This is a genomic window from Pedobacter chitinilyticus, assembly GCF_003313385.1.
GTDB lineage: Bacteria > Bacteroidota > Bacteroidia > Sphingobacteriales > Sphingobacteriaceae > Pedobacter > Pedobacter chitinilyticus.
Window position 1 is genome coordinate 1,503,467 of the sequence record NZ_QMHN01000001.1, and the last position, 57,671, is coordinate 1,561,137.

52 protein-coding genes (2 of these 52 running past the window's edge) are annotated in these 57,671 nt (G+C 40.3%); 22 read left to right on the plus strand and 30 right to left on the minus strand.

What is annotated here, in order from left to right; translation table 11 throughout:
• The 3 genes from DUT70_RS06235 to DUT70_RS06245 all read right to left on the minus strand — a co-directional run.
• A protein-coding gene (locus DUT70_RS06235) for a TonB-dependent receptor (RefSeq protein WP_113646388.1) crosses the window boundary here: on the minus strand, positions 1-1,212 show its 5' portion. The gene continues 2,088 nt to the left of window position 1, outside the view; the window shows 1,212 of its 3,300 coding nt (coding positions 1-1,212); it begins with the start codon at positions 1,210-1,212; its stop codon lies beyond the left edge, outside the window.
• A gap of 75 nt (positions 1,213-1,287) precedes the next feature.
• On the minus strand, positions 1,288-2,427 hold the full coding sequence (locus DUT70_RS06240) for a FecR family protein (protein ID WP_113646389.1): 1,140 nt from the start codon (positions 2,425-2,427) through the stop codon (positions 1,288-1,290).
• Positions 2,428-2,449: 22 nt separating this feature from the next.
• On the minus strand, positions 2,450-2,995 hold the full coding sequence (locus DUT70_RS06245) for an RNA polymerase sigma factor (protein ID WP_113646390.1): 546 nt from the start codon (positions 2,993-2,995) through the stop codon (positions 2,450-2,452).
• Between the two features lie 347 nt (positions 2,996-3,342).
• Here DUT70_RS06245 and DUT70_RS06250 point away from each other — a divergent pair, with 347 nt between their 5' ends.
• Entirely contained in the window at positions 3,343-4,503 is a 1,161-nt protein-coding gene (locus tag DUT70_RS06250) for a hypothetical protein (RefSeq protein ID WP_113646391.1), read from the plus strand.
• A 144-nt stretch (positions 4,504-4,647) separates the two neighbouring features.
• On the opposite strand, the gene DUT70_RS06255 is transcribed toward DUT70_RS06250, so the two are convergent.
• Genes DUT70_RS06255 through DUT70_RS06290 form a run of 8 tightly spaced genes read right to left on the minus strand, consistent with a single transcriptional unit; the run spans position 4,648 to position 10,864 of the window.
• Entirely contained in the window at positions 4,648-5,349 is a 702-nt protein-coding gene (locus tag DUT70_RS06255; protein WP_113646392.1) for a VIT1/CCC1 transporter family protein, read from the minus strand.
• 55 nt (positions 5,350-5,404) lie between these two features.
• Positions 5,405-6,655: a sensor histidine kinase gene (locus tag DUT70_RS06260; protein ID WP_113646393.1), complete on the minus strand. Its 1,251-nt coding sequence runs from the start codon at positions 6,653-6,655 to the stop codon at positions 5,405-5,407.
• Positions 6,652-7,329: a response regulator transcription factor gene (locus DUT70_RS06265; RefSeq protein ID WP_113646394.1), complete on the minus strand. Its 678-nt coding sequence runs from the start codon at positions 7,327-7,329 to the stop codon at positions 6,652-6,654. The genes DUT70_RS06260 and DUT70_RS06265 overlap by 4 nt, the downstream gene beginning before the upstream one ends.
• 31 nt (positions 7,330-7,360) lie before the next feature.
• Positions 7,361-8,557: a DUF3570 domain-containing protein gene (locus DUT70_RS06270; protein WP_113646395.1), complete on the minus strand. Its 1,197-nt coding sequence runs from the start codon at positions 8,555-8,557 to the stop codon at positions 7,361-7,363.
• A 24-nt stretch (positions 8,558-8,581) separates the two neighbouring features.
• Positions 8,582-8,812, minus strand: coding sequence for a DUF4266 domain-containing protein (locus DUT70_RS06275; RefSeq protein WP_113646396.1), 231 nt, complete (start codon positions 8,810-8,812; stop codon positions 8,582-8,584).
• Positions 8,809-9,759: an FAD:protein FMN transferase gene (locus DUT70_RS06280; RefSeq protein ID WP_240432037.1), complete on the minus strand. Its 951-nt coding sequence runs from the start codon at positions 9,757-9,759 to the stop codon at positions 8,809-8,811. The genes DUT70_RS06275 and DUT70_RS06280 overlap by 4 nt, the downstream gene beginning before the upstream one ends.
• Entirely contained in the window at positions 9,746-10,186 is a 441-nt protein-coding gene (locus DUT70_RS06285) for a thioredoxin family protein (RefSeq protein ID WP_113646397.1), read from the minus strand. The genes DUT70_RS06280 and DUT70_RS06285 overlap by 14 nt, the downstream gene beginning before the upstream one ends.
• A 42-nt stretch (positions 10,187-10,228) precedes the next feature.
• A complete protein-coding gene (locus DUT70_RS06290; RefSeq protein ID WP_113646398.1) occupies positions 10,229-10,864 on the minus strand; it encodes a cytochrome b/b6 domain-containing protein in 636 nt (211 codons plus the stop codon).
• 388 nt (positions 10,865-11,252) lie between these two features.
• Between DUT70_RS06290 and DUT70_RS06295 the strand changes: the two genes are divergently transcribed.
• The 3 genes from DUT70_RS06295 to DUT70_RS06305 all read left to right on the plus strand — a co-directional run bounded on the left by DUT70_RS06295 (position 11,253) and on the right by DUT70_RS06305 (position 12,963).
• A complete protein-coding gene (locus tag DUT70_RS06295; protein WP_113646399.1) occupies positions 11,253-11,444 on the plus strand; it encodes a cold-shock protein in 192 nt (63 codons plus the stop codon).
• Positions 11,445-11,603: 159 nt separating this feature from the next.
• Complete coding sequence (locus DUT70_RS06300; RefSeq protein WP_128353316.1) at positions 11,604-11,963, plus strand: hypothetical protein; 360 nt, start codon at positions 11,604-11,606, stop codon at positions 11,961-11,963.
• A 55-nt stretch (positions 11,964-12,018) separates the two neighbouring features.
• Positions 12,019-12,963, plus strand: a complete 945-nt coding sequence (locus tag DUT70_RS06305) for a YihY/virulence factor BrkB family protein (RefSeq protein WP_113646401.1) — start codon at positions 12,019-12,021, stop codon at positions 12,961-12,963.
• Positions 12,964-13,023: 60 nt separating this feature from the next.
• Here DUT70_RS06305 and DUT70_RS21115 read toward each other — a convergent pair whose 3' ends face one another.
• Complete coding sequence (locus tag DUT70_RS21115; RefSeq protein WP_128353317.1) at positions 13,024-13,209, minus strand: hypothetical protein; 186 nt, start codon at positions 13,207-13,209, stop codon at positions 13,024-13,026.
• A gap of 213 nt (positions 13,210-13,422) precedes the next feature.
• Here DUT70_RS21115 and DUT70_RS06310 point away from each other — a divergent pair, with 213 nt between their 5' ends.
• Entirely contained in the window at positions 13,423-14,907 is a 1,485-nt protein-coding gene (locus DUT70_RS06310; RefSeq protein WP_113646402.1) for an alpha-amylase, read from the plus strand.
• Between the two features lie 80 nt (positions 14,908-14,987).
• Here the strand turns inward: DUT70_RS06310 and DUT70_RS06315 are convergent, their stop codons facing one another.
• Positions 14,988-15,608 carry a hypothetical protein gene (locus DUT70_RS06315; RefSeq protein ID WP_113646403.1) on the minus strand — a complete coding sequence of 207 codons (621 nt, stop codon included), beginning with the start codon at positions 15,606-15,608 and terminating at the stop codon, positions 14,988-14,990.
• Between the two features lie 211 nt (positions 15,609-15,819).
• Here DUT70_RS06315 and DUT70_RS06320 point away from each other — a divergent pair, with 211 nt between their 5' ends.
• The 8 genes from DUT70_RS06320 (at position 15,820) to DUT70_RS06355 (ending at position 23,294) form a co-directional block, all read left to right on the plus strand.
• Positions 15,820-16,080 carry a SemiSWEET family sugar transporter gene (locus tag DUT70_RS06320; RefSeq protein WP_113646404.1) on the plus strand — a complete coding sequence of 87 codons (261 nt, stop codon included), beginning with the start codon at positions 15,820-15,822 and terminating at the stop codon, positions 16,078-16,080.
• A 247-nt stretch (positions 16,081-16,327) separates the two neighbouring features.
• Positions 16,328-18,496, plus strand: a complete 2,169-nt coding sequence (locus tag DUT70_RS06325) for a catalase (protein WP_113646405.1) — start codon at positions 16,328-16,330, stop codon at positions 18,494-18,496.
• Between the two features lie 14 nt (positions 18,497-18,510).
• Positions 18,511-18,981 (plus strand): ankyrin repeat domain-containing protein, encoded by a 471-nt coding sequence (locus DUT70_RS06330; RefSeq protein ID WP_113646406.1) that lies wholly within the window; start codon positions 18,511-18,513, stop codon positions 18,979-18,981.
• A 131-nt stretch (positions 18,982-19,112) separates the two neighbouring features.
• On the plus strand, positions 19,113-19,604 hold the full coding sequence (locus DUT70_RS06335; protein WP_113646407.1) for a CinA family protein: 492 nt from the start codon (positions 19,113-19,115) through the stop codon (positions 19,602-19,604).
• 107 nt (positions 19,605-19,711) lie between these two features.
• Positions 19,712-20,803 (plus strand): sensor histidine kinase, encoded by a 1,092-nt coding sequence (locus tag DUT70_RS06340; RefSeq protein WP_113646408.1) that lies wholly within the window; start codon positions 19,712-19,714, stop codon positions 20,801-20,803.
• 278 nt (positions 20,804-21,081) lie between these two features.
• Positions 21,082-21,444 carry a response regulator gene (locus DUT70_RS06345; protein ID WP_113646409.1) on the plus strand — a complete coding sequence of 121 codons (363 nt, stop codon included), beginning with the start codon at positions 21,082-21,084 and terminating at the stop codon, positions 21,442-21,444.
• A 21-nt stretch (positions 21,445-21,465) separates the two neighbouring features.
• The gene (locus DUT70_RS06350; RefSeq protein ID WP_113646410.1) at positions 21,466-21,963 is read left to right on the plus strand and encodes a DUF892 family protein; all 498 of its coding nucleotides are present in this window, start codon (positions 21,466-21,468) and stop codon (positions 21,961-21,963) included.
• Positions 21,964-22,172: 209 nt separating this feature from the next.
• A complete protein-coding gene (locus tag DUT70_RS06355; protein WP_113646411.1) occupies positions 22,173-23,294 on the plus strand; it encodes an AI-2E family transporter in 1,122 nt (373 codons plus the stop codon).
• Between the two features lie 1,163 nt (positions 23,295-24,457).
• Here the strand turns inward: DUT70_RS06355 and DUT70_RS06365 are convergent.
• The 3 genes from DUT70_RS06365 to DUT70_RS06375 are packed head-to-tail and all read right to left on the minus strand — an operon-like array spanning position 24,458 to position 26,252.
• Entirely contained in the window at positions 24,458-24,982 is a 525-nt protein-coding gene (locus DUT70_RS06365; RefSeq protein WP_113646413.1) for a DUF892 family protein, read from the minus strand.
• A 2-nt stretch (positions 24,983-24,984) separates the two neighbouring features.
• Positions 24,985-25,359 (minus strand): response regulator, encoded by a 375-nt coding sequence (locus tag DUT70_RS06370; protein WP_113646414.1) that lies wholly within the window; start codon positions 25,357-25,359, stop codon positions 24,985-24,987.
• A gap of 56 nt (positions 25,360-25,415) precedes the next feature.
• On the minus strand, positions 25,416-26,252 hold the full coding sequence (locus DUT70_RS06375) for a PAS domain S-box protein (RefSeq protein WP_113646415.1): 837 nt from the start codon (positions 26,250-26,252) through the stop codon (positions 25,416-25,418).
• 213 nt (positions 26,253-26,465) lie between these two features.
• Between DUT70_RS06375 and DUT70_RS06385 the strand changes: the two genes are divergently transcribed.
• A complete protein-coding gene (locus DUT70_RS06385; RefSeq protein WP_113646417.1) occupies positions 26,466-26,951 on the plus strand; it encodes a BLUF domain-containing protein in 486 nt (161 codons plus the stop codon).
• 62 nt (positions 26,952-27,013) lie between these two features.
• Here DUT70_RS06385 and DUT70_RS06390 read toward each other — a convergent pair whose 3' ends face one another.
• From DUT70_RS06390 to DUT70_RS06400, 3 genes are all read right to left on the minus strand, one after another.
• A complete protein-coding gene (locus DUT70_RS06390) occupies positions 27,014-28,792 on the minus strand; it encodes a sensor histidine kinase (RefSeq protein WP_113646418.1) in 1,779 nt (592 codons plus the stop codon).
• Complete coding sequence (locus DUT70_RS06395) at positions 28,770-29,408, minus strand: response regulator transcription factor (RefSeq protein ID WP_113646419.1); 639 nt, start codon at positions 29,406-29,408, stop codon at positions 28,770-28,772. Before DUT70_RS06395 ends, DUT70_RS06390 begins: the two co-directional genes overlap by 23 nt.
• Positions 29,409-29,528: 120 nt before the next feature.
• Entirely contained in the window at positions 29,529-30,626 is a 1,098-nt protein-coding gene (locus DUT70_RS06400; protein ID WP_205529739.1) for an FISUMP domain-containing protein, read from the minus strand.
• Positions 30,627-30,988: 362 nt separating this feature from the next.
• On the opposite strand from DUT70_RS06400, the gene DUT70_RS06405 reads away from it, so the two are divergent.
• Positions 30,989-31,417 (plus strand): SRPBCC family protein, encoded by a 429-nt coding sequence (locus DUT70_RS06405; RefSeq protein ID WP_113646421.1) that lies wholly within the window; start codon positions 30,989-30,991, stop codon positions 31,415-31,417.
• A 181-nt stretch (positions 31,418-31,598) separates the two neighbouring features.
• Positions 31,599-32,168: a dihydrofolate reductase family protein gene (locus DUT70_RS06410; RefSeq protein WP_113646422.1), complete on the plus strand. Its 570-nt coding sequence runs from the start codon at positions 31,599-31,601 to the stop codon at positions 32,166-32,168.
• 630 nt (positions 32,169-32,798) lie between these two features.
• On the opposite strand, the gene DUT70_RS06415 is transcribed toward DUT70_RS06410, so the two are convergent.
• From DUT70_RS06415 to DUT70_RS06450, 8 genes are all read right to left on the minus strand, one after another.
• On the minus strand, positions 32,799-34,307 hold the full coding sequence (locus DUT70_RS06415) for a hypothetical protein (protein WP_240432038.1): 1,509 nt from the start codon (positions 34,305-34,307) through the stop codon (positions 32,799-32,801).
• Positions 34,308-34,321: 14 nt separating this feature from the next.
• Entirely contained in the window at positions 34,322-35,452 is a 1,131-nt protein-coding gene (locus DUT70_RS06420; RefSeq protein ID WP_113646423.1) for a glycoside hydrolase family 18 protein, read from the minus strand.
• 4 nt (positions 35,453-35,456) lie between these two features.
• Positions 35,457-36,629 carry a DUF5009 domain-containing protein gene (locus DUT70_RS06425; RefSeq protein ID WP_113646424.1) on the minus strand — a complete coding sequence of 391 codons (1,173 nt, stop codon included), beginning with the start codon at positions 36,627-36,629 and terminating at the stop codon, positions 35,457-35,459.
• Positions 36,630-36,698: 69 nt separating this feature from the next.
• Positions 36,699-38,504: a RagB/SusD family nutrient uptake outer membrane protein gene (locus DUT70_RS06430; protein WP_113646425.1), complete on the minus strand. Its 1,806-nt coding sequence runs from the start codon at positions 38,502-38,504 to the stop codon at positions 36,699-36,701.
• 4 nt (positions 38,505-38,508) lie between these two features.
• Positions 38,509-41,568 (minus strand): SusC/RagA family TonB-linked outer membrane protein, encoded by a 3,060-nt coding sequence (locus tag DUT70_RS06435; protein ID WP_113646426.1) that lies wholly within the window; start codon positions 41,566-41,568, stop codon positions 38,509-38,511.
• Between the two features lie 15 nt (positions 41,569-41,583).
• A complete protein-coding gene (locus DUT70_RS06440) occupies positions 41,584-43,275 on the minus strand; it encodes a RagB/SusD family nutrient uptake outer membrane protein (RefSeq protein ID WP_240432039.1) in 1,692 nt (563 codons plus the stop codon).
• 11 nt (positions 43,276-43,286) lie between these two features.
• A complete protein-coding gene (locus DUT70_RS06445; protein ID WP_113646428.1) occupies positions 43,287-46,316 on the minus strand; it encodes a SusC/RagA family TonB-linked outer membrane protein in 3,030 nt (1,009 codons plus the stop codon).
• Between the two features lie 1,969 nt (positions 46,317-48,285).
• Positions 48,286-49,869, minus strand: coding sequence for a Na+/H+ antiporter (locus DUT70_RS06450; protein ID WP_113646429.1), 1,584 nt, complete (start codon positions 49,867-49,869; stop codon positions 48,286-48,288).
• Between the two features lie 257 nt (positions 49,870-50,126).
• On the opposite strand from DUT70_RS06450, the gene DUT70_RS06455 reads away from it, so the two are divergent.
• From DUT70_RS06455 to DUT70_RS06470, 4 genes are all read left to right on the plus strand, one after another.
• A complete protein-coding gene (locus DUT70_RS06455) occupies positions 50,127-51,956 on the plus strand; it encodes a tetratricopeptide repeat-containing sensor histidine kinase (protein WP_113646430.1) in 1,830 nt (609 codons plus the stop codon).
• A 76-nt stretch (positions 51,957-52,032) separates the two neighbouring features.
• On the plus strand, positions 52,033-52,527 hold the full coding sequence (locus tag DUT70_RS06460; RefSeq protein WP_113646431.1) for a YdeI/OmpD-associated family protein: 495 nt from the start codon (positions 52,033-52,035) through the stop codon (positions 52,525-52,527).
• An 83-nt stretch (positions 52,528-52,610) separates the two neighbouring features.
• On the plus strand, positions 52,611-53,678 hold the full coding sequence (locus tag DUT70_RS06465; protein WP_128353318.1) for a sensor histidine kinase: 1,068 nt from the start codon (positions 52,611-52,613) through the stop codon (positions 53,676-53,678).
• A 4-nt stretch (positions 53,679-53,682) separates the two neighbouring features.
• A complete protein-coding gene (locus DUT70_RS06470) occupies positions 53,683-54,408 on the plus strand; it encodes a LytR/AlgR family response regulator transcription factor (protein ID WP_205529740.1) in 726 nt (241 codons plus the stop codon).
• Positions 54,409-54,411: 3 nt separating this feature from the next.
• On the opposite strand, the gene DUT70_RS06475 is transcribed toward DUT70_RS06470, so the two are convergent.
• The 3 genes from DUT70_RS06475 to DUT70_RS06485 all read right to left on the minus strand — a co-directional run bounded on the left by DUT70_RS06475 (position 54,412) and on the right by DUT70_RS06485 (position 56,456).
• Complete coding sequence (locus DUT70_RS06475; RefSeq protein WP_164881225.1) at positions 54,412-55,224, minus strand: phosphatase PAP2 family protein; 813 nt, start codon at positions 55,222-55,224, stop codon at positions 54,412-54,414.
• A 262-nt stretch (positions 55,225-55,486) separates the two neighbouring features.
• Positions 55,487-55,990, minus strand: a complete 504-nt coding sequence (locus DUT70_RS06480) for a transposase (RefSeq protein ID WP_113646435.1) — start codon at positions 55,988-55,990, stop codon at positions 55,487-55,489.
• A gap of 1 nt (position 55,991) precedes the next feature.
• Positions 55,992-56,456, minus strand: coding sequence for a MarR family winged helix-turn-helix transcriptional regulator (locus tag DUT70_RS06485; protein WP_113646436.1), 465 nt, complete (start codon positions 56,454-56,456; stop codon positions 55,992-55,994).
• A 168-nt stretch (positions 56,457-56,624) separates the two neighbouring features.
• On the opposite strand from DUT70_RS06485, the gene DUT70_RS06490 reads away from it, so the two are divergent.
• Together DUT70_RS06490 and DUT70_RS06495 are read left to right on the plus strand one after the other, a co-directional pair.
• On the plus strand, positions 56,625-57,503 hold the full coding sequence (locus tag DUT70_RS06490; protein WP_113646437.1) for a LysR substrate-binding domain-containing protein: 879 nt from the start codon (positions 56,625-56,627) through the stop codon (positions 57,501-57,503).
• Between the two features lie 87 nt (positions 57,504-57,590).
• Positions 57,591-57,671, plus strand: partial view of a YeiH family protein gene (locus tag DUT70_RS06495; protein WP_113646438.1) — the 5' end (the start) only. The gene runs 894 nt beyond the window's last position; 81 of the gene's 975 nt are visible here — the first part of the coding sequence; it begins with the start codon at positions 57,591-57,593; the stop codon falls past the right edge of the window.

Genomic DNA, 57,671 nt, shown 5'->3' on the forward strand with positions numbered 1-57,671 from the left:
GGTTTCTTTCTGCCAATCCGTATTTGGATAGGCATCAGAACTGACACCATTCTGCGCTCTATATTGTTCAATCAGCGACGATGAATAAAGGGGCGTCCGTCCAGTATTTACATAAGCCTCATTGGTTAACAACATGTGATCTAGCGCATCAACAATGTCTGGCATATTGGTTGGATTTTGCCAACCGATGTAATTGTTATACGAGATGCCTACCTGATCTACGTTAGCTCGTTTAGTGGTGATTAAGATGACACCGTTAGCCGCCCTGGAACCATAAATGGAAGAAGAGGCGGCATCTTTTAATACCGAAATAGACTCAATCAAGTTAGGATCGATATTATTCATTGAGCCTTCTATGCCATCAATCATCACTAATGGATTGGGATCGCTCAATGTACCTACACCACGTATACGGATGGTTCCCGCATCTCCTCCAGGCCTGCCCGAACTTTGTCTGACCGTAACCCCTGGGGCCATGCCCTGTAAGGCGGCAGAAGTTTGTCCAACAGGTCTAACCGCTATATCTTTACCTGATATTTGCGAAACCGATCCCGTTAAGCTTGTCTTTTGCTGCTTACCGTAGCCCACAATAACAATCTCTCCTAAATCTTGGTTGGCTACCTTTAACTTTACATTAATGGTTGTTTGCGCCCCAACTGGTATTTCCTGAGGTGCATAGCCCAAATAAGAAAAGGTTAGGATATCGGCATTCGTAGCGATAATTTTATAACGTCCATCATTATCTGTCTGGGTGCCATTAGTACTTCCTTTTACCCTAATGCTAACGCCTGGCAATGGTCCATCTGTTTCATCAGTAACCCTACCGCTTATTTCGGCTTTTAGTGTTGTCGACTCGGCATTGTCTTTCTTTGGTGTTGAATTTGCCGCAGATTTTTGAAGCACAATGTATTTATTCTTCACTACCCAATCCAATTGCTTGCCCCTAAGCGCTACCGTCATCACTTCTGCAAGCTCTGCGGCTTCAAAATCTACCGAGATGGTTTGCGAATCGTCTAACAATGCATTGCTGTAAAAAACCGTAAGTCCAGTTTGCTTTTTAACTGTTTTAAAAAGATAGGCTAGTGTAATATTGCTGGCCTTTAGGCTAATTTTTGCAGGAATTTGAGAAGCCACCGAAGCAACCGAAAAGAAAAGCATTAGCGAAATCACCGGTAAGGACAACCGGCACATTCTAGTAAGTTTTTTGATCATGCGTTTAGGTTTATATTTAAGTTAAACCTATGATGCAATCATCCTTAAAAGGGGTGAACGTTTTTTTGAAAAAAATTAATAAAAGGTTAAAATGCCCTTTTCTAGTTTACTATGGATGCCTGATGTGAGCTGTAAATTAGAAAGTACCACTTCTAAGGACTGGCTTTTGTCTATCTCGCCAGTAAACATTTGCTTGCTGATTTCTGCTGATTTCCAATCAATTTTCACATCGTACCAGCGTACCAAAACTTGCGCAATTTCTGCTAGGGGCTTACGGTGAAAGTAGTAAGTTCCGCTACGCCATGAAAGTAGTTCTGGATCGAAACTCCTGATCTCGAGCCCGCCAGATTTAGAAAACACCTCTTGACCTGGTTGCAAGGGAACTTGTTTATTTTCCTTAATGGCAGAAACAGCGCCTTCTACCAACGAGGCCGAAAAAGCTTCATTTTCATAGGCACTTACATTAAACGAGGTGCCATGAACCTGAATGTCGGCATAATTGGTATGTACCACAAAAGGTACTTTCGTGTTTTTGGCAACTTCAAAATAGGCTTCGCCTGTTAGGTATACTTCACGTTTTGAAGGATCGAAACGAAATGGAAAACGCAGGCTTGATGTTGCATTCAGCCACACGGTGGTGCCATCGTCAAGTTTTACCTTATAGTCTTTTGTAGGAGGAACCACCAATGTTGCCCATTGTAGGGGCTTACTGGCATCGCTGGCATAGCTTAGCTCTTTAGATTGGTTGTTGATGGCTGCACCCGCTACTTCAAATCTTCTGTCTGAAGAGAGATCAAGTGTTTGCCCATCGTCTGTTTTTAGGTATACCTGATGGAGAGGTGTAGATAACGTTGCGGTACTACGACTACGAAGCATCCAAAAGCCAATAAATATGATGGCCAATACTGCCGCTGCAGAAGTTACATAGCGCCAAATAGGCACCTTTTTAGGCTTAACTTGGGGCTGACTTTCCAATTTTTCGTCGATACGATTCCATGCCTCCTGCTCATCTAAACGATTTAGAAAATTAGTAGCACGGGAAGAGCTTTGGAATTGATTAAGAATACTTTCCCAATAGGCCAAGGCCATGGGCGAATCCAACATCGCTTTATTCACGATTAATTCGTCCTCCTTGCTAATGGTTCCAGCTAGCTTTTCTACCAACAGTGCTTTAATATATTCGTCGTTATACTCCATCTCCTTATTCAGATGCATGTTAGTCTCTATTAGGTGAATGTTATTTTAAATTTGTTAGTTTTTTCTGCAATACTTTTACTGCTAATTTGAGATGTGTCTTCACCGAATTGATTGAAACACCCATTTCATCTGCCGCCTCCTGATACTTTTTATTGTCTATATGCACCAATTTAAAAGCTTTTTGGCGCTGCATAGAAAGTTCATTGAAAATCATCTGGATATGTTGTTCACGCAGTTCATGGTTAACCACTCCATGCTCAAGTTCCTCTGTTTCGTATGCTAACGATTGTGTGTACACATTTAACTGCTGTTGCTGGCTCTTGCGCTTACGCAGTAGCATGAGGCATTGATTGTGAACGGCACGAAATAAATAGGACTTAAGAGATGACTTTACAGACTGGTAATGATTTTTTTGCCACATCTCTACAAAAAGGTTCTGTACCAGATCTTCAGCTTCCATCTCATCATCCAGAATGAGGAAAGCTTTAAGCGCAAGGGCACGATAGTATTTTTTGAATACAAGCTCATGGGCTGCTTTATGCCCAGATTGAAGTTCTTCAAGTAATATTTGGTCCTCTTCCTGCATTTGAAAACAGATTAAAGCGAGTTAAATATATTACTTTTTAACAAAAACAAGCATACAGGTAGCGGATATTGTAAAAGCGTTTAACACTTTTTTTCTCAAAGCGTTAACTTTTTTGGTGCATCGGGTGTGCTGTCAGTTGGCTTTAAAAATGATGAAGGTATTTTAGATTACCTCGTTGGTTTCCACTCTTTGCAAGCTGCTTTAATTCAACAAAAAACGTCAATCGTATGGCTATTTTGCCTATTATTGCAAAATCCAATGCTTGATTTCATCACTTTAGATGCTGAGCTTTAATGAATGAGATGATGTTATGAAGTAGCTGACACTTATTACCGTTAAAAAGACCGATGACTAAAAAAACGATTGCACTACTTTTTATTTTTAGCTTACTGATTGTAAACCTATATGCACAGAACTACGAAAGATATAGAAAGTTAAAAGACACCACGATCATTTCTAAACATCTCGGATTTGAAAAAAAGATTTCCATATTGGTACCCATAGAGTGGCAAAAGGGATTAAAAAGTAGCTTTCCATTAACTATTGTATTTGACAAGCAAAACCAAAGAAGTCATAACTACATCATCAATACCATTGACTATCTTACCAGTAACGAACTCATCCCATCGTCTATCATCATTAGCATAGCATCCGAACAGCGTTATCGTTATGTGGAAACCCAGTATAAAATTTCTGATCCAAATGGTCTTGCCTTAGAAAATGAAAAATTCATTTTTGAGGAACTTATTCCACTTGCCGAAAAGGAATATAAAGCTGCTCCTTTTAGATTATTCATCGGTCATTCGAGGTATGGCTATTTTACGACATCACTTTTCAATTCCAGAACAAAGGACTTGAATGCTGTGATAGCTATGAGTCCATTTTTTAATCAGAAAAATATAGACTTAACAGATTCGATTGGCAAACTCCATCCATCGTCCTATCATTCTAAAAAATATTATCGTTTCGGCATTGGCAACGATTTTCCAGAAGATTTCATTAAAATGGATTCTGCCCTAAGGAAACGTACTCCTAATCCTCTTTTAGATATAAAAGCATCTCGTTTTAAGGAAGCCAGCCATAACGTTACCCCTGGTTTAATGATCAGCACCGCACTTTATGAAATATTTGAAGAATGGTCTGCCATTCAGGCCAAGTATTCTTCCGTTAAACAAACAGATTTAGGGATCAAGACCTCGCTTGACCAAGAAATTTCATCGAACTACGGAACCAAGCTCAATTTTTCTCTTGGTGTTTTAAATGGCAAAGGATGGCATTTTTACAATGAAAAACAATATGACAAAGCTATTGAAGCTTGGCAAATTTTAATGGCTTCTTACCCTAATTTTTCGGAAGGCTATTTATACCTGTTAAATGCACAAATTCAATTAAAACTTAACCATGATCAAACAGTCGAAGATTTCAAAAAATCTTTAGCCAGTTCTGAATTTTATTCAGAAAAAGCGAAAAAGGAATTAATGGCAGAGTTACAAGAGATCATTAAATAAGACTGCGCGCCTTGTAAATAATACAGTTTTAGAAACGTTTAACCCCACAAAAAATCCTCATCGGCAAAATTAGTGTTTAGCAGTATTAATCTACACGTCTGTTGTTGAAAGTAAGCCATCCATTGCCCCCCTTCATTTACAAAACTATACACTTACGCCAAAAAGATAACCTACAAAAGCAGAAAGCCCCATAGCAATGGTTCCCCAAATAGCTATCCGCAACACTGCCTTAACAGGACTAGATCCCCCAGTTTTTGCCGCAGTAATGCCTAAAATCATCAGGAAAACAATGGTAAAGCCGTATAACCAATATTCCATTCCTTTTACTGGGGCAAAAAAAATGACAAGAAGCGGTAGCAGTCCTCCTACCGTAAAAGCGGTTCCAGAAGCCAGTGCGGCCTGTATGGGATGGGCCTGACTGATCTCATTAATGCCCAGTTCATCTCTTACATGGGTACCAAGAGCATCTGCTTCGGTGAGCTCCAAAGCAACTTGCCTAGCTGTTTCCTTTTTTAACCCCCTTCGTTCGTAAATTTGCGATAGCAAGTCCAGTTCTTGTTCAGGCATTTCTTTCAGTTCCTTTGTTTCTCGCTCAATATCGCCCTTTTCAATATCGGTCTGTGAACTTACCGAAACATATTCGCCAGCAGACATTGATAATGCCCCAGCCACAAGCCCTGCCACCGTTGCAAGCATAATGGGCTCCTTGGTGGTACTGGCAGCTGCAACACCAATAGCAAGACTTGAAATAGAGATAATGCCATCATTGGCACCTAAAACCGCCGCACGTAACCAGTTGCTTCGGTGGATGTAATGATTATCCAAATAATTTTCTATCGTCAACATAATGAACTGGATTTAAGTTAATATTCTTTAATTTTTTATTGGATGATCGAGGTTCCTAAAAAATCACCGTGAAAACGTGTACATCATCATGATATGAATAGGAAATACTGAAACCGTGAAGTTCAACAATTTGCTTTACAATGGTTAGGCCAAGTCCCATGCCTTCAGATGCGGGCGATTTGTAAAACCTTTCAAAGGCAACGGTTTCATCCAGAGCACCCGCTTCGCTGGTATTGGTTACCGATAACCGCTCTGGGCTGAGTTCAACTTGTATGTGCCCGCCCTTATAGTTGTGCCTGATGCTGTTGCCAATTAGATTATCTAATAAAATGTCTGCCAGATATCTGCTCATTAACACTTCCTTTTCCTGTAAATTGGCGTTGACAACAATACTTTTCCTTTGCGTAAACTCCTGGAAATACTGTATTTTTTCTTCCAGCATTTGCTTTAAGTTCACTTGTTCCCTATCTAGCAGTAGATTATTATCGATTTTGACCAACAGCAAAAGCGATTGGTTCAGTTTGGTCAATTTTGCCGTTGCCCTGTATAGGTCGACAAGGTTTCTGCTGTGCTCTTCGCTCAGCTCGGTAGACTGTAGCATCATATCCAATTTAGAGTTGATCACCGCAATTGGCGTCATCATCTCATGAGAGGCATTTTCCGTAAACATCCTGATTTCTCGGTAATCCGATTTTACCCGCTGTGAGATATCCACGATCGCATCATTTAATTCCCTAAATTCAACAATGGAAGTGCTTACCTGCTCAAAGCCTTGTTCTTTGTTTACGTTAAAAGACTTAAGGTTTAACAATAATTGATTAAATGGTACCCAAATCCTTTTCATCATATAGCGGTTCACGGCCCATAGTATTACCAGTAATCCCAATACTGGAAGGATGATCACCAAGAAGATACTTTTGGCTTGATCCATATGGGCTATTTTGGAAGCAATAATCCTAATACTGTAGTTCTGCCCCGCCATAACCAGATCCTCTTCTAGGTACCTACCCGTTTCCTTTACTCCCTTTTTGGGATTGAAGAAAATAGTATCCCCAAAATGTCTTTTTTTTGATATCCTAGAGATTTTATGATACGCTATCACCAAATCTTCAAATTCCGAATGCGGTGGAAAATCCTGCCTTTTAGAAGTATAATCTCTTACTTCCAGCAGCTCTTCTACCAAGTAATTATCAATCTGCTTGTTTAGATAGGTGCTCAGGGTATTGTAAAACAAGTAACCGATGATAAGAAGCCCAGCCATACTTGTAATGAGCAGCACACGGTTATATAGGGTAAATAACCTCATTCGGCGCTAAATTTATAACCTACGCCATAAACAGACTGAAAATAATCTTTACAGCCAGCATCAACCAGTTTTTTACGCAGATTTTTGATATGGGTATAAATGAAGTCAAAGCTGTCGGCCATATCTGCATGGTCGCCCCATATATGGGCCACCAAAGCAGATTTGGATATCACCTTAGATTTATTGGCCATAAAGTATAACAGCAGGTCATACTCTTTGCGGGTAAGGCTTATTGGCTCGCCATGCACCTTCACCGTTTTGCTTTGGATATCAATGTTCAATTCGTTAAACCTAACCAAGTCGTTCCCTTTAAAAGATCTTCTTCTTACTATTGCTAGCACCCTGGCACTGAGCTCGGAAAGATGAAAGGGTTTGATCAGATAGTCGTCGGCACCCAAGCCCAGCCCCTCAATCCGTTGGTCTACCGATCCGCGGGCAGTAATGATGATGATTCCATCGTCTCTATCCTGTTTTTTTAAGATCCGCATTAATTTCAGTCCATCGCCATCGGGCAAGGTAAGGTCCAACAAAATGCAATCGTAATCGTATAGGGCTATTTTTTCGGTAGCCTCATCAAGGCTAGCTGCGAGATCGCATACATTGCCCTCAGCTTTCAGGTAATCAGCGATATTGTCCCTCAATAGTTGCTCATCCTCCACGACTAAAATCTTCATAAACCCACTGTCATTAACATCAACAATTTAGCTATTTATATTTGATATTCAAGGAAATTATATCGGAGCTCATCTGGATATTTTTGCTGTAATGGCCATACCGCACTTCCAGCATGCTCAACCGTTGCAGTCCCAATATTCCCTTTGGAGGCGCAAAGCGGATGCCTGCCCCGTAAAAATTACTATTGAATTTTGACAGGTCATAATTGCTGTTGTAATATTGGTCGGCAATGGTGTGGCTTTGATAGGGTGCAAAATATTTGGCAGCCGTTTGTGTGTAGTAACGGTAAAATGGACTGATCGAAAAAAAAGCATTTATTTTCACGGGCAACTCCATTTCGGCGGTATGGGCATTAATGCCCCAATTGTCGGTATAGAAACGATAGTAAGTTCTTATTACCACGTTATCACCTAGGAAATAGCTAGCCCTTAGCCCCAAGGGAATCTTAAAGCGGTTATTGGGCAGATTTTCCTGATGCACGCTGCCATCTTTAAAATATACCCTGTGAAATGGCAAGCTAAGGTAGCCCGTTTGCTGTACTACATCGGCCAGAAGCATTACCTGAAAACGCTGATTGATGACCTGGGCATAAGATAGGGAACCTGCAAAGGTATTTCTACCTGCAGTTCCACCCGTTTCGTGCTCACCTCCGCTACTTCTTAGTTCAATGGGCAGAATGAGCTTAACTTGATCCAAATACGTTTGGAATTTAGCGGTAAACTCCCCATTTCTATCTTTGGTTTTAGTAGAAAAAGCAATATTACCGCCAAATGATTGGTAGTCATATTCCGTAGAGGAAGAAAGACCCAGTGCTAATGTGGTTCCCTTTTTTTCATTTTCCACACTCCAACTCAGTGAGGGATAGACACGAGTATCGGCATGTGAAGCGGATGAGTTTGCCTGTAAATCGATTTTATCAGAAGAAGCAGAGCTATAGTGATCTATGCCTACATCCAAACCAAAAGTGTGTTTACGTTCTTTTAAATCGTATTTGGTAAGTCTTATATCAAAAATATTAGCAATATCGCTAAGTTTTTGTGAGCCTATCCCCCCTGTTACCGCCGCATTATTTCCGTCTTGGCTATAGTAGCTGGATACGAGGTTGACCTCATCCAGTTTCAGCTTACGACTTTTATAGCCAGTGCTCTCTTGTCTTTGGGCAATTTGTCCGAAAGTTGGGTGCAACAGCGCAAAAGCCGTTGCCATAGTTAAAAATATCTTTTTCATGCGCTACAAATAATGATATGATTTTCAATTACAGCCGCAACCGCCACCGCTCTTTCCAGCGTTGGCACCTGATGCGCCTTCCCTATAGCCCTGAAAACTTAGCTCGGTTTTCTCTACCTTTCGATTGGAAAGAGCCATTTCGGCATCGTTTAACCTATTTTTTTGGTACTCCTTAACGGTAGTACAGGATGCTGTGGCTAACGCCACCATACATACCAAGATGCTGGGCAAACCTATTTTTTTTGATATTTTCATCTGAGATTTATGTTGTTACTGGTGAAAACCTGATCGTAGTCATCTATGATGATACATGCTAAATGGCGAATCTGATTGATCATATCTAGTCCCGCCTTGATTCCCATAATGGTAACGGGCGTGGCCATGGCATCGGCAATTTCGGCGTTTGGCCCGATGATGCTTACACTTTTAATGCCTCTTACTGGCAGGCCCGTTTTGGGATTGATGGTATGCGAATATTTCACGCCATTGATGATGACATATTTTTCGTAATTGCCCGAAGTAGCTACGGCCATATCGTTAACATTTAGGTAGGAAAAAGGCATTTGTCGGTGTGCTGGATTAACTATGCCGATGGTCCATGGTTTCCCATTGTGCTGGGTACCCCAGGTGGTGAGGTCACCCGATGCGTTCACAATTCCACCTTCAACACCTTCTCTTTTTAACAAGGCCTTTGCCATTTCGGCGGCATATCCCTTTCCTATTGCACCAAAACCTATCCGCATGCCCACTTTGCTTAGTTTTACGGTACAGGCTTGTGCATCTAAGATGATGTTCTTGTAATTGATTAAACCTACCATTGATTTAGCCAGCTCCGCATTGGGCAATGCCTTCATCTCTCGATCAAAATTCCAAAGCCTTTTATCAATCGAACCGTAGCTAATGTCAAACGCACCATCGGTAATTCTAGATATCCTTAGGGAACGTTCAATGAGGCTAAACACTTCGGGATCGACCTTTACTGCAGCAATACCTGCCTTTTGGTTAATCTGGTTGGTTTGGCTTTGTTCGTTAAAGGTGGTCAACAATCTTTCTATCCGCCTTATTTCTTCAACAGCCATTTCCAGTTTGGCATCAGCCCAAAGTTGATCATGGCCTACCACCGTAATTTCAAAAGTGTTCCCCATCAATCTTTCGGTACGCTTGAAAGATTGTAAAACCATATTGGGGCTATTTACGACCATCACATATTTGTTTAACAGTAGCTGTAAACTGTGCAGGTGTTTCTTCTGGCATTCCCTCCCAAGTTTTCAGTACTTTGCCTTCTGCATCAAGCAGTAAGGTATAAGGGAATCTTCCACCTGGATTGTAGGTTTCGGCCAAAGCCTCGTTCTGCTTTTTCAGATCGCTAGCCAGCTGATTTTTTTTGTTGCGTGGAAAATCTGCATTAACCAACACCAAATTTTGTTCGGCCATCTTTAAAAATTCCGCATCGTTAAATATTTCCTTGTGCATTCTGATACAGGGACCGCACCAATCCGATCCTGAAAAATTAAGTAGGATAAGATGGTTTTTCTCTTTGGCTATTTTTTTGGCATTTTCGAATTTAGGCTCCCAATTTCCTGCATTTAGTCCGAAAAAAAGGATCGTTATCAATAAAAAGGTCTTCATATTTAAAGCTTTATAATTTTTATATTTGAGGGTAGATGAACATTAGTCCTCTGCCCTTCCACCGTTGATCATATCTGAAACAATTCCCCGCTTATTCCCTCTTTCGGCAATGATAACACCTACGATATGCACCACGATAAATAGCAGGATGGCATACATGACAGTTTCATGGGCCTCCTTAAGACCATGGGCCATGGAGTTGGATAACCCAATTTGGCTATGGAATTTTATTCCAAGTCCACTAACTGCCATGAACAACAGCATTACATAAAAAAGCAGGTACGATAGTTTGATGATTGGATCTTTAATTCCTATCTGTCCATTTCGCTGCCCCAACATTCGAAGCTCTTTTTTAAGTTTATAGAATAGGTGCTGTTTTTTTGCAAGCATCAATTCCCCTAACAACCTGTAAATAAGCAGGGCAATTAGAAAATAACCGACATAAACATGTACATTCCAGACCATTTCCGACAGACCATGCGAAACTTCCCCAAGTTGTTGTTCGCTTACTTTCGCTCCTGCATCTTTAAGTTGTCCGCTCAGCCAGATTGCATTTGTTTTCCTGTCGAGCAAAGTTGAATTAATAAGTATGGTCAACAGAGAACCGCTAATCACCATAGCATTTAACCAGTGCCATAGTCGTAAATTCGCCGTATATCTTTTAAGTTTATTTTCCATCCTCTACCTTTTATCGGTTTTTCAATGCCAAACTAGAACTGAAATCTGAAGATATTCTGAAGACGACTATTAATGGAGCTGCTAACATTTTGCTACAAAAATTCAAAGCGCTTTCCGAAGGGAACCTTTTGTCTTACTTACACTAGATAAAAACTATTGTTAATCAAGAATCATATAGAAAATAACCGCCTTCAAGACTAGATCATATTATTAGGTTATCATTATTACGAACTTCAGCAAAGATGCCATTTAAAAACATCAGAGCCTATTTATCACTAATAAATAGAAATTTAATTTGTCTTTTTAAAGTATTATTTTATTTATTTAACAAAACATTCTGTATTTCAATAAATTATAACTATACTTGTACTTTATTAAAAGAAATATAATGCAACAAGGAACAGTAAAGTTTTTCAATGAAACCAAAGGTTTCGGATTTATCACCCCATCGAACGGTGACAGCGAAATTTTTGTACACATCTCAGGTCTTATCGATCAAATTCGTGAGAATGATAGCGTAACCTACGATGTGGAACAAGGCAAAAAAGGCCTAAACGCAGTGAATGTTAAGATAGATTAAGTATCCCTTCTTATAATTGAAAAAATCCGTCCGGTGGACGGATTTTTTTTTGCCTAAATTTTTAATACTGCTTGTGCGTGTTCATGCATACGTACTCCAAATGAACTTTCTGCAAACATTTTCGCAAAAACAGGGGTTAATTTAAACACAATGGATACTATGCAGAAAAATTTACGAAGCCCCTTGAAGAATTACTGGAAAAAAGCAAAGCGCCGCATTAAAGCAAAGCTAAGGACGCAACGATACCGTACGATACACGCCATCAGTTCGCTGGTGGCCGACCTTATTACCAACACCGTGATTATCGTTGGCCTCTTATTGGTCATCTTTTTAACCGCCGTCACCCTTTCTTTCTCCTTGTCTATTTTTTTGGGAAGCCACGTATTAGGCTTTTTAGGAGCCACCATATGCCTAAGCCTTGTTGCTTTAGGGCTATTATGGCAACGGCCTAAAGTAGAACGTTATTTTGCAGGGCTAACCATTACCCGTTACTTCGAAAAGATCAAAGAAAAACGATAAGTCCAATCAAATCCCACATTTAAATAGGTAGCGTAACATTTAGTCTCATTAAAAGATGAAAAAGAATAAACTTAGCTTTAAAGGAATTTTTAACCTACTGAAAGCAACCATTAGTGGGTTTAGCGATCACAACGTGACCAAATTAAGTGGATCACTGGCCTATTATACGGTGTTTTCAATGGCACCATTGCTGGTAGTCATCATTTCTTTGTGCGGTATTTTTTTAGGACAAGAAGCAGCCGAAGGACAAATTTACCAACAGTTAAGTGGCTTTATGGGCAAAGAAACGGCATTACAGCTGCAAGAAATTGTGAAAAAAGCCGCCATTGGCAATAAAGGGAATATTGCGTTCATCATTGGTATCGTAACGCTTTTGATAGGGGCCACTACGGTATTTGCCGACATTCAGGACTCTATCAATACCATATGGGGCATCAAACCAAAACCTAAAAGAGGTTGGTTAAAGTTGTTGCAAAATAGGTTTCTCTCCTTTTCGGTCATCATTAGCTTGGGTTTCCTGCTATTGGTTTCATTAGTGGTCACTTCCCTCCTCGACGGTTTTAGCCGCCAACTAGAAATGCGCTTTTCCGATGTCTCTGTAGTTATTTTCTATGTCCTCAACCAAGTAATCACCTTATTAGTCATTACCATCATTTTCGGGGTGATCTTTAAAGTTTTACCTGATGCCGAAATCAAGTGGCGTGATGTCACTTTTGGCTCGCTGGTAACCGCCATCCTATTTATGATAGGCAAATTTGCCATTTCCATGTATATTGGGCAAAGCGATGTGGGCAGTACCTATGGCGCAGCAGGCTCGCTGGTCATCCTCCTGTTATGGACCTACTACTCGTCGATTATCCTTTATTTTGGTGCCGAGTTCACTAAGGCTTATGCTGTAGCGACAGGATCGGAAATTAGACCATCGCATTATGCGGTAAGTACCAAGCAAATAGAAATAGAAACGGGTAACCGCCCGATAGCCGCTAACACGCCCAAATAAGCGCAAATAAATTCGCCATTCAAGGGATGAAGCGTAACTTTAAGGTGTTAAGGCTGCTGATTAAAGTAAGCCGTACAGCCCATCGCGTGGAGATAGAAAAAATGGCTTGATTGTTTCCTTAGCCAATTTAGGTTCTTTTTCGGGTTCAACCGTTATTTCTTCAGTATTTGGTAGCATTGGTAAATTCGCTACTGGGGCATCTTGCTGTAATTTAGACATTTCTCTGTCCATTGAATTAGTTGACATTTGCGCGAAAAATTATATTGGATTTTTAGCAAGCAATTAAGCGCTGCTATTCTACCCATAAAACAGCCCTACCTTGCTTTTGTTTGGCAAGAATGCTGAATTATTTTCGCCATCATTTTACCCTCAAAAAAGTGTCACCAAACATTACCACGGCATTTTTGTTAGTTGGGCAAACATGCTTAATAACCCAACTGAATCGAGATCAAAAACACTATGGAAAACTTTACAATGCTACAGTTCTTTGAATGGTACTACCCTGCCGATGGAAGCTTATGGAAAAAACTCACATTAGAAGCACAGGATATCAAGGATAAAGGTTTCGATACCCTATGGTTGCCCCCAGCTCATAAAGGCATGGCAGGGCCAAATTCCATTGGCTACGACTCCTATGACCTTTATGATTTGGGAGAGTTTGATCAAAAAGGGAGTATTCGAACCAAATATGGCACTAAGCAAGAATTAATAGAAGCCATTAAGGCTGCACAAAACGCGGGTTTAAAGATCTATGTAGATATTGTACTGAACCATTTGGGTGGAGGCGATGAAACGGAGGCCATTACCGTGAGAAAGGTGGATCCAGCGCAACGCAACAACTTCACCTCGGAACCTTTCGAAATTGAAGCTTTCACTAAATTCAACTATCCCGCTCGAGCGGGCAAATACTCCAAATTTAAATGGGACTTTCAATGCTTTAGTGGCGTAGATTATGATCACAGGACTGGCGAAACGGCTATTTATAGCATACAGAACCAATATGGAGACGGTTGGGAAGAGGTATTGGATCAAGAAAATGGCAACTTTGATTACCTCATGCTATCGGACATTGATTTTCGCAATCCCGCAGTAAGGGAAGAACTAAAGGCTTGGGGAAAATGGCTATATCAGACCTTAAAATTTGACGGCTTTCGCTTAGATGCCATTAAACATATGCCCGCTAGCTTTTACAACGAATGGCTCGATTTCCTGAGAGCAGATTTACAAAAGGAATTGTTTACCGTGGGCGAGTATTGGGCACCAAATGACTTGGGTAGCCTGCTGGACTATATAGCCGCTACAGAGGGGCGAATGTCTTTATTTGACGCCTGCTTACAAGCTAATTTTTCTGCAGCCTCCCAATCAGGCAGCAATTACAACATGGCCAGCATTTTTGAAAATACTTTAGTAGGTGCAAGGCCCGATTTGGCTGTTACTTTTGTGGAAAACCACGACACCCAGCCGCTTCAATCTTTAGAACAAATTGTAGAGCCTTGGTTTAGGGCACATGCTTATGCCATGATCTTGTTAAGAGAAGCGGGCTACCCTTGTGTTTTTTACGCAGACCTTTACGGTTCTAACTACACCGATAAAGGACAGGACGGGCAGGACCATGAAGTAACCATTGGACATTTGCCCCAACTACACACTTTACTTGAACTACGCAAACAGCGTGCTTACGGCTTGCAGCGAGATTATTTAGACCACGCCAACTGTATTGGTTGGACAAGGGAAGGCATCGAAGAAAAAGAAAATTCGGGACTGGCCGTTATCCTATCTAATGGAGAAAAAGGTTACAAAAGAATGGAAATGGGCCCCGCTTTTGCAGGAAGAACTATGAGGGATGCCCTGGGACACGTAACGGAAGAAATTAGGGTAGACGAAGATGGTTGGGCTGAGTTTGTTTGCGAAGCAGGGTCAGTTTCTGTTTGGGTTTTGGCATAACATTTATTAATCAACCGATTTTGAGCTGTCAAATAAAAGAAAAAAGTAGGCACTGGTTTCAAACACGGTTTTCAGAATTGCTAGCGATCGGCCAATAGCCCTTTTAATAACGATTTCCATTGCGGGTAAGAAAGCCCCAACATCGCCATCCAACCTACAGCCATGTTACGGATATTATCAAGCGTATCGGCGGTGTAGGTATTTGCCTGTTCATTTCGGCCATGCTCCTCTGCATAAAGGTGTTTTCCAATGCGCTTTACCTGAAACGTGGAGGTGGCTTGTTCGGTAAGAAAATGAGCGGTGTCATTGCTTTTTGAAAGTGGGTTCGCTGCTGGTCTTGCCCTAAGGGTAAGCACCTCCATCCCCTCCTCTTTCGCCTGCATCACCTTTTCTATCAAAACCCAATCATAACCTTTGCCCACGCTCGAACCAGGACCTGGGATATCAATTTTAATGTAGTCGCCTTCCTCTGCCAAACGGTCAACTGGATTACCAAAGGTGTTGTTTAATTGAAAGGTAGACAATGCACTACCCGTTAATGAAGCCCATTGGTTAACATCCAGCAATCGATATTTAACCAATTCGAAAAACTCGATGGCTGCTGCTTCATCAGTAAACCAACGTTGTTCCTCCGCATCCATCTGCTCGCCAATTTCTTGGCTAGGTACGTGTTCTTTGCCAAAATCTTTGTTCTTTTCCATTTTCGTTGAAGTTTAGCCTTTATTACTGCGCCTTTTTAATAGATCCTGTTTTCTAAAAAAACATGAATAAGTTTTAGATAAATCATTTTAATGGCCAAAAGTTTTCCTACATCAAAGATCAGGTATTTACTCCTTTTACCGCAGGTACATATACCTATATAAAGTGCTTCGCAAACAAGGAATGTGTATAAATGTTAAACCCGTAAAACACATGGAACAGCAGCTGATTATAGGAATATTGGCAGGCAGCCTAACAGCCATAGCGACCACGCCACAAATTGTCAAAGTTATCCGCACCAAAAAGGTAGATCAGGTATCCCCTTTGATGTTCGTCATATTGGCTGCTGGAAATGCCACTTGGTGCTGGTATGGGATATTATTAAAAGACTGGCCCATTATCATCACCAATGCTTTTTCGCTTACCATGGATTTGGCGATGTTGGTACTCAAGGCCATTTACCATAAAAAGTAACGCCTTATTTGCACCAAAGTTCTTTATGGAATCGAAAAACCAATAGCACAACAACATACTAATGTTACCCCAAAACTACTCATAGCTAAACAGGTACTTTTCGAGCAAAATACCTGTTGTGTGGTCAGCTTAAACCAAAGCCAACTAAGGATTGTTTTGCTGCCGTAACTTAATAGGAGATCTAAACGATTTTAAAGCATTGATTGCTTCCTTGACGACTTAATTTAAAAAAACTAAACCAAATGATATGGCAAAGAAACCTCTTACCCCTGAACAATCTGGGTTACCAGCAAACAAAAAAGTACAGCAGTTATCTCAACATCAAGCAGATGCTACAGGGCAACCCATGACGACTAACCACGGTTTGGGAATTAATGACGACCAGAACTCGCTAAAAGCTGGGGAACGTGGAGCAACCCTATTGGAAGACTTCATTTTAAGAGAAAAAATCACCCATTTTGATCATGAGCGCATTCCAGAAAGAATTGTACATGCCCGTGGCGCTGGTGCGCATGGCGTATTTAAGCTTTATAAACCCATCCCACATTTAAGCAAGGCCCACTTTTTAAACACAGATACTGAAACACCTGTATTTGTACGTTTTTCTACCGTGGCAGGCTCAAGGGGATCCACAGATTTAGCCAGGGATGTACGTGGCTTTGCTGTAAAATTTTATACCCAACAGGGCAACTTTGATTTGGTAGGTAATAACATGCCTGTTTTCTTTATACAGGATGCCATGAAGTTTCCTGATTTGATTCATGCTGTAAAACCCGAGCCCGATAATGAGATGCCACAAGCAGCTTCGGCGCATGATACCTTTTGGGATTTTATTTCCATGATGCCCGAATCGGCACACATGGTGATGTGGGCCATGAGCGATCGTGCCATTCCACGCAGCTACAGAATGATGGAAGGATTTGGGGTGCATACTTTTAGATTGATTAATGATAAAGGTGAAAGCCATTTTGTAAAGTTTCATTGGAAACCGCTTTTGGGCGTACATGCTGTAGCTTGGGATGAAGCACAAAACATATCTGGTAAAGATCCTGATTTTCATCGCAGGGATTTATGGGAAGCCATACAAATGGGCAGTTTCCCTGAATGGGAACTTGGGATCCAAGTAGTGGCTGAGGCCGACGAGCACAAATTTGACTTCGATCTTTTGGATCCCACTAAGTTGATTCCAGAAGAACTAGTGCCCGTACAGCGTATTGGCAAATTAACATTAAACCGTAATCCCGATAATTTTTTTGCTGAAACGGAGCAGGTGGCGTTTCATGTGGGCCATGTGGTGCCAGGCATTGACTTTACCAATGACCCTTTATTACAGGGAAGACTTTTTTCTTATACCGATACGCAATTGATTCGTTTAGGAGGTCCTAACTTTCACGAAATTCCCATCAATCGTCCGATAGTACCAGTACACAACAACCAGCGTGACGGGTATATGCGACAAACCATTAACGTAGGAAAAGCAAGTTACGGACCTAACAGCACAGGCAATAACGATCCGCAACAGGTGAAAGCACGTGATGGCGGATTTACCAGCCATACCGAAAGAATTGATGCTAAAAAGATACGAGCCAGAAGCCGTAGTTTCTTCGACCACTTTAGCCAAGCCAAACTGTTTTTCCATAGTCAGTCAAAGCCTGAGCAAAACCACATCATCGATGCCTTGAGTTTTGAGCTAGGGAAGGTAAAAACCGTTGCCATTAGAGAACGTATGCTCAGCATACTACAACAAATTGAAGCTACCCTAGCCGAGCAGGTGGCTGCAAACCTTGGCCTTAAAGTACCTACCAAGCCGCAGCAGCTCAATTTTAGCGTACCTGCCGATGGTAATCCAAAAGATTTTGAGCCCGTACACAAAGAACCTTCAGTAAAAAAATCGCCTGCCCTAAGCATGGCAAATACGATAAAGGACAACATCAGCACACGTAAAATTGCTTTTTTATTGGCTGATGGTGTTGATGTAAGCAGTGTGACCGATATGAAAAAATCTTTGGAGTCAGCTGGCGCTGTAATAGAAATCATTGCGCCTAAACTAGGACATATAGGCACTGGGAATAAAAAAATCCAAGTAGATGAAAGTTTATTAACGGCGGCATCTGTTTTTTACGATGCAGTTTTTGTACCTGCAGGAAAAAGCAGTATCGAGATGCTTGCACAACAGCCCGAGGCAATACATTTTCTCAATGAAGCCTATAAGCACTGTAAGGCCATTGCCATTGCCGACGAACACGATAATGCGCTGATTAAAAACAGTTATATCGCTACAGCGCAAAAAAGCGACGGCACCAAGGACAATGCCCTACTGATTGGGAATACAAAAGAAATTACCAAAAATTTTATCACAGCGATAGCTCAACACCGTAATTGGGACAGGGAAAAAGCCAGAAAAGTACCCGCCTAATCATACCTCAATATATGGAACTTGAAAAAGAAATGCTCATTCATGCAGCAAGAATTGGCAATACAGCCGTATTAGAAGAATTAATTAAAGGTGGTGCTAACCTTAACCAACAGGATCCAAAAGGTTATACCCCTTTAATTATTGCCTGCTACAACCATCAGTACGAAGCGGCAAAAATATTGATTGAACATGGCGCAGATGTAAACGCCGTTGATCATGGTGGCAATACCGCACTCATGGGTGCAGCCTTTAAGGGGTATGCTGACATCGCCGAACTATTAATCACTCATGGCGCAGCACTCGATTTGCAACACGGCAATGGTGGTACGGCACTCATGTTTGCGGTAATGTTTGGTCGCAACGAAATGGTTAAACTGCTTTTACTGAATGGTGCCAATTCAGAATTATGTGATACCAGAGGCTTGAGGGCTATTGACTTGGCCTATCAACAGGGAAACACCGAAGCAGTTGAACTGCTAGGCTAAACAACTAAGTTGCTACATGATCAAGCCATTCTTGCGTAGGAAGGACATGGTATAAACGGACAGATATTGTGAAGATTGAGGTTAATGTTACCGCATAGCAAAAATTACCTCAAAAACGCTTATTAACCAATATGGAAAAACAGCTAATTCAACAATGTGGCAAATTACTTGCGGATAACAAAATCACCATGGCATTGGCAGAAAGTGCTACGGCTGGGCTGGTTACAGGAGCCTTTAGTCTATGTGCTAATGCAGGTGAATTTTTGATGGGCGGCCTGGTATGTTATGATGTGAGTATTAAGGAGCAATTGCTTGATGTAAGCCCAGCGCTGGTTGAAGAATTTACGCCAGAATCAACCGAAGTTACTTTTGCAATTGCTAAAGGCTTAGCCTCAATCATCCCAGCCGACCTTCATATTGGTATTACTGGTTTAACTCGCCCTGGAGGCAGTGAAACCAAAGAAAAACCAGTAGGTACCATCTTCTTTTGTGGTATTTTTGGCGAAAATAAACTCTTCGAAGAAAAAGTTGTTTTTAAGGGCAATCAAGAGCTAATCATCAATCAAGCAATTGTTTATTTAGCAAAACTGCTTATAACCGCCCTTTCTAAAACAAAAAAGTAGTCAAATCCATTACAAATAACGGCGATCACTTCCATCATCGATATGGTACGGAGTCCAAGTAAAACTTATTAGTAACTAAATTGTTTTTTGTAAAAAACCAGTTATTAATGCCGACCAAAAATCAACAAATTGCTGATCTTGTTCAGCTCAACGAAGACCTCGAAAATTACTTTGCCAATACCATCATACCGCAATTATTTGTAGATGCAGATTTGATATTGCGAAAATTTACGCCGCCAGCGATGAGACAGTTCAATTTAAAGGGGGAACATATTGGAAAACCTTTAGAAGAAATCAGCGAAAATTTTCGACATCATACGCTCTTAGAAAATATCAAAACGGTCATTAGCACAGGCAAAATATTGGAAAAGGAAATTCAAACCACCGACATGAGATGGTACCAAATGAATATCCTGCCTTACATTGTTAGAAAAACAAAAGCCACTAACGGAGTGATCATTACCTTTGTTGATATTACGCCACGTATTACCGATTTGAAGGAGCAAGAAAAGCTAATTGCTGAGCACGAGCTTTTGCTAGATACCATTACCCATGATATTAAAAATCCAATACTAGCGATGGGGCTCACTTTAGAATTTCTCAAAAAGCAACCAGATCAACAAAAATTGGTCAAATTGCTCGAAAATCTGGACTCCAGCCTAAACGGAATCAAAAACATTGTAGAAAGTCTGGTCGATAATCGGTGGGGTAGCCAACGCTACCAAGCGGCTGAGGAACTTCTAGATATCCAAAATATCATAGAAGATGTAAGGTTAGCCATCGCTCCCCAAGTTTTAGAGAGTGGGGCAATCATCAATCAAGACATTCAAGCATCGGAATTAACTTTTGTAAGGCGAAAATTACGTAGCGTACTGTATAATCTCATTAATAATGCCATTAAGTATACCCCTACTAGCCGTCCTCCAAAAATAATGATCAAAACCTATCAGGAAAAGAAACACTTTGTCATTTCGGTAACAGATAACGGAATTGGAATTAGCAAAAAGGACCGCGAACATATTTTCGAAAAATTTCAGCGCATTAAACCCACTACCGAAGGATCGGGGGTTGGCCTTTATTTGGTAAATACCATCGTGGCTTCGTCAGGTGGAAAAATCACCATTGATAGTGAGCCTGGTACTGGTACTACCTTCAAAATATTCCTAAGGCTTCCTAATCATACTTCTAGCAAACGTTGAAATATTTTAACATGGTTCATGAAAAATGACATATCGTCAAATGATCCGAATATCTTTTTAGTTTCCATAATTCTACTAATTTTTAATTAGCCAACACTAAATATAGCGGAAATATGGAGACCTTTGAAGAAAGCGATATCAACTTAAAGCATTGAAAAAGAGGCCAAATTTAGAAACCTATCTCGAATTAAACTGGCCTTACATTTACCTTAAAATTGCTATGCCGAACAATTTTACTATATTCCAATGTTAATTACTACCTAAAAAACTTAAACATAATGAATAAAAGGATATTGACCATTGAAGATGACCCAGATATATTGGCTATACTTGAAATTGTTTTCCAAGAGGAAGGCTTCGAATTCATTTCAAACAGCAAGGGAATGACCGCCGATGAAATTACCCTGGTACACCCAGACCTTGTGCTCCTAGACGTAAGAATTTTTGGCTTTGAGAAAACTGGGGCACAAATTTGTAAAGAACTTAAGCAAAATGCAGAGACGCGCAACTTACCTATCATTTTACTTTCAGCAGAGCAAAACCTTGCTCAACTAGCAGAGGCTTGTGGAGCAGATCATTATATCAACAAACCTTTCGACATTGATGATGTTGTTAAAGTAGTGAATCAATTTGCATCATAAAACAAACTCAATTAACTCTACATGGAAATTTCTCCAAAAAAAATACAAGACTTTTTTATTGAGCATTTAGACAAAATACATTGTGCTAAGTCTCACCTAGTGACCAAACTACCTGCACTAATCAACTGGGCACATTATCCAGATTTGAAAGAAGCCCTGGACCAAACACTGGAAAATGTAAAAATGGAGATTTCTAGAATGGATATTATTTATGCACTACTGGATGCGGGCTATTCCGATTGTTCTACAAAAGGCTTGATTGGGCTGGTGAGCGATGCATTTGAGGCCATTCAGAAACAAGATTCCGAGCCCGAACTTAGAGACTTGTCTATTCTTTTCTACCTACAGAATATAGAAAGTGTGGAGATGGCCTCTTTCCAGATTTTACAGATGACAGCAGTAAAGCTCAAAAACAAACAAATAGGTGAGCTTTTAAGAGAAAATTATGAACAGTCTAAAAGTAACCGCACCCAATTGCTATTGGTTGCTACAAAATATATCACTTCTGTTTCTAAATAAAATTTCAGCGCCACTGCCTCTTAGTCTTTTTCTTACACCTGCTTCATCTATTGATGTCCAGTAACATAGCAGTTGTTGTAAAGGGTAATACTCGAATTTTGTAGTGATGTATTATTTAAGGGGCACAACTATCACCATTTGGCTCATTAACTAGTGCTAACTTGGGCATGTACTGTGAATTAATATTCCTTTAAAACATTCTTTGCCTGATGATGTTAGGAATAAGTAATTTCATATCCATGGCCGAAAACAGACCTTTTAACCTCTACAGAACTTTAACTTCAAGCATTCTTTATCTTTTTGGGCTAGTCATTTTACTATGGTTTCTATATAAGATTATTTCCGTAGTCATCTTATTTTTATTTGCCATCATTCTAGGGATCATTATTAACCAGCCCGTTAACAAATTGGAGAAAAGAGGGATGAAAAGATGGTTGGCTGCATTGATAGTGCTTGGCGCTATTTTCATCGTTTCTACCGTTATTGCTATTCTGGTTTTACCAGTCATCAGTGATCAAATCGATATCCTGATTGGTAACATTCCTAGTTATTTGAATAGCGTTACTACCCACTTGGAACATTTATTAAGAAAGTATCCAGAGCTGAGTAAAAACCTGCCCGACGATCAGATATCGCTCAGTAGTGCAATGCCTCCATTAGGAAAAACGGTGATGGGGCTAGGGAGCTTTTCATTTAGTATTTTGGGTGGCATATTTGTGTTCATCGTCTTCATCTCGATGATTGTCTTTTTTGTAGCCAATCCAAGGCCCATCATTCAATTATATTTAACCGCCTTTTTACCAGATAAACGCGAAAAGGCCACCAATGCTTTAAAGCATACCTCGAGCATGTTGGGCGGCTGGATGCGGTCGAACCTCATTGGGGGTGCTGTACAAGCCGTATTGGTATTTGTATTTTTGAGCATCATGAACGTACCAGGAGCATTGGTATGGGCAGCATTGGCTTTCTTTTCGGAACTGATTCCTAAGATAGGCTTTTACATTATGGCCATCCCTCCCACTTTGGTAGCATTGTCTATTGGCCCTGCAACGGCACTTTGGTGCTTGGTATTTTTTCTACTTTTAAATGAGCTGACGGCAGATTTTTTAATGCCTAAACTAAGGTCTAAAACCATGAAAATCCACCCTGTTTCGCTGCTGTTCCTATTGCTATCCATGGGAGCTGCTTTTGGACTAATGGGCGCATTATTAGCTACCCCTATGGCCGCTATTATTAAAGCTTACTACGAAGAGTTTTACTTATCCAGATTTCCTGAAGATCATCAGCTTGAAAACAATGTAGATGAAATATTATATGGGGATGATAAATAGTGAGTTTAAGCTTTCATTATCTTTCTTAAGCACTTCTTTCCCACTATAAGAGGGAGATACAGCACAGCGGATAAAGGTTAAATTCAAAGAACCTCTCTCTAGCGCTCTCCTTAAAAAGAGAGAGGATTGGACAATGCACTTAGCTTTATTCTGCACTAACTTTGACAGTTCCACCAAATTTCCTAAGCGCTTCTATCTCCCTCAAAGGGAGAACCGAAGCGTAGCGAGCTCATTGATGCCAAAATGCAATAACATATTTTTCAATAGATGTCCAAAGGACAGAGAGGGTTTAATTCAAAGAACCTCTCTCTAGCTCTCTCCTTAAAAAGGAGAGAGAACTGATTGTGCTAATTGGTACTTTATTGCCTATAGATTGTTACCGTAAATGCAGACTTACGAAGTTTTTGAAACTTCGTAAGTCTCAAGATAAACCCAACCTAACTTTGAAAGTCCCATCAAATTTCCCTAAGCACTTCTCTCTCCCTCAAAGGGAGAACCGAAGCGTAGCGAGCTCATTGATGCCAAAATGCAATAACATATTTTTCAATAGATGTCCAAAGGACAGAGAGGGTTGAATTAAAGAAACCTCTCTCTAACTCTCTCCTTAAAAAGGAGAGAGAATTGGTTGTGCTAATTGGTACTTTATTTCCTATAGATTGTTACCGTAAATGCAGACTTACGAAGTTTCAAAAACTTCGTGAGTCTTAAGATAAATCGAACAACATAAGACTTAGGCCAAGACATTGACCTTTCTTCCTTTTCCAAGGCCCTATGTTTCTTTTGCAAAGCACCTTTCCATATTTGCAAAAGACTTTTTCTTCCGTTGCGAAGAACCTTTCCATATATGACAAAGCACTTTTCTTCCCTTGCGAAGAGCCTTTCCATATGTAACAAAGCACTTTTCTTCCGTTGCGAAGGACCTTTCCATATTTGCAAAAGATTTTTTCTTCCGTTGCGAAGAGCCTTTCCATATATGACAAAGCACTTTTCTTCCCTTGCGAAGAGCCTTTTCCATATGAGACAAAGTACTTTTCTTCCGTTGCGAAGAACCTTTCCACATGTGAAAAAGACTTTTTCTTCCTTTGCGAAGAGCATTTGTTGCCAGATAAAGGCATTCGTAAATGCTTACAGTTTCTGGTGGTTAGTATCTTAGTTTGGCTTTTTTAGCTAACCATGTATTTGGAAGAAATTAGTAATAACAAGGTACGATCTGACTTGGCTTCCTCGTAATTCTCTTTGAGCAACTTGCCTATTTTTTCATCAAATTTAACGGCAGCCATTTGTAAGATCTGAAAGGAAGCCATTTCCACGCTTTCAATCACCTGAAGGTAGAAAATAATGGATAAGTCTTGAAGTTCGGGCTCTCCTTCTTGAGCGTTGATAGCTTCAAAGGCATCGTTCACCAAACCTGTAAGCCCATGTATGCTTCCCTCAGCTACCTCTGCGTCCAACATGGTATAAATCATCTGCATTCTGGCAATTTGGTTGCGTACCCCTGCTACCGTTTCCTCAATGGCATTTTTAAGGTCGGTAAAATAAGCCTCTTCTGCTAAAGAAGGCAGTTTGGTAACCAAATGGATTTTCGCGGCATAAATCCGATCCAAGTGAGTTAAAAAAAATTGCTTTAACAGTTGCGAACCCAAATTGATGCGGTCCCACGACTCGATTTTATTTGACTTGTTGTCCATGGCTAATTTATTTCCGAAGATACAAATTCCTTGACTTTATTGGTCAGTTCCGTGATGTTAAAAGGCTTACTTAAAAAGCCATTTGCCTTACAACTGGCCGCTAGCATTTCCAAATTGTGTTCAGATGAAACCAATAGTACGGGTACATGTTCTACTGCTTTGTGCATTTTATATTCGGTACAAATATCTACGCCCGATTTTGGAAAACCATCGATATTAATATCTAGTAAAATCAGGTCTGGAAGCATCAAGGAAAGAGCCTCTGGCGAAATTCCAATTTGACTTGTGATGACCTCAAAGCCATCTTCCTCCAATACCAATTGAAAAATGGATAGGATGTCGATATCATCATCTATTGCCAATATTTTTTTGCCCATCGTTAATGGATAATAGGTTAATGATCAATTAATTTTTACGATTGATAATCCTTGTTTTAAAGCAGTTCGGAAACTTCAATACCATAAACTTGGCTAAAAAGTTTCTTGAAATAGGTATTGGAATGATAACCTGCTATTCTTGAGATTTCGCTCAAAGTACGGTATTTTCGGGAGGCTATAGCTTCCCAAGCCAAGTGTAGTCGTATCATCCTCACCAATTGGTTAGGGGTAATTCCCATAATGCGTTTCACCTGTCTAAATAACTGACGTTCGCTTACGGCCATGTCTGCACTCAGTATCCTCAGGTTAATTTCTGATTTACCCGCATAATTTCTCACCACAGATTCGAACCTTTTTAACCACAACTGATCTGCCTGGGAAACCGCAGAAGTGCTATCCAACCACTTCGGGTTAGAATTGTTGCTCACAAATGCAGGCTGTACAATATCCAAATCAGCAGAAAAACGCTTCATCTGTTCGGTATTTAATTTACCAAGCAGCGTAGATATCGTTTCTTGTTGCTCAATGCTTTTTTTATCGGTGATATCTTTTGCAATGGCAAATATGATCTGATCACGTATAACGGGTACAGCAGTCCAAAGCAACCAAATAACCGCACCATCTTTTCTCAAATACCTATTTTCAAACTGAAACAACGTTTCTCCTTTTCTTAACTGCTCTCGCTTTCGAGCAGTGAGTTCCTTATCTTCAGGATGTACAAGAGTATCTATATGGCTTCCCAGTAATTCTTCTGAGCTGTAACCAAGTGTTTTTGAAACAGCTGGGTTTATTTTTTTTAGATAGCCGTCGTAGCCTGCAATAAAAAGCAGGTCTGGTAATAAGTCAAAAAAATACTCCAGATCAAACTGCACCATCTGAGTTTTATTTCTCATTTATCGTGGGATAATATTGATTGCCAAGCAACGCAAAAAAGCGTCTTTGGTGTCATCGGAACAGCAAATTAGCCTATTTGTTTCAGTAAACCGTTTCCTAATTTTATTTTGGCAGGTTTGCTCGGCTTATGGCAATTTTATATCAATTGTTTTCTCCACATTTAACAAAATAGAGATAAAACTTGAGATCATCTGTATCAAATTACCTGTGGAATGAACAACTCACCAACCTCCTACTATTTAGTATATACCAGCCTAGCAAAAACACTAATGTCTTCGGCGGCATTGCTGGAATTACTGCAAGAGTCGCAAGCTGAAAATGAGAAGTTAGCGATTACAGGAATGCTCATTTATATGGAAACTCGCTTTTTGGATCGATTAGAGGGACGTTTTATGCAACTCATTGAAGGGGAAAAAACGGCTATTGTTCAGCTTTACGAAAAAATAAATCGTGACCCTCGCCATCAGCAATTGATCTTATTGGCCAGTGGCGAACAGAAAGCGCCTAATTTCCCTCGCTGGTCGATGTCGTTTATTTCAAAACCGATCGACCAACATGGTTATCGCGAACTTGACATGGCATTATTTGAAGTTGAACCTTTTACTGTCGATGGGCCTGCTTGCTTCTTGAAAGAGTTTTATCAATATAATATTCATCTTCGCCATGAAGAGCTTCGGCGATTTGAGGATGCCAGTTAGCGTATACTTTTTCCATTTATACTGGAAAACCAAATTCCTTTGAAAAGAGCTTAAGCGAACAGCTACGCAGGAATAACAATTTGAATAACGGTTCCCTCTTCCTCTACACTACTGATCTCAAAATGTCCCTGATAATAACCTACCCTTTTTTCCATATTTTCTAAACCAAAGCCCATTCCTGTTTGCTGTACATCAAAACCACAACCATCATCAGTAAATTGGAAATGATAACTGTCTGCATACCCATAAAACTCTATGGTTACCAAGCGTGCTTTTCCATGTTTAAAGGAATTGCTGATGGCTTCTAAGGCAATTAGGTACAGGTCGTAAATCCATTTCTCTTCAATTCGTTCTGGGAAATCGTAACAAAACAGTTCAATCTCTGCGTCGTCCAATCCAGCGTTCAAAATAGCAATCTGACTGCGTAAACTAGATACAAGTGCCCCTTCGTCGAGTGCTTTTGGAAGAATTTTGTGGGAAATGTCGCGGATATCGCTGGCCAATTCTCTAATGTTCTGCTTAGCCAGCTTGGCATTTTTCATATCAAAAAGATGCATAATGTGGGCAATCTTGCTTCCAACGTTGTCGTGAATGATATTGGCGATGTTTCTTCGTTCTCTTAGCTGTACGTGGTTAATGGTACGCAGGGAGTTTTCTTTTTCTAAAATTACCTCCTGCATCAGTTGTGTGTTTTTCAAATAAACTTCTACGTAGTTTCTGGAGAGCACTGCCCCAAAAAGGAACACTTCGTACAAGCTTGCAAAAATCATCCAGCTATCTCCAAGTGCATAGGGAATAATTTCGAAAGTTTTTAAGATTAGACAGCCTCCCCATGCCAACTGCGGGGCAAACGCTAAAAGGGCATAAATAGCCTGGTCCCGTTCTACCTTTAAATGGGCAACTGATGCCCAGAAAAGCACTACAATGGCCAGCATAAAGATCACATAGCCAGAGATAAAAAAGTACCTAAAATCAAACGTTGGATAAATCCACAGCAGAATTGCCGAAAATAAAACGAGCAGCAGGTTGATGCCGCACAAAAGGTTAATGATTTTGTATTTAAATGGCTGGTGCTGCTTTAGTGCTAAAAAGCAACAAAGGAAATAGCTTAATGCAATATACCATAATGCTCCGCTAAAAATCCTGATCTCGCTTAGCAATAATAATTTAGGGAATAGCAAGTGCTTTGCAAAATTGGTAGTAACTACTACATAGCAAACGGTAAGTACAGAGTAGCCAATGTAATAGGCATACAGACGATTACGGGTCATGGCCAATAGGATACCATTGATCATGAGCAACAAAAAAGCAATGCCGATGAAAAAAGCAATCCAAGTCATTTTCTTTGAAGACTGGGCTTCCAATTGGGAAGTACTGGCCAAATTAAACGAAAAATCAAAGAAAGAAGTCCGCTTGGTGAGCCTTGCCCAAAGGATACGCTCTTGACCAGGGTAGAAATGAAGCGGATAGCCCATTGTGCTCATAAACGTCGATTGACCCTTAGTTCGGTCACCCATCAAGAACACCTGGTCTTGGTCGAAGATGGTTAAGCTATCAATATGGTAATTATCGAAACATAGCCATACATTCGCCGCCTTAGTAGTGTCGTTGTTTTTGACTTTAAAATAGCACCAAACAGCATCATTACGGTTATAACCCAAATTGATTTTCTGTCCTATTTCAAATGGCTTCGTTTTTTGTTGTTGGACTTCTTTTAGTTCCCATTTCGAACCGTGGTCGACAATATAACCTGCTTTTACAGAAAATTGCTGAGGGATAGTTGCCGAGGTTTTGAACCAAGCAAATAGTAACAGAATGCTAACTAAGCAGGTTATTCTCATGTGCAAATTTGATGAGCGTACTGCTGTTACTAATTTCAAGCTTTTTATAGATGTTCCGACGATGAGTGTCAACAGTGGTTTTGCTGACAAAAAGTGTCTCGCCAATTTCTTTACTGGTAAGCCCTTTAATGATTAGCTTAATGACCTCTTTTTCTTGTTTGGATATCCTGAATTTGTTGACAATAGGTTCGTCTATTGCACGATAAACGTCAACACTCCTACTATCTCTTCCGTTAGTTTGGAAGCCTGCACTAGCACTCATTTCAATAACCTTGATGAGCTCTTCGGCCGTTGTTTCCTTTTTCAGAAAAGCATCTATTCCCATCCTTTTGGCTTTTTGGATTAAAAAGTCCTCATAATAGGCGGTAAGGATAATCTTTTTGCAATATTTCAGTCGTTCCTTAAGTTCTTCTAACAATACAAAGCCATCGGTATCACCAATATTCAAATCACAGATGAATACATCTGCCTGGTGCTGCTTGAGGTAATTCCTACACTCATCAGCACGACTAAAACTGGTGATTTCGTAACCTTTCCCAGCATTCCTCAACAGTTCGGCAATGCCGTTTAAAAAAAGTAGGTGGTCATCACAAATAACAATGTGCTTTGGCATCATGTAGCGTTAGGTACTTTACCCTAAAACTAACAATAAGTTTTAAGAGCTGAAAATTTTGTCCCCCGCAAATGCGGAGGACTTTTTTTGATCGCTTCGTTAGAAGCTTTGCGTTAGTTTTGATTAATTTTTTACGACACGCACAGAAAAGCCTCGTTGTGGCGATTCGGAGCCCACTCCCGTGAGGTTCTTTTTATAGGAACTGAAACCAAAGGCAAATCCATTATTATAATAACCGTAACCGCTGTTTTCGTTGTAACGGCTTGGTCCATCAATGGTAGAAGTCCACCATTGTCCATCGCCGTAGTAATTAAACACCGAAGCGGCATTGGGTTCTTTATCGTATTCGTTACCCCAAGCCCTTCCGCCTGGTAAAAAATTCAATCCCGACTCATTGGTACCATTTCCTGCATACTCGCCGTATTTCTTGTCAGGAAGATCCCAGCCCGTTTTTCCCCTTATTTTTTTGCCTGCCTCATATTTACCGCCAAGGGTAGCCATCAAGGTTTCATATTCCTGCTTACTGGGTACGTGCCATCCTTTTGGCGCCAGTCCGCGTGGGTCCATTACTGCATGGAAATTATAAAGTTTACCGTATTTCTTACCGTTTTTTGGATCGAAGTTCAGATAAACGTAAGCAGGCTTGTTGTTTTTACAATATTGCTGCCACTCGGCTGGGGTTTTAGCTTCTGGAATGACGTCCCCATTACGGAAAGTCGACACCTCCAAATTTCTGTTGCTCCATATTTGATTGCCAACTTTTACAGGGGCTTCTATCTCATCACTGGCGTTGTAAATTTCTTTTAATGCGGTGCCATTAGCCGAATTGCAGCTCCACACAAAGTTTTGTGCGGGCGCTCCATTGCTTCTCTTTAGGCATTCTTTTGTGGCAATGGCATCGGCCTGTTCTTTAGTTGCTGCAATTCCCCATCCAAAGGCAGTACCTACGTTCCCGTCAATGGTTCGGTAGGCGGCGCAACCTGTTCCCGAGTAAGATAATACGACCGTACAATTGCCACCTCTACGTTTACATTCTTCAACTGCCCTGTTTTCGGCCTCAGCTAAACTGGCTTGATCAAAAGACCAACCGTAATAAAAACCGTTGCTCCTGTCAATGGCCAATGCGCCGTATTTAGCTTTAACCGCCGCTTTTGCGGGAACAGCCGTTTTGCTTGGCTGTTTCTTTTGTGCATAGCCTACCGAAGTGGCTAAGGCCAGCATTGTTATTAATAATGTTCTTTTGATGATCATGATAATGAGTTTGCGCTATCAAAATTGGAAAATAGGTTAGTGATCGCCAATACTTATTTATAGGGATTTTTGTTGGTTTGTTGGTTCATTGGTTTATTCGTTCATTGGTTCATTGGGAATTGGTTATTTGGTTATTTGGTTATTTGTAACTGGCAACTCATAACTGGTAACTCGTAACTGGTAACTCGTAACTGGTAACTGGTAACTGGTAACTCGTAACTCATAGCCGCTTATTTCTCGCTTTACCCCTTAGTGTGTCCGATATGGCCGCAGCTCTGGTAAATTAAATTGCCTACTTTCGTGCTTACAACCAAAAACCGAAAGATCAAAAAATGGAAAAAATAGAACACATCAATTATATCAAGGTGCCCATTGCAAAAGTTTATGAAACGTTAACCACCCAAGAGGGCCTTGCAGCGGTTTGGACAGAGGAGTTGATTGTGAAACCAGAACTTGGTTTTGTGAATGAGTTTGGCTTTGGCGATGATTACGGCACCAAAATGAAAATCACGGAACTATCGGAAAATAAAGCCATCAAATGGGAGTGTATTGCTTCTGATCCTGAGTGGGTAGGCACAGGGGTTTCTTTTGAACTCACAGAAAAAGATGGGGTCACTTCAGTGGTACTCAAACACTTTGATTGGCGTGAACTTACCGAATTTTATCAATGGTGTAATTATAATTGGGCCATGTTCCTATTAAGTCTTAAAAGTTATTGTGAAGATGGACAAGGCACGCCTTATCAAAAGCGAAAATTCTAATTCTTGTGGTTGGTAACCACTCCAACCATAGGACTCTTAATCATAGAGATTTCTTCCCTAAACACCAGGGCAAGCCCTATCGGAATGATGATGAAGGTATTATTCCCCCTCTTTATTGTCTCGATCTCCCCCTCTACTTGTATATATCCGTTTGTAGATTTGGATATATAAAAACTTAAACATGAGAAAGATTAGAATTTTCGAACATATCTCGCTTGATGGAGTCATTGAGCATGATGAAAACTATACTTACGGTGCTTGGACTGCTCCGTTTCGGTCTGCTGAAGGCATGGCCATGTTATTGAATACTTACGGAACTGGTTTTGACTTGTTACTTGGCAGAAACACTTACGATGCTTGGATTAAATTCTGGCCAACTGCAGGAGACTTCCCTATGGCCAATGCCATTAATGCGGCTACAAAACATGTGGTGACGCACCGACCTGAAGGTTTAGACTGGGGCCCTGTAAAAAGGCTGGGCGTAAATCTCATCGATGAACTTCAGGAACTGAAATCTACAGAGGGACCAGACTTGGTACTTTCTGGAAGTATCTCCCTCACTTCGTTATTATTAGAGGCTGGATTGGTAGATGAAGTGATCCTTATTGTTTATCCTGTACTGTTGGGCAAAGGCAAACGGATATTAGCGGATGAGTTTAAGGCGCATCAGTTGGAATATATCAGCACCTCGACCACGCCAACAGGGGTAATGATTAACAGTTACAAGTGTATTGGGCCTTTGCAGGGGTAGTTGATTGCATTGGTTGTAGGTGGTTTGGTGATAAGGCGGCAAAAGGATGATTGATAGAGATTCCTCTTATCGTCGGAATGACAAAGAGGAAGATCGGAATGACAGAGAGGACTATAACTTTTAACCTCTCCCTAACCCTCTCCTTGGAAATGAGAGGGGATTGGTAGTGTTGGTTGTAGGTGGTTTGGTTGGTAGGTGACAGAATGATAAATGGCAGCAATGGCCTTGGGCTCTTTGTCATTCAGAGCGCAGCGAAGACCGCGAAGCAGCTACGAAGTAAATCTCAACAAACGTATCGTGGCTTTAAATGATACGAAACAACACCAACGGAAGCATAGATCATAGAGATTCCTCCTATCGTCGGAATGACAAAAAGGAAAGTCGGAATGACAGAGAGGGTAAACTAAAAAACCTCTCCCTGATCCTTCCGATAAATCGTAACAGGTATTGCTTGGAAAACCAAAGTGTAAATTATTCAAAAGATGATTAAACTGATGCTGACTCTTAGCTAGGAACTACAAAATAAACACCCTGGTCTTCGGCCACCCCTCTAAAAGAGGGGAATTACACCACGCCATTCCCCTCTTTCAGAGGGCCCAACGGGCGGGGTGTTTTGCAAGCATCAAACAATCACTGTTTACCTTGTCTATCCTCCAACTGTTTAAGATACAATGAAGCTGGCATTAAGCCTTTTTTATTCAAACCTTCCCAAGTACCGTCAGGGCGGTCTTTTAACCTGCCTGTAACTTTGGTAGCCATTACACCAATGGCGTAGTTTTGACCGCTTACATAAGGGTTTTGCACCGCTACTTTGACCGCTTGGCAATTCCATAGGATTTGTGTTACGCCTGCCCAGCCATGTCCTGTGCCCCAATTGCCCCTATCTTGAATGTTAATTTCTCCATCGGTGATGATGTTGTCATAAAGTGTACCTACCGCCCAACGATGATGGGGTCCAATATCCGCCTTGGCGTTGGTAGATTTACAATTGTAAAACACATTTGGTCCCGCTACTTTGGCACCCGTGACATAATCATGCCTACCTTCGTCGGCTAGGCAATCTCTTACCAAATTCAGTTGACCATCATTATTAAAAGAATACCTTCTACCCCCTTCTATTTTAGATTTCGGGGCTAAGGAAGTACAGTTCTTTACGGTAACTTGCTTACTGTAGCTCCCCAAGTTAACACAGGAGTAACCAAAGTATTTACTAGTGACACCGCTTACCCAGGCGTTTTCAACCCTATTCAACCACACGGCATCCCAGCCATGGTTTTCATCGGTATCACTTTGATAAGCCGACTCTAACCACATGTTTTCGATACCCACTTCACTGATCCTTCCCTCGAAAGTGTATTTATAAATTTCGCCACCACCGTATTGCGTTTCCATCGCCATTACCACTGGGTTATCAATAAATACCTGTTGACCTTTGATAGCCGTAATTTTCCTTTCAAAGTACAAATCGTAATCCTCCGCTTTCCATTGTATTAGACCTTCACGAGCCTCTATTTGATCCATCTTTAAATCTTGGATCCATTTGGTAGTCCCTGGACGTAGAACGATGATGTCATCGCCCACCTTAAATTGATCGACATTGCTTACTTGGAAAGAGGTAGCCCCAACAGGCACATAAGCATCGGTAATTTTTGCTCGGCTTTGCGGCACTTCCCTAGGCTTACCATTGCCATTTACACTGATCAATTTCCGTTGGCCTGTGCCAATAGCTACTAATTTGGTTTCACTGCCTTCGCCCCTTAACACAATCCCACTAGCGTTGATGTTAAGGGTTCCTGGAATTTCGTAAGTTCCCTTTTTTAGTAAAATGGCTCCCCTCATCCCTGCTTTATTTACTGGCATTTTGGCCAACTCATTAATCGCATCCTGTATTTGCTGTTGGTCGTTCACGCCATTAGGTGACAGTTCTTTCACGGCTTTCACCTGCGGAATGGCTTGATTGCCCTGATGGTAACCCACACGACTAAAATTGGGAAGGATATCGCCTTTGGCATTGGGCACATAGCTGAGCTTACCACCTTTATGAAGCTGAACCAAGTTGGAGATCCAATTTTGCGCCAATGCTTGTTGAGTACATACGAATAAACTGATGTAAGCGAGAAGGGATATTTTCAATTTCATGAGCAGCAAAGGATTTATTTAAAGCTTTTAGTGATTTGGTTAAGCAAGTATTCTTTTTTATCTGAACTGTATTCCCAAAACATTACCCCGCCTAATTTGTGTTGCAAAACGTATTGGCATTTGTGGTCTACCGACCATTCATCGTCGTAAGAAATAAAAGCTTTGGTTTGTGGATTAAACAAATAAGGTGCTTTAGCATCATCATCCTGATAAGCCACAAAGCCTTTTTTATTCAACAAACTATCTTTTAAAAAGGTATAGCCTTTGCCATAGCTATTGGCCGAGGAAAGGATCGTGTCTCCTATCCCCTTGTTAGCATTGGCAACTAATTGCAAGTTACGACCATAGAAGGCAATGCCCATGACAATTTTGGAAGCGGGTACGCCCGCAGCAATATATGCTTTAATGGCTTTGTCGGCAGAGTTATCAGAGGGATAAGCTTTTGAATCAAACAGGTTGGTGTGGTGCTTGGCCTGTTTGGAAGCATAATAATCGTAGGTCATCAAGTTCACGTAATCCAAGTACTTTGCGGCTTCGCCCATTTCGGTATTGTTCAAAAAGGAAGCAAATCCACCTGTGGCGGTGGTCAATAGTTTTTTATTTCCCGTTTCTTTTTCCAAGATATCGAGTTCTTTCCTCAATTCCATAAACATGAGCGTAAAGTTCTGTTTATCTTCTGGTCGATATACGTTTCCTGCTTCGCCTGGCATTCCTGGATATTCCCAATCAATATCTACCCCATCTAATTGATGCTTACGGATAATATCGACCGAGCTTTTGGCAAATCCTTTACGAAGCGAATCGGTTAAAACCGCATCCGAAAAGTTTTCGCTCCATGACCATCCACCAATGGAAATTAGAATTTGAAGGTTGGGGTTCTTTAGCTTTAACGAATTTAAGCGTACAAAGTTGGTCGAATCTCGCTTTGCGTTATCTAAATAGGCTTGATTGTTTTTAACGTTTACAAAGGCATAATTGATGTGCGTTAATTTTTGTGCATTAATTTGATCGGGGTTAATTAAGCCACTATAACCTGTTACATAACCAATCACCACTGGTTTTGCTTTGGCAATGGTATTTCTTTTTGCGGCCATTAAAAACATCACCACGATGATTAATGCGAAGAGCTGTTTTATTCTTTTCATGATGTTAAACTTTTAAACGAATACGGTATTTTTCCATCAATGCTACAATTCTGATGACGATAAATGCGACCAAAAACGAGCGTATAATGCCTCCTATGCCTTCATTAAAAAGGGAAGGATAGTTGAAGTGCAGCAAGCTAAGGGTGGCATATAACACGTAAGGAATGAGGTAACAAGTAAGGGTACTGGTGCCTGCAGGCTTGATCCATTTGAACCAATCCTTTTTGCCTTTCACATCCACCAAATAGATCATGAGCTGAAAGGTTAAAATGGTAATGCCCATGCAAATGAATACCCAGGCTGGGGTGGCGTAAATCTTTGAAATACCACCAGCGTATGGCCTGACTATAAAACCTAAAGCTATACAAAGCAGTCCAGCCAAGCTCAATAACAGCCATAGTTTTTTACTTTGTTGTTTGACAATAAGCAATTGATAGCTGGTCGCGATTACCGCCCCGCCCATCATTAAAGTAATAGACGATGCATCGCCAATTTGCCACAAATTAACGTGCAGTAGTCCCGTGTGGGTAGTGATATTGATGAGGGCATAAATGACGAAAGCGATGAACAGCCACCACATTTTCCCTCGAGTAAGCAAATAGGTTAATGCCGAGAACAGATAGGCCCAGCCAATTAAACCTAAAATGCCCCACCAATGTGGTGCTAAACCTTGTGGATTTTCGGCATTGCCGCCTTTATACAGGTAAGCCATGGCTAAAATAAGGATGACACCAATTGCGGTAAGGTCGTATTTTTTAAGGTTCGATGATTCTTTTGGATAATCTAACCAAACCAAAAAGAAACCTGTGGTGAGCAACAGCGTGTAAATGGGTTTTGCCAATCCTGCCAACTCGCTGTTGTAGCTCTCGAGGTTCACGTGAAAGAAACCCATCACAATTAAAGCCAACGAACGCAACAGAATATGCACTGCAATAGCCAACACACCGTCACCTTTATTGATCCTTGTTTGAATGGCAAAGGGTAATGAAAGCCCCACGATAAATAAGAAAGCGGGAAAAATGATATCGGAGAAACCCATGCCATCCACTTCGGCAGCGGTATGTCCAACCCATGCTGGGATACGGCCTACACCTGCTACATCATTTACGAAAATCATGAAGAACATGGTGATTGCTCTTAACACGTCTATAGATTGTATTCTGGAGGGTAAGGCCATGGCGTTGATTTATATTTTCAATTCAATATGAGCGTTCCCTAAGCAGTTGGGCCTAGGGAACGCTTATGGTTAGTAACCTGGGTTTTGTATTAGAGCAGGAACCCTACTAATTTCCGATTGTGCAATTGGAAAAAAGTAATTAGCCTCTTTAAACACACGGTTTGCATTATTGGTAATAGGCACTTTGTTATACGTATAAGTAGTACCTGTACGGGTAATTTGCATTCCCATCATGGTAAAATTAAACTTTTCCATCGCTAATTTCCAACGACGTACATCAAAGAAACGATGCCCTTCGTAAGCCAGCTCTACCATGCGCTCGTTTTGGATCACTAAGCGCATTTCGTCTTTGGTCATATTGGGTTTTAAACCGTAGTTGCCATCAGTACCAATTAAAATGCCTGCTCTTTTTCTCAATAACTTCAATTGATCGTAAGCGGCGGTAATGTTGTTATCTTCATTAGCAGCTTCGGCATAGTTCAACATCACCTCGGCCAAACGAATTAAGCCCCAAGTACGTTGCAAGGTTGGCCCACCATTGTTGGCCGTACCGTCGTCCATCATTTTTCTCCAGAAATATCCTGTAGCATAAGTTAAACCTGCAGAACCATTTACCGACCAACCATCTTGTACGCCAATATAGGTATTTACAGGTTGTTTGTTGCCCGTAGCATTGTTAAACCACAACATTTGGTTATAAATAACGGTGTAGTTTAAACGTGGGTCGCGGTTCACATAAGGGTTGGCTGGATCAAATCCTGTGGGATTGCTAGGTGATTTCAAATCGGTTTCGGTTGGTTTACCGTTAATGGTTCCAAAGGCATCAACCAAATTTTGCGAAGGCATGGCCTGTGGTGTAGTTACCCCTCTTGAAACAGGCAATAAAGCACCTTCCAAAGTTTTAGAGCCCGCTGCCATTCCGTTTAATAAAAACTCTTTATTGACACGCATGGTAAATACTTTTCCAAAGCCTAAACCTGGGATAGAGTTGTCCTCATAAAGTTCGTAGCCATTGGCGGTTGCAAAATCCAACGCTTCTTTAGCAGCAGTTGCCGCTTTTGTCCAACGGGTAGCATCGAAAGCGGCATAGCCTACTACTTTCTTTTGTGCTTCGGTTTTACCAATGTTACCGCCATTAAACAATGGACTTGCCGCAAAAAGCAATATCCTTGATTTTAATGCTTTACAAGCTACACTAGTGACACGGCCATAGTTTTGGGCATTGTAGTTAGCAGGCAAATCTGGCGTGATGGCATCCAGTTCGCTCACAATATAATTTACACACTCTTCATAAGAGTTCCTGGTAAGGTCAATCAAATCAGCAGGTTTAAAAACTTTATCTGCTAATAATGGCACGCCCCCAAAGTGTTTAATTAAAATAGAATAATACCACGCTCTTAAAAACCTAGCTTCGGCTTTGGTCTGCTTTTTTAATGCTGCCGATATAGGGGAACGATCCACATTAGCCAAAAATATATTTGCCCTGCGGATGTTCGCATACGATTTATCGTAAGCTACCGTGTAAGGGTTTTGGTTAGATCCGCTTGACACCACTGGTGCTAAACTTCCAGTATAAATAACCACAAAAGGTTGTGTGGCACCAAATAAACGGTGATTCCCTTCGTCGCAAGCTTCGGCGGTACCCGCGGTAATCCCACTACCATTCCCAGAGTTGTAATACCTCGAGCTAAATTCGAAGAAGATGTCGGAATATACCCCAAATAAATAGTTACTCGTCCTGGTACTATCGGCAAAGGTGGTTTCTTCATTCAGCTCACTATTGAGCTTGCCATCCAAAATATCTGTTTTTTTGCATGAATAAATCAAGGCAACGGCCACGATTATAAATAAGCTGCTGTATATCTTTCTTTTCATGTCCTTAAAATGAAATTTGTAATCCTAAATTGTAAACTTTGGTTTGAGGGTAAAAACCAGCACCATCATTACCAGAGGTATTTTCTGGATCGGTATTATAGATATTCTTTTCTTTCAGCCCCCAGGTGACCAAATTGTAACCATTTACATATATCCTAGCCACTTGTAAGCCTATTTTATTCACAAACTCTTTAGGTAAAGAGTAGGAGAACTCTGCAGTTTTAATCCTCAAATAATCACTGTTTCTAAACCAGTAATTAGATGGATGTGCTGCTGGATCGTTTAAGTTAGAACCTGCCAAGCTTAAGCGAGGGAAACTAGGATTCACGCTGTTTTGAGGAGTCCAAGCTTGTTCATGGATCTCTCTAAAGTTATTTAAACCAGGTCTGATTGCCTCGGCAGCTGATCTTCTGGCAAAGTTTAGAGCGCTTTGTGCGGTAATGGTGAAGGCAAAGTTTCCGTAATTTAAGCCAATGGTTAGGCCCATAATGGTATTAGGTAAGTTAGGCAAGGCCAACACCATTCTATCATCTACGTTTACTACACCATCGCCATTTAAATCTGAATATTTCAAATCCCCTGCTCTGGTAATCCCTGTGGTAGGTTTGGGTACTGCTGGGTTATCAATTTCTTCTTGAGTATAAAAACCTAAGAAGTTATAGCCCAAAATACTTCCCATTGGTTTTCCGGTAAGGCGTTGGTAATCGTAAGGTGGTGTCGCTTCATCCATAAACAAGATCTTGTTTTTAGATACCGAGATGTTACCACTGATGTTAAAGCTGAATTTATTGATGTTGCCCAAATAGGTAATCTGCGTTTCGAAACCTCTGTTGCTTACCCTATTGATGTTTGAGGGCGGCAATTGACTTGGGGTAATTCCTGCGATGTTAGATAGCGTTCTGGAAGTAAGAATGTTGTAACGGTAGCGATCAAATAAGTCGGCTACAATTTTCAACTTGCCTTTAAACATGTTGATATCTACCCCAATATTGGCCTGTTCTTCTGTTTCCCAAGTTGGATTTTGTGCCAATAAGCCCTCTCTAATTCCTGTAATACCTGTATGGTTTTCGCCAATAGAATAAGAACCTCCGTTTACGTAGGTAGGTAAATAGGTATAGGCAAAGTTACCAATGTCGTCGCTACCTGTTTTACCGAAGGAACCTCTAATTTTAAATAGGTCGATGAACTTGATGTTGTCTTTAAAGAAAGATTCTTCGGCAACGTTCCATCCCAAAGAGATGGCTGGAAACCAAGCGTATCGCTTATCGGACACGAAGGCACTTGAACCGTTGTAACCTGCATTCAACTCAATCAAATACTTTTGTTTGTAGTCGTAACCTGCCCTAAAGGTATACCCTCTGAAACCACTAGGCTCATTGGCGTTAGTGACATTGTTTTGCGTATTGTACAAAGCCAAGGCATACACGTGATGACTAGAGAACGTACGATCGTAGTTAATGGAAGCTTGCCAGTTTAAACGTTTATAGCTATCTGTTGCCGAATAACTAAGGTTAGGCAGGGCAATGCGATAGAAATTGGGGTTAGAAATGGTATAGGTATCGTTGGTTGGGTTGTAATAGTACGATGGAAAATCATTACCTGTTCCCCTGTTCATGTTTCTATTGAAACCATATTGCCCATTAAAACCCACTACTCCCTTGGCAGATAATCCTTTGGTAACGAAACTTAAATTCTGACTGGCCCTAAAGTTTGCGGTAATGTCGTTGGTAAACTGACGGTTATAGCCGTAGTATGTTAAACGACCCACCACGTTGTTGTTTAAGATATTGCTATTTACCCCAAATGAACCATCAGGATTGTAAATAGAATAAGCATAAGGAGGCAACTGGTTGGCATCGCTCAGCTCAAAGAAGATGTTGTTACGGTTATTTCTACCACCATTGGTTGGACTATTCCTTTCGGCAAAGGTGCCCGATAAATCTAAACTCAAGTTTAAGGTTTTGGTAGGTTGTAAATCTAAGTTCGATCTGAAATTATAACGTTTGTAGTAGTAATTGTTATCCATTCCCGACAGTTTGGAAAAATCTTTGATCAAACCGTTTTGAAACAAATAACCTGCAGATAGGTAATATTTCGCTTTGTCAACCCCACCTTGAATGTTGATGTTGTTACGAGACTGCACGCTATACTTACGCAATAGTTCTTCTGTCCAATTCACATTAGGATGGCCATAAGGATCGGTACCATTTTTAAAGTGATCTAAATCGGTTTGTGAGAAACGTGGCGCCTGTTCATCGTTCACTAAGGCTTGGTTCACCAACACCGCTGCTCGGTACGAATCTAAATACTCGGGCATGTAGGTCGGCGTTTGGATACTGTTCTCTGTACGGAAAGTAATTTGCGCCTTACCGCTTTTGCCACGTTTGGTGGTAATTACCACTACCCCGTTAGCACCTTTAATCCCGTAAACGGCCGTGGTGGCAGCATCTTTTAAAATGGTGAAGGTTTCAATTTGGTCTGGGTCGATCTCGGCAATGTTCCCAAAATACTCTAAATCGTCTACAATAATGAGAGGTGCACCATTACCATTGGTGGTGCTTAAACCACGGATTAAGAGTACGGCACCGTCACTCCCTGGTTGCCCAGAACGTTGTTGCGTGGTGATACCAGGTACACGACCAATGAGCGTATTTTGTAAACTGGCCGCAGGGGTTTGTCTAATATCATCGCCCGAAATGGCACTGGTAGAGCCCGTATTGGTAATCTTTTTCTGTATACCGTAGGCCACTACAACTACCTCTTCTAAACCTTTGGCATCTACTTCCAAAGTAACGTTTACATTAGATTGGTTACCTACCACTACTTCTTTAGAAAGGTAGCCAATGTATTTGAAGACAATGGTTTTACTAGAACCCTTTAATGTAAGTTTAAACTTACCATTTTGGTCGGTTTGTGTACCGTTACTAGGGAGGTCTTTTTCGATGACCGAAACGCCAATAAGTGTCTCATTTTTATCGCTAACCGTTCCTGTAACTGTTTGCTGCTGTGCCCAAGTGATCCCACACAGCAACAATAAATATATCGTTAATAAATATCTTTTCATTTTCAAATGGATTAATTACCAACCTGTGTTTTGTACTAGGTTTGTGTTTTTTGTAATTTCAGCGTATGGTATTGGATAGAAATACATTCTAGGATTAGCAAAGCTGATTTTGCCTACTACAGCCTTTTGATAAGTTAAGGCACCAGTAGTGGCATTCCTAGTGATAATCATCCCATTTAAATCCTTGTTCAATACAGTTTCCGCAGTTTTCCATCTTCTCAAATCCCAAAAACGTTGCTCTTCAAATGCCATTTCTATCCTGCGCTCGTTGCGGATGGCAATACGCATCTCGTCTTTGGTCATTCCTGATGATTTTAAGCCATATGAATAGCCAGGAGTGGTACCCGCAGTAATTCCTGCCCTTTTTCTGATGTCTTGCAACACTTTGTAAACACTAGCATCAGGGGCCGTTAAATACTCATTTCTGGCTTCGGCATAGTTTAACAGCACTTCGGCATAACGAAAAATAGGGAAGTTGTGCGGTTGTGCACTGTATAGCGTAGCGGTAGCAAAGTTGCCCAAATGCTTACGCAGGTAATAACCTGTTTTGGTTTGTGTGCTGTTGTTGTTCGGTTTATCTAAACCGCCTTCATAAGTTTGCAGAGGACGGCTTAACCAGTTCACGCCGTTATATAAAACGGTACTGGCCAAACGAGGATCGCGGTTGGCATAAGGGTTGGTAGCCACAAAACCAGAAACTGGATCAGTAATATCTCTCCCATTTAAACCAGGAAATGCTTCTACTAAATCCTGCGTTGGACTGGTTCTGCCTTGCGCACTGGCCAAAGCATAACCTACAGGGCCATTGTTGGTTTCTAAATCAGAACTGTTATTGCGTAAATAACCTAAAATCACTTCATCATTTTTTCTAACAATGAATACGTTGTTAAAGGTTACACCATCAATTTTAAACTTTCCAGTAAGCATTAAATCGTTGGCCGCCTGAGCAGCTAAATTCCAACGTTCGGCATCAAAATTGGCATAGCCTTGGTATTTCTTTTGATCTGCCGTACCACCAATGTTACCCCCATTATAAAGCGGGCTGGCAGCATATAGCAATGTTCGTGCTTTTAAGGCCAGCACTACTCCGTTAGAAATCCTACCATAATCACCAGCTGCCAATGGGTCCGGACGTACTGCACCTTTAATGGCATCACATTCTGCTACGATATAGTTGATACATTCTTCGAAACTGTTTCGGGTAAAGTTCTTCGGCTTTTCAGCATCTAATACTTCATCGCCCACTAAAGGCACCCCGCCGTATCTTTTTACCAATTCAAAGTAAAACATGGCTCGTAAGAAGCGGGTTTCGGCTTTCCAAAAAGGAATTTTAGCGGGTACAGGTACAATATCAATGTTCTTTAAAAAGATATTGGCCTTGCGGATGCCTTCGTAGTTTTTACTCCAAGCATCATCGGGATTACTTAATGCGCTCAATGATGACGTAGTGAATCGTTCGATGCTCACGGCATTCCTTGATGGCATCGCATCATCGGTTGCCGCGTCAAGCAAGTCGCCTCCTACACGGTTGTATCCGTTAGGTAAAATGGAATAAATGTTATTTAAAAATTGCTCTGCATAAAATCCGTTCTTATCGGTTGGATCAAATACATAGTTTTCGGTAATTCTTTCAAGCGGTCCGTCTTCAATTTTAGTACAACCTGCCAAAGAAAGTGCAGTCATTACTGCTATCAATAATTTCTTCATATTCTTCGTTCTTAAAATTTAACACTGATGCCTGCAACAAGCATTTTTTGGATTGGATAGGCGTTGAAGTAATTTTCTGGGTCTTGGTCTTTCAATCCAGTAATGGTGAAAAGGTTAGTGCCATTTACAAATAGCCTAGCATTAGTAGCTTTTACTTTTTTAACCCAGCTGATTGGGAAAGTATAACCTAACTCTACACTCTTTAAACGAAGAAAATCGCCATTTCGCAACCAATAGGTTGAGCCATATTGGTTGTTTACATTGGTACCCACACTTACTCTTGGATAGGTAGCAGTAGCCGCAGTAGCTGGCGTCCATCTATCTAAGTTGTGCTCATAAGCCTGTCCCCTAGCGCCTTGAAAAGCCCAGTAAGAGTTTCCTGTTAAGAACACATCGTTATTGGCTACGCCTTGTAGCAAAGCCGAGAAATCAAATCCTTTATAACTACCACCCAAGTTTAAACCGAAGTTTAGGGCTGGTGTGGTTCTGCCAATGGCAACGTAGTCGTTTTCATCAATAATGTTATCGCCATTTTGGTCTATATATTTGATGTCCCCTGGCACAATCGGCAAATTAGCTGGCTTTGCACTGGCATTAATTTCTGCTTGTGTTTGGAACAGTCCATTGGCAACCAAGCCAAAAGGCTGTCCTACAGGCAAGCCCGTAAATTGTTGGTAAGCAAACTGACGTACGGGCTCATCTGCAAAGACAACTCTAGTTCTTACGGTAGAGAAGTTCGGAGCAATGAAGTAATTGAAATCGCCAACATTGTCACGATAGTTCAATTGGAACTCGAAGCCTGAATAATTGCGTTCGCCCAAGTTACGTACCGTGTAGGTGGCACCAGTAATTTGGGTACTGTTACCAATGAGCTGTAGTAAATCGAAATACTTGTTATTGAAATATTCTGCCGTTAAGGACAGTTTGTTGTTGAACATCGCAGCATCAAAACCTACATTGAATTTGTTGGCTTGCTCGAAGGTTAAGTGCGGATTAGCTAAAGCTCCTTGTTCAATACCCACTACCGTACCACCGGTATTGGTTCCAAAGTTATAGCCAGTTCCAGTGGTATAATATTGGTTATAGGTGTAATAGTTGTTAGGATTGAAATTTCCCATACGACCAAAGCTGGTCCTCAATTTAAAATCATTTAACCATTTGGCTTTATCTGCTAAAAAGTCCTCTTTTTTAAGATTCCATCCTAAGCCCAGTGCTGGAAAAAAACCATAGCCATAGCCTTTTGCATAACGTTCTGAAGTACCGTTATAAGCTGCTGCTAGCTGAACCAGGTATTTTTCTTTGTAGTTATATGCCAATCGGCCACTAATGCCTCTAATGTTATAGGCCAAATCGGCTCCACCCATACGGTAATCGTTATTGGCAATTAACAAGGCGTCGAAGTTGTGTGCGCCCACATTTTTGCTGTAGCCAAATTCTCCTTGTAGGTAAAAAACACGGTTTTGTGTATTGGTAGACAATATATTTGTTTGATCTGCTGGTGTACCGTATTGGGTATAAACAGGGTTTCCAGCACCATCTTTACTTTGTAAAAATGCCACCAATGCCTTACTTCTTATCGTGGTTTGGTCTAAGTAAGTATTAATTGCACTTAAGGCCTTGAACCAAAGCCCAGGCGTAATTTTTTGCAGGTCTGCTTTTACCGCTAAATCAACCCTGAAATCGCGGGTGTAACCTACCTGATAGCCAGACATGAAGTTTTGCCCGTAGATATTGTTTTGCTGAAAGTCTTGACTAGCACCTAAGCTGCCGTTAGCGTTAAAAATGGGATAGGCATTTGCTGGGGTATTAATGATATTATTATACAAGGTATTGGTTGAAACACCTGGTTCATTACCTGTTTGCAAACGGCCAAATAGGTTTAAGCTGGTAGTAATGTATTTGCTCAGGTCTAAAGAAACATTTGAACGGAATACATAACGCTTGTAACTTGAATTGGTACTATTAGCATTTGCATCGGATTCTTTAAAAATCCCCTGTTGATCTAAATAATCAAGACTTACATAATATTTAGCGGTTTGTTTACCTCCAGAAATATCTACGTTATAGCGGCTGTAAGGAGTTTCTTTCCTTAATATCTCATTTTGCCAATTTACGTTTGGATGGTAAAACGGGTCGCTACCATCTCTGTAGGCATCTAAATCTGCTTGTGAATATACCGCTGGCCTACCATCATTGGTTAAAGCTTCGTTGTATAACAATGCATAATTATAGGCATCTAATGTTTTAGGCAATTGCGTTGGTCTCGAAAAACCATACATGGCTTTAAAGCCAATGCGCTGAGGGCCTTCCTGCCCTTTTTTGGTGGTAATTAATACTAAGCCATTCGATGCTCTGATACCCATCATGGCAGTGGCCAATGCATCTTTTAAAACTGTTACCGATTCTACTTGCTCAGGGTTAATAGAGGTAAAAGTTTGCGGAATACCATCTAAAATAACCAATGGCGACATTCCCCTTAAAGTTAAATTTAAACCATCGTTACCTGGCTCACCGCTACTTTGATAGGTGCTTAGTCCTGCTAAACGACCAGTTAGTGTGCCATATATTGGTGAAGAAATGGTTTTGGTTAAATCGTTTGTTCTAATTTCTGATACCGATTCGAGATTGGTGGCTTTCTTTTGCTTAGTGTAAAGCACATTAAAGGTATCTGAAGGGCTGTCGTCTTCCAGCAGGGTTACATTGATCTCTTTTTGACCGTTAAAAGCAATTTCCTGGGTTTTAAATCCATTTACTTTAAAGATGAGCACGTCACCTCGATCTGCTTTTAACATAAATTTGCCATCTACATCTGTTAAAACCAAGCTATTGGGCCTGCCTTTAATTTGCACAATAACATCTAGTAGTGGTTTACCCGAAAGTTCTGTCACTTTCCCCGTCACTTCATCGGCATACGATGCGCCGTAAGATAAAGCGTCCACAGGAATTCCATTTTCGGCTGAAGCATTTAATTGCAGAAAAAAACACCAGAGCAGTGTAATTGAAATCTTCTGCAAAATTCTTTTTAGTAGAATTTTACTCATACAGTTTATTTGGTTGTTAATTGGTTTTCGTCAAAAATTTGACATCGTAAATATAGGTGACCAAAGCCGACATCCGCAACACAAAAACAACACAAATTACTGATAAATAGAATGTTATAAAAATTTTGATACGCTTAAATCTCATTAACACAAAAAGGCAATGTGCTGATTATTTGTGATATATCATTAAAGGCAAGCAAACGACTGATACGTTTAAAACACAATGAAAATGTTTTTCAAAAAAATGCGGAAACGTTTGCGCTTTTATGAGGTAAAAAGGGGCTGGTAGTTAGTGGATAGGGATAAGTAGTTAGGGCATAGTCCCAACCTTCTGGATTAGCCAGCGCATTGTTCTTACATAGACCGTCATCTCGACCGTAGCGGAGAGATCTTTAAGGTGCAATTACACGTAAAATTAAAAACAAGTCGTTAGGTTTCTCCTCCTTTGGTCGTCGAAATGACGGTGAGGCAATCACAAAAGAAACTAAGTTTGTGGTTATTATTGTCGCCTAATCGTACACCAATAAATTTGTTGGTGATTACACCAACCATAGCGCTAAAAGATTCCTCCAAAGTCGGAGTAACAGGATGGGAATGTTTGTGCGTTAATGAAACTATTGAGTGTAATTAATAGTGGCTAGCATAATTGACTGCTTTGTGGACAGCAAATTTCTTTTGTTTAATCCGATAAAGTACCTTGAAGGGTAATGCTCAGGCTTCTTATGATAGATTAAATAAAAAATGAAAGTGCCAAACACTGGTGTAAATTTACTCATTGTAACAATAAGACCTCCATGCACCAGTGTAAGACCTAATCATTGTAACAATGAGCCCCCCATACACTGGTGTAAGACCCAATCATTGTAACAATAAAACCTCCATGCAACAGTGTATGGAGGTTTTATTGTAATTACTAAAATTTGACACCTCACAATGGAAAATCTGGATAGAAAAGAATGTTGCTTTGCTTTTCCTAGCATTGATATTTTACCACAAAGATGGATGAAGACATTGAAAAGAAACGCAAAGACAAGTTGTAAAGGAATTGCGCTTTAAGATTGCTTCGTGCCTCGCAATGACGTAAAATTCAAAGTACTGCTATCTTAAAGATACTTTGCGTTCTTAGCGGAACTCTTTCTTTTCTTAGCGTTAAGTTTTATCGCAAAGATTAATGAAGACATCACAAAGAAACGCAAAGACAAGTTGCAAAGGAATTGCGCTTCAAGATTGCTTCGTGCCTCGCAATGACGTAAAATTTAACGTACTGCTATCTTAAAGATACTTTGCGTTCTTAGCGTAACTCTTTTTTCTTAGCGTTGAATTTTACCGCAAAGATTGATGAAGACATCGCAAAGGAACGCTAAGACAAGTTGCTAAAGGGTTAATGCTTTAAGATTGCTTCGTGCCTCGCAATGACGTAAATTCAAAGTACTTGCTATCGTAAAGACACTTTGCGTTCTTAGCGTAACTATTTTTTCCTTAGCGGTTAAGTTTTATCGTAAAGATTAATGAAGACATCACAAAGAAACGCAAAGACAGGTTGCGATGGATTAACGCTTTAAGGTTGCTTCATGCATCGCAATTATTTAATAATCAAAGTATTGCCACCTTAAAATCACTTTACGTTCTTAGCGTAACTATTTTTTCCTTAGCGGTTAAGTTTTATCGTAAAGATTAATGAAGACATCACAAAGAAACGCAAAGACAGGTTGCGATGGATTAACGCTTTAAGGTTGCTTCATGCATCGCAATTATTTAATAATCAAAGTATTGCCACCTTAAAATCACTTTACGTTCTTAGCGTAACTATTTTTTCCTTAGCGGTTAAGTTTTATCGCAAAGATTAATGAAGATATCGCAAAGGAACGCAAAGACAAGTTGCAAAGGAATTGCGCTTTAAGATTGCTTCGTGTCTCGCAATGACGTAAAATTAGCGTGTGGTTGGTATTGATTACCCAGCCACTGTTTTTTATATCATCTTCAAACGTTCTTCTTCCAAATCAATTTGGTAAAGTTGATGGCGAATGATCTCTTCATTGATATTTGGATCTTTATTTAACTCTACAAGATACGCCCGCTGACTTTCTAACATCTCCATAAAAATGACCTTGGTTTTATCATTCATCCAACTATCATCAGTGGCTTTTGCTCTTTCTTCCCATTGTTGAATGAATTTTTCTAAGCCTGCGTGACCATGAAGTTCATTTTCATACTTATGTTTAAGGAATTGATAAATGTGCTGTTTCAAGCCCTGCTTCATCTTTTTACGGGTAGCGGCTTCTTCGGCTTCATCAAAAATACCTTCAAATAAACGACTGCGCTTAATAAAGTGCGGCAGCGTAAGTCCTTGTACCAACAAGGTTAATAAGATGGCCACAAAGGTGATAAACAAGATTAAATCCCGATGTGGGAAAAGCTCTCCATTGGCAAGCTTCACAGGAATAGCCAATGCTGCCGCTAGAGATACCACTCCCCTCATTCCTGTCCAACCCAACAGCGCAGGCATTAACCAACGCCTTCTTCGCGAGGCAGCATGGGGCATTACCGTAGGTCTAAAAATGAGTGTAGCAACCAACGCTGCATAACCGCTAATGATTCTTGCGGCAATAAGCACTGCCGTAACCAAAACCCCATAACCAATGGCAGTCCTCAATGGGATGCCTTTGGCGTGAATACCGCTTACGATCTCGGGCAGTTCTAAGCCTATAATTAGAAAAATAATGCCATTTAAAATAAATACAAAGCTTTCCCAAACACTGTAACCCCTAATTCGACTGGTGCTATTTAGAAAAAGCAATCTTTGCGCCGACATATACAAGCCACCACATACCACCGCCAGTACGCCAGAGCTATGTAATTGCTCAGCCACCCAATACATAAAGTACGGTTCTATCAGGGTAAGGGCAATATCAGAGGAAGCGTCAGTAGGTAAACGTTTATGCATTTGTACAAAAATCCACCCTAGTAGTAAACCAATGGCGATGCCACCAAGCACCATCCATAAAAAACTGGTTGCGGCTTCCTGCCAAATGAACTGGCCTGTACCTACTGCTACCAACGCAAAGCGAAAAATAATCAATGAGGAAGCATCGTTCAATAGGCTTTCTCCTTCTAAAATGGTTGCCGTAGACCTAGGGATCTTTACAAATTTGGTAATGGCACCTGTACTTACGGCATCGGGCGGCGATACAATGCCTCCCAACAAAAAACCTAAGGCAATGGTAAAGCCTGGGATATAATAATTAGTAACCAACGCCACCGATAATGCGGTGAAGAAAACTACCAAAAATGCAAAACTGGTAATGATACGCCACCATTTTTTCATTTCCTTAAAGGAGATGGACCACGAAGCTTCAAATAGCAAAGGCGGCAGGAAGATAAAAAAGATCAAATCGGGATTGATCCTTACCACGGGCAGGTTGGGTATAAAGCTGACCACCAATCCAGCAACAACCAATAGCACTGGATAGGCAATTCTTAATTTGGTTGCCCACATTTCTAACAGTACCACGGCTGCAACCATGGCCAATAAAAAAGGTAAAATTGTATGCATAAGGTATTTTGTGATCCTGAAAGTTAATAAATTATATAGGATTAAAATATTGGATAAGCAATTTGAATAGCTTTTTTTATCTAAGACTAATGAAGATATTAGGCACTACCGAGACTTCAATCTCATTTGTGTTTATTCAGCCTGTTCATTCCCGTACAAAATAGCTAGCTATAGTATAAAATGTTTAAATTAGGTGGTAAAGAAGCGCAAGCTTCCGATCATCTATCCGATACTGATTTAGCGTAAACTTGTAAACGATGAAAAAGGGTCTATTATTTTTTTGCTGTTTGTCATTACTATGGAATTTAGGAAGAGCACAATCTTCTGAACTAAGCAATATCCAAGCATCATTGCCTCAAATCCGCGATAGCCTTAAATATGTAGATGCCCTCAACCGCATGGCTATGCTGCTTTACGAGAAGAATATCGACAGCACTTTTTACTATACCCGAAAGGCACGTGAAATTGCCGACCGTCATCATTACGAACGAGGCAAGGCTGATGCCACAAACAACCTCGGTATCTTTTTTGATATTAAAGGCAACTTTCAATTGGCTTTGAAATATTACAATGAAGGATATACTACTTACCAAAAATTGAAAGACTCTGTTAATATCGTTCAAGCTTTGATGAATATTGCAATGGTTTATCATGAAATGGGCAAAGATGAACGAGCCATTCAACGGTACGATCTAGCTTTCAGCCTATCCAAAAAACTTCGCAACGATTCTATTAGTTCGTTGGTAATTTATAACTATCTGCTCTCCTACCCACAACATTTCAGTAAAGATTCTACCCGCTATTACATTAAATTAGCCAAACAAATTGCTACTAAATACAAGGATGAACGAACGTTATTGGCCATAGATCAACTTGTTGCCGACGATCTTATTGTTCATGGTAAACGTGCAGAGGGCTTAGCACTGCTTAAAAAAACAATCGCCACCGCCATTGCTAAAAAGCTATACTATGTCTCTATGGATATGCACATTGATATGGCACAACAGCTAGAAAAAACTGACCCAGAGCAGAGTGCTGCCTTATATCATCAAGCTTTGGCCATTGCCAATCGCAACGACTATTTATACTACGGCGAAGTGTTAACACGTCAACTATTTGAGTTCTATCATGCCCGCGGAGATCATTTAAAAGCAGGAACCTTTGGTAAAAAATTCATCGAAATTCGTGACAAAGAAGCAAAATTAAACAGCGAGTCGGGAATAGACTATATTGACTATGCCGTGAAGGAAGGGCAGGTAAAATCCTTACAGAATCGTTACAGCTATCAAGTGGCGCTATCCATATTATCTTGTATTGCTTTTTTATTGGCCATTTACACCATCATTTCTATTCGTAAGCATTTACAACGAACCAAAAAGCAAAATAGCCAAATGAAAGAGGCTTTAACTGCTCTGGAACATAGCCAAGCAGATAATACGCGTATGATGCGCATTGTGGCACATGACCTGCGTAATCCCATCGGTGGAATGCTCTCTATTGCCTCCATGATGCTGGAAGAACCCGACCGATCTGAAGAAGACAAAATTCCTCTTGACCTCATCAAGACCTCTGGACAGCATTCTCTCGAGTTGGTAGATAGCCTTTTACAGGTACAGTTTAACAGTGAAGATTTAAAAAAGGAACCGATAGATATTGCCGAAATGCTAAAATATTGTGTTTCGTTGTTAGAGAGTAAGGCCGAAGCGAAAGAACAACAGTTGAGCTTGGAAACAGTACCCACTGTACTGCCCGCTAGTCGTGAAAAACTGTGGCGGGTAGTGAGCAATCTGGTTGCAAATGCCATTAAATTCAGTCCTAACGGTTCTAAAATTAAGTTAAAAATGGCGCAAATGACTCGTGGCATACGCATTTCGGTAAAGGATGAAGGTATTGGCATTCCCGCCGAATTAGGAGAAAAGATATTTGATTTATTTACCGAAGCAAAAAGATTAGGTACCGCAGGTGAACATACCTTTGGCATGGGCTTGGCTATTTCAAAGCAAATTGTAGAGGCTCATAATGGCAAAATATGGTACGAAAACAATAAAACCAGTGGCACTACTTTCTTTGTTGATCTGCCTTTTTAATTATCGACCATTGATATAGTTCTTCGACCAGAAAAAAGTTTCTTTATCTTTAGGCTGATCTTTTTAAAGACGGCAAATGAAAAGTCATACCTTTCAAGCTACGATAGAAATTATAGGGATTAATCCTTATGTACTAGTACCAGAAGCTATTTTAACCGAAATTTTCAGCCAAGCGGGCAAAGATAAAGGGCATATTCCAATTGCTGGAACCATCAATGGTTTGCCTTATCAACAAACTTTGGTAAAGTACAGCGGCCTTTGGCGACTGTATATTAACACCACAATGCTTAAGGATTCTCCCAAACGCATTGGCGAAAGCATTGAGGCATCCATTTGGTTTGACTCCTCGGATAGAAGCATCCAACCACATCCAAAGCTAACGGAAGCATTAGCGAATGATACAGAGGCTCGGTCTGTATTTGACCAGCTTAGCCCTTCTATGCAAAAGGAAATTGTACGGTATATTGCTAACTTGAAAACCGAGGAAAGTATCCAAAGGAACGTAGAAAAAGCAATTGGCTTTTTATTGGGGAAAGGTTCGTTTATTGGGAGGCAAAACATTGGCAATTGACGAAATAAAACCAATGTAATTTTATTATCATTGTAGCCGTTAATTGAACAGTAACAAATCACACTCGTAAAACAGCTACAATTTTGACTGTAAAAAATCATCAGTTTAATAAATTCAATAACCTATTTTTTCTCCTTTGGATCATGATTACAGCGTTGCTTTGGGCGCTAGATGATTCAGAATATCCTTGGGTAATACAAAAAGTACTCTCTGGCGTTTCTTTAATCGTAGCCTTATGCAGTACTACTTATTTTTTGTGCAATTATATATTACCGAAGGAAATTCATAGAAATAGAATACTCATCATTTTCATACAGTTGGTGCTGTTGTGTTTTGTACAGGCCTTTCTACTTTGGATATTTCAAGAGGGTATTGTGCTACTGGAAGCTCGTCATATCTTACCTATTTCGCAATTCACTCACGAACGAGAAACTTTTTTGGTGACTTTAAGCAATTCAGTTCCAGCTACCATTTTAGTTAACCTAGGTTTTGGAGGATTAAAGTTCTACTATGAGCATGGCAAACTATACCAGCAGCATTTAAACTTACAAAAAGCACATTTAGAAACTCAACTGCAGTCCTTGCAATCTAAAATTACGCCGCATTTCATGTTCAATGTCCTTAACCATATTCACATACAAATCCAAAAGGACACTGACTTGGCATCTTCACTTCTTCTTAAATATTCGGATATCCTCCGTTATCAACTGTATGGTGTTGATAAGGAAATGGTAAATTTGAATGAGGAAATTGCCTTTATGGACAATTACATAGAGGTTGAAAAATACCGATGGGTAAATACATTAGAGGTTACTCATCAATGGGATATACAAAATGGCAAAACTAAAATACTGCCTCTTCTATTTATCATATTTATAGAAAATGCCTTTAAGCATGTGGGTCGTTCTGTGGCACAAAATGGATATATCCATATCCAATTAAAGCAATACGATCACGAAATGATCCTAGAAGTCCGCAACTCCAAAGCTTCCGCCAACAAGCAACCCAAAAACAGTTCTGGAATGGGCTTAAAAAATGCGAAACAACGCTTAGCACTGTTATATGCAAATCAATATGAGCTGGCTATTAACGAAACAGATGATACTTATCAAATAACACTCAGCATAGTCATTGGGAATGAACAATCTTAATAAAATGAAAACTCAGCCCCTAAAATGTCTGATTGTAGATGATGAATTAGGAGCTGTAGAAGGAATTAAACTATATATAGAGAAATTAGATTTTCTGGAAGTGACACAAGTCAGTTTTTCGGCTATTGAAGCTCATCATGTGCTAAAAAATGAGAAGATAGACTTAATGTTCTTAGACATCAATATGCCTGATTTAACAGGTCTTGAATTCCTTGAATCGCTAAATGATCCTCCTTTGACCATTATGACAACAGCTTATTCGGAACACGCTTTAGATGGCTTTAGGCTTAATGTGATTGATTATTTATTAAAGCCTATTGGTTTTCAACGATTCTTTCAAGCAGTCCAAAAAGCCAAAAGTGCCTACACTTCTCAGCTTACACAAGAAGTTAAGACTTTAAAGGAGGAGGATATTTACATTAAACAAGGAGATACTTTTATCCGTATTGTTTGGTCGGATATCCTGTATGTGGAGGCCATGCAGAACTACGTCAAAATTCATTTGCAGGATAAAACACATCTTGTCCATCAATCTATGAATGCCACTGTTGAAATGCTACCCAATAGCGTTTTCTTCAGAATTCATAAATCTTATCTGGTTAACTTATTCCATATTAACAGTATTAATGGCGGGCGAGTATATGTGAAAAACTACGAACTGCCTTTATCAAAATATCGCCGCGAAGAGCTATTCGACACCGTTGTTAATAAAAAGCTTTTAAGCAAATAACCGCTACCATTTATACGATAACGACAATACGTACTGGTTTTTAGCAATAGAAGGCAACACCACCAACTGCTTCACTTTTCCATTATTTCCAAATAGCTGATGCATTTTAGGAAGTAACAGGCAAGCAATTTCCACACTCATGATACCAATACCTGCCCCTGCTACCACATCGCTAAACCAATGCTTTTTGTTCACCATCCTTAATGCGCCTGTAGTGGTGGCTGCCAGATAGCCTCCAATCCCAATCCAAGGGTTTTGGTTACCATATTCTTTAAATAAAAGATGTGCACCTACAAATGCCGTAGCCGTGTGCCCCGATGGGAATGATTTCGTATTGGAACCATCAGGACGTTTGATGCCAATGGCATGTTTCATTGTTTGTACTACTGTAGCTGTCAACAAGTAAGCGCTAGCCATCAACAACGTTCTGTCTCCAAAACTGTGTTTTGCTTTTACTCCCAGTAAATCCAGTGCATAAACATTTACGGCTGGTGCATATTGAAGGTAATCATCTAAAGTAATACGGTGATGGATAGATTGACCAAGGTTACGGTGTAAACTGCGATCCAATTCTTTAAGCGGCGCAACGAATTGTGTAGCGATGCCATACCCTATAAAAACCGCTGGGATCATAAATTGCTGAGCACTGCTTTTATCTCGCTTAATATTAAACTTAGCAATATTTGGCAAATTGAATCCACACGTTTCATCCAATATTGATGTACTATTGGTATCTGTAACATGGGTTATCGAGTCTATTTGGGCCAATGCAATAAAATGCGTAAAACTGAATATCATCAGCATCATTGTCTTCATATCTGTAGCTGTCATTAAGTGTTGACAGGCACAAATTTGAAGGGCTAGACACGCGTTATCGAAGATTATTGACGACTGGACGACTTGAAGTGATCAAAGGACATTAGCCTAGGCTAAATAGGTTAGCCTAGTTTTCCCTACTTTTTTATAACCATAGTATGGAGCGTTGAATCATAACTAAAAAAGCTATGAAAGAAAGAAACGAATATCTCCATAAACAAAAAAGATGCTGAACGTCGGACACGTTAAGAAGTGTCATCGTTTATGCACGCATTCCAAACACTTTAATGCACAAGGGGATAAAACCACAGGAAATGGCGATATATAGGGCAACTCTAATATAATTTAATGTTTGCCAAAGTGAAGTTCGATCGACCAAATCTTTTGAAAACATTTGCGTTGCTGCTATTTTTTGAAAATCAATAATATTTGACGCAAAAAATGCCAAAGTCCAGGCCCTCACAGCAAAGTGTGCGATCATCAAAATGATTAACCAATTACGAACCGGATCAATTTTCCAGCAAAAAACTAGCGCTAGGATAAACGTTATTTCATGAACAGAATGAAAAATGATCCAAAAGACTTTAAGGCTTGCTCCATTTCCATCGAGCAACAATTTAAAATGATCTGGAGGTGATGAAACCCATTTAGGGACAAACACAAGTGTTTCAAAAATTTGTGCCCCATTCATTAAAAAATAAATGAGCGTACTTATACAAAGCCATATTTCGGCTCTGTTTACATAGTTTGAGGTTAGGCTTTCCATTTTATTTTTGATTTAATTGGTCTGCAGTTTCTTTCATGATTACTGTCGCTTCTGTAAAGTAGCGCTTAATCGTTTCTATTTCTTGTTCCGAAAAGGTTTCTAGTAATCCTATAGTTTTCTGTTGTAGATCATCAAAGAATGGCTTTAATAGGTTCATGCTATTTTCTACATTTGGAACCACCACCACCTTTCTCCTATCAGACTTTACAAATTGTCTTTGCACAAGATTCTTTTCCTCCAAACGATCTATCAACCCTGTAACAGCACCTGTAGTTAAACCAGTAAGCTTCGAGATATCTCCAGCCGTGATGGACTTGTGCTGCAATATCAGTCCCAAGTACTTGTGGTCTGCCCCTGAAAGCCCTGCTTTACGAGCTATAGCCTCATGCATAAATATGGAGGCATCAGAATATTGCTTACTTGCCAACCTGAACAACAGCAACTTACTCTCTTTATTTTCTCTCATTAAATAAATATCTTAGTAACAAAGATAAATTAAAGATGCATCTATCCAATTTTTTTTTGAAAATTAAAAGTGGTTTGTGCCACGAATGATCATTGGCTAAGTTTAACAGAAAAGAGCATATTTGTATTAAATCAAAAAATTTGTGCCCGTTACCTAGCCCTTCTCAATATGTATGATTTTAGATTAAAGGTTTTTTATATCGTTGCCAAAAGGCTAAATTTCACTAAAGCAGCTGAAGAACTATTTATTTCACAACCCGCAGTCAGCAAACATATCCACGAAATTGAAGAGCATTATGGCATCAAGCTTTTTGATAGAAATGGGACCAAGATCAAACTCACCAAAGCAGGCACCATACTATTTGGACACGTTGAAAAGCTAACCGACATTTATAGAGACATTGACATGGATATTGCGGCAATTTCCAGCAATTCGAAAGGTTTGTTAAGAATAGGTGCCAGTACTACCGTGGCACAGTATTACCTTCCCAAATATATTGCTTCATTTAGGGAGCGGTTTCCTGATATCGAGATTGCTATGGTTTCGAACAACACCGAAGTGATAGAGAATCTGCTCATCGACAACAAAATAGACCTAGCCATTGTAGAAGGACAATCTAAAAGACAAAACCTACAGTACAACTGCATTGCCAAAGATGAAATTGTACTCTGCACAAGAGCTAACAACACAAACATTAAACCCACCATCAAACCCGAAGACCTCAAGAAACTACCGATGATTTTGCGAGAAGCGGGTTCTGGCTCCTTAGAAGTAATTGCCAATGCACTAAAAACAAAAGGCATCAATTTCTCCACGCTCCTTAAAGAAATAGAGTTACAAAGTACTGAAAGCATCAAAACCTATCTACTTCACTCTAACACCTTCGCTTTCCTTTCCATTCATGCTATTTTTCGTGAACTAAAGGAAAATGAGCTAAAAGTAATTGACATTAAAGGCTTGGAAATTGAACGTTGTTTCTACTTGGCCATCAACCAAGGCGACATGCACAGTCTGCAAGAACTTTTCTACAAACACATTTCATCATAACCTAAGGTTATTGGAGATTGCTATTAGTGATTTCCACGTCTAAGTTCTTCTACTGAACTTTGCTGCTATACAATCAACCTAACATGTATGCAAAGCAAATTATCTTTTAAAAGAAACTTCAGAAAAATATTGGATAGCAGTATCACCTTCAGGGAAGTTGTATTTATT

Coding starts and splice junctions, on each gene's coding strand:
- DUT70_RS06240 (WP_113646389.1), bottom strand. CDS start 2,427: ATGCATCTGAATAAGGAGATGGAGTATAACGACGAATATATTAAAGCA.
- DUT70_RS06245 (WP_113646390.1), bottom strand. CDS start 2,995: ATGCAGGAAGAGGACCAAATATTACTTGAAGAACTTCAATCTGGGCAT.
- DUT70_RS06250 (WP_113646391.1), top strand. CDS start 3,343: ATGACTAAAAAAACGATTGCACTACTTTTTATTTTTAGCTTACTGATT.
- DUT70_RS06255 (WP_113646392.1), bottom strand. CDS start 5,349: ATGTTGACGATAGAAAATTATTTGGATAATCATTACATCCACCGAAGC.
- DUT70_RS06260 (WP_113646393.1), bottom strand. CDS start 6,655: ATGAGGTTATTTACCCTATATAACCGTGTGCTGCTCATTACAAGTATG.
- DUT70_RS06265 (WP_113646394.1), bottom strand. CDS start 7,329: ATGAAGATTTTAGTCGTGGAGGATGAGCAACTATTGAGGGACAATATC.
- DUT70_RS06270 (WP_113646395.1), bottom strand. CDS start 8,557: ATGAAAAAGATATTTTTAACTATGGCAACGGCTTTTGCGCTGTTGCAC.
- DUT70_RS06275 (WP_113646396.1), bottom strand. CDS start 8,812: ATGAAAATATCAAAAAAAATAGGTTTGCCCAGCATCTTGGTATGTATG.
- DUT70_RS06280 (WP_240432037.1), bottom strand. CDS start 9,759: ATGGTCGTAAATAGCCCCAATATGGTTTTACAATCTTTCAAGCGTACC.
- DUT70_RS06285 (WP_113646397.1), bottom strand. CDS start 10,186: ATGAAGACCTTTTTATTGATAACGATCCTTTTTTTCGGACTAAATGCA.
- DUT70_RS06290 (WP_113646398.1), bottom strand. CDS start 10,864: ATGGAAAATAAACTTAAAAGATATACGGCGAATTTACGACTATGGCAC.
- DUT70_RS06295 (WP_113646399.1), top strand. CDS start 11,253: ATGCAACAAGGAACAGTAAAGTTTTTCAATGAAACCAAAGGTTTCGGA.
- DUT70_RS06300 (WP_128353316.1), top strand. CDS start 11,604: ATGCAGAAAAATTTACGAAGCCCCTTGAAGAATTACTGGAAAAAAGCA.
- DUT70_RS06305 (WP_113646401.1), top strand. CDS start 12,019: ATGAAAAAGAATAAACTTAGCTTTAAAGGAATTTTTAACCTACTGAAA.
- DUT70_RS21115 (WP_128353317.1), bottom strand. CDS start 13,209: ATGTCAACTAATTCAATGGACAGAGAAATGTCTAAATTACAGCAAGAT.
- DUT70_RS06310 (WP_113646402.1), top strand. CDS start 13,423: ATGGAAAACTTTACAATGCTACAGTTCTTTGAATGGTACTACCCTGCC.
- DUT70_RS06315 (WP_113646403.1), bottom strand. CDS start 15,608: ATGGAAAAGAACAAAGATTTTGGCAAAGAACACGTACCTAGCCAAGAA.
- DUT70_RS06320 (WP_113646404.1), top strand. CDS start 15,820: ATGGAACAGCAGCTGATTATAGGAATATTGGCAGGCAGCCTAACAGCC.
- DUT70_RS06325 (WP_113646405.1), top strand. CDS start 16,328: ATGGCAAAGAAACCTCTTACCCCTGAACAATCTGGGTTACCAGCAAAC.
- DUT70_RS06330 (WP_113646406.1), top strand. CDS start 18,511: ATGGAACTTGAAAAAGAAATGCTCATTCATGCAGCAAGAATTGGCAAT.
- DUT70_RS06335 (WP_113646407.1), top strand. CDS start 19,113: ATGGAAAAACAGCTAATTCAACAATGTGGCAAATTACTTGCGGATAAC.
- DUT70_RS06340 (WP_113646408.1), top strand. CDS start 19,712: ATGCCGACCAAAAATCAACAAATTGCTGATCTTGTTCAGCTCAACGAA.
- DUT70_RS06345 (WP_113646409.1), top strand. CDS start 21,082: ATGAATAAAAGGATATTGACCATTGAAGATGACCCAGATATATTGGCT.
- DUT70_RS06350 (WP_113646410.1), top strand. CDS start 21,466: ATGGAAATTTCTCCAAAAAAAATACAAGACTTTTTTATTGAGCATTTA.
- DUT70_RS06355 (WP_113646411.1), top strand. CDS start 22,173: ATGATGTTAGGAATAAGTAATTTCATATCCATGGCCGAAAACAGACCT.
- DUT70_RS06365 (WP_113646413.1), bottom strand. CDS start 24,982: ATGGACAACAAGTCAAATAAAATCGAGTCGTGGGACCGCATCAATTTG.
- DUT70_RS06370 (WP_113646414.1), bottom strand. CDS start 25,359: ATGGGCAAAAAAATATTGGCAATAGATGATGATATCGACATCCTATCC.
- DUT70_RS06375 (WP_113646415.1), bottom strand. CDS start 26,252: ATGAGAAATAAAACTCAGATGGTGCAGTTTGATCTGGAGTATTTTTTT.
- DUT70_RS06385 (WP_113646417.1), top strand. CDS start 26,466: ATGAACAACTCACCAACCTCCTACTATTTAGTATATACCAGCCTAGCA.
- DUT70_RS06390 (WP_113646418.1), bottom strand. CDS start 28,792: ATGAGAATAACCTGCTTAGTTAGCATTCTGTTACTATTTGCTTGGTTC.
- DUT70_RS06395 (WP_113646419.1), bottom strand. CDS start 29,408: ATGATGCCAAAGCACATTGTTATTTGTGATGACCACCTACTTTTTTTA.
- DUT70_RS06400 (WP_205529739.1), bottom strand. CDS start 30,626: ATGCTGGCCTTAGCCACTTCGGTAGGCTATGCACAAAAGAAACAGCCA.
- DUT70_RS06405 (WP_113646421.1), top strand. CDS start 30,989: ATGGAAAAAATAGAACACATCAATTATATCAAGGTGCCCATTGCAAAA.
- DUT70_RS06410 (WP_113646422.1), top strand. CDS start 31,599: ATGAGAAAGATTAGAATTTTCGAACATATCTCGCTTGATGGAGTCATT.
- DUT70_RS06415 (WP_240432038.1), bottom strand. CDS start 34,307: ATGAAATTGAAAATATCCCTTCTCGCTTACATCAGTTTATTCGTATGT.
- DUT70_RS06420 (WP_113646423.1), bottom strand. CDS start 35,452: ATGAAAAGAATAAAACAGCTCTTCGCATTAATCATCGTGGTGATGTTT.
- DUT70_RS06425 (WP_113646424.1), bottom strand. CDS start 36,629: ATGGCCTTACCCTCCAGAATACAATCTATAGACGTGTTAAGAGCAATC.
- DUT70_RS06430 (WP_113646425.1), bottom strand. CDS start 38,504: ATGAAAAGAAAGATATACAGCAGCTTATTTATAATCGTGGCCGTTGCC.
- DUT70_RS06435 (WP_113646426.1), bottom strand. CDS start 41,568: ATGAAAAGATATTTATTAACGATATATTTATTGTTGCTGTGTGGGATC.
- DUT70_RS06440 (WP_240432039.1), bottom strand. CDS start 43,275: ATGAAGAAATTATTGATAGCAGTAATGACTGCACTTTCTTTGGCAGGT.
- DUT70_RS06445 (WP_113646428.1), bottom strand. CDS start 46,316: ATGAGTAAAATTCTACTAAAAAGAATTTTGCAGAAGATTTCAATTACA.
- DUT70_RS06450 (WP_113646429.1), bottom strand. CDS start 49,869: ATGCATACAATTTTACCTTTTTTATTGGCCATGGTTGCAGCCGTGGTA.
- DUT70_RS06455 (WP_113646430.1), top strand. CDS start 50,127: ATGAAAAAGGGTCTATTATTTTTTTGCTGTTTGTCATTACTATGGAAT.
- DUT70_RS06460 (WP_113646431.1), top strand. CDS start 52,033: ATGAAAAGTCATACCTTTCAAGCTACGATAGAAATTATAGGGATTAAT.
- DUT70_RS06470 (WP_205529740.1), top strand. CDS start 53,683: ATGAAAACTCAGCCCCTAAAATGTCTGATTGTAGATGATGAATTAGGA.
- DUT70_RS06475 (WP_164881225.1), bottom strand. CDS start 55,224: ATGAAGACAATGATGCTGATGATATTCAGTTTTACGCATTTTATTGCA.
- DUT70_RS06480 (WP_113646435.1), bottom strand. CDS start 55,990: ATGGAAAGCCTAACCTCAAACTATGTAAACAGAGCCGAAATATGGCTT.
- DUT70_RS06485 (WP_113646436.1), bottom strand. CDS start 56,456: ATGAGAGAAAATAAAGAGAGTAAGTTGCTGTTGTTCAGGTTGGCAAGT.
- DUT70_RS06490 (WP_113646437.1), top strand. CDS start 56,625: ATGTATGATTTTAGATTAAAGGTTTTTTATATCGTTGCCAAAAGGCTA.